Raw genomic sequence first — 48,940 nt, 5'->3', positions numbered from 1 at the left:
GCTAAGTTCGGAATCGATAACCGCTGAAAGCATCTAAGCGGGAAGCGAGCCCTGAGATGAGTTTTCCCTGACGCTTTAAGCGTCCTAAAGGGTTGTTCAAGACTAGAACGTTGATAGGCAGGGTGTGTAAGCGCTGTGAGGCGTTGAGCTAACCTGTACTAATTGCCCGTGAGGCTTAACCATACAACACCCAAGGGGTTTTGATGGACTCAAAGATACAAACGCTTGAATGAGTTTGAAGAGAACAAGCAACAGCTTTCCGAATTTTAAAATTTTGCTTGGCGACCATAGCATTGTGGACCCACCTGATTCCATGCCGAACTCAGAAGTGAAACACAATAGCGCCGATGGTAGTGTGGGGCTTCCCCATGTGAGAGTAGGACATCGCCAGGCTTTAATTTCGACTTTGCTTAGAATCTAAGCAAGTCACCATAAAGTTCTAAATAAACTTAGAGTTTTATGTTGACTTACAGAGTCAATCGCGTATCATACGCATCCGCTTCGACGCTAAAGCGTTGATAGCAAAGCTCTTTAACAATTTAAACCTATCAATCTGTGTGGGCACTCGTTGATGAATATCAAAAAATGAAACTCCGGTTTCAACTTGATTTCAATGAACTGAGTGACCAATCGATAATTTATTATCGGCACAGTCAATTCATTATCATTCTGTTGGAATGATAATAGCTTTAAAATTACACAGTAGTTTTGAAGTCAGTATTCGTTGAGTCACAAAATCTTAAATTGAAGAGTTTGATCATGGCTCAGATTGAACGCNGTTTCAACTTGATTTCAATGAACTGAGTGACCAATCGATAATTTATTATCGGCACAGTCAATTCATTATCATTCTGTTGGAATGATAATAGCTTTAAAATTACACAGTAGTTTTGAAGTCAGTATTCGTTGAGTCACAAAATCTTAAATTGAAGAGTTTGATCATGGCTCAGATTGAACGCTGGCGGCAGGCCTAACACATGCAAGTCGAGCGGAAACGAGTTATCTGAACCTTCGGGGAACGATAACGGCGTCGAGCGGCGGACGGGTGAGTAATGCCTAGGAAATTGCCTTGATGTGGGGGATAACCATTGGAAACGATGGCTAATACCGCATAATGCCTACGGGCCAAAGAGGGGGACCTTCGGGCCTCTCGCGTCAAGATATGCCTAGGTGGGATTAGCTAGTTGGTGAGCCATTACCTCACCAACTAGCTAATCCCACCTAGGCATATCTTGACGCGAGAGGCCCGAAGGTCCCCCTCTTTGGCCCGTAGGCATTATGCGGTATTAGCCATCGTTTCCAATGGTTATCCCCCACATCAAGGCAATTTCCTAGGCATTACTCACCCGTCCGCCGCTCGACGCCGTTATCGTTCCCCGAAGGTTCAGATAACTCGTTTCCGCTCGACTTGCATGTGTTAGGCCTGCCGCCAGCGTTCAATCTGAGCCATGATCAAACTCTTCAATTTAAGATTTTGTCGACTCAATGAATACTGATTACATTCTCTTCGCTTAATAAAAAGCTAAGTAATTTTGAATTGACTGTGCCGAATCTTTCGATTCGAATTGGTCACTCAGTTCATTGAAATCAATGTGATTCCTAAGAATCAATTTTTGATATTCATCAACGAGTGCCCACACAGATTGATAGGTTTAAATTGTTAAAGAGCTTAACTTCTTAAGCGTTCCTTTTCAGTAAGGAGCCTTTCGAAGTGGACGGTCATTCTAGCGAATTGGGATTCAGTGTCAAACACTTTTTCCTGCTAATTTTTTAAGCATCTTAAATGCTTATTTGCCGTTTCGTTGCTTTGTTCAAACTGCTTAGTTATCCCTGACAACGGAGGCGCATTATAGAGAGAATAATCTTGTGCACAAGGCTTAAAACGAAAAAAAGCCGCCACTGGCGACTGTTCGAATAGTATTTATACAAAGCGTTCGAAATAGGTACGATTTCGCCTAAATTTAGCGAATCGTACCTATTGTTTCGGCGCCAATTACTGGTGAGCAATAATTCTGTCGTTATTAACTAGTAGCTGCACTTTTTTATCCGGGTTAATTTTTCCGGCAAGTATCGCTTTCGCTAATGGGTTCTCGACACTTTGTTGAATCGCTCGTTTCAGAGGTCTTGCTCCATATACTGGATCAAAGCCAACTTGAGAAATTAGCTTCAGTGCTTTTTCCGACACCTCAAGTTCATATCCATTCTCCTCCATTCGCTTGCTCAAATGTTGAAGCTGAATAGAAGCAATTGATTGAATGTGCTCTTGACCTAGTGGATGGAATACCACGCTTTCATCAACACGGTTCAAAAACTCTGGTCGGAAATGTTTACCGACCACTTCCATCACTTCATTTTTGATGCCTTGGTAATCAAGCGTATTGAAGTTTTCTTGGATTCTTGAAGAGCCCAAGTTTGATGTCATGATCACGACCGTATTTCTGAAGTCGACCGTACGACCTTGTCCGTCGGTTAGGCGCCCGTCATCAAGAACCTGAAGTAAAATATTGAAAACATCTGGGTGCGCTTTCTCAATTTCATCTAACAAGATTACTGAATATGGTTTACGACGCACAGCTTCCGTTAAGTAGCCACCTTCCTCATAACCAACATAGCCAGGAGGTGCGCCAACTAAACGAGCAACAGAGTGTTTCTCCATAAATTCAGACATGTCGATACGTACCATTGCATCGTCACTATCAAACATGAAGTTAGCGAGCGTTTTACAAAGCTCCGTTTTACCTACCCCTGTTGGGCCAAGAAATAGGAACGAACCAATTGGCTTATTCGGATCCGATAAACCAGCACGGCTACGACGAATCGCATTCGAAACCACTTCTACCGCTTCGCCTTGGCCAATAACTCGCTTATGCAGAACACCTTCCATCTTGAGAAGCTTCTCTTTTTCTGCTTCTAACATCTTGGAAACCGGAATCCCCGTTTGCTTTGATAAAACATCTGCAATTTCTGCGTCAGTAACCTTATTACGTAATAAAGTCATCTCCTGCATTTCAGCTTGAGTAGCAAGGTCTAGTTGCTTCTCCAACTCTGGGATACGACCATATTGCAGTTCAGACATTCGATTTAGATCACCAGCACGTCTTGCAAAATCCATATCCATACGAGCTTGTTCTAGCTCTGATTTGATATGTTGCGTGCCAGACAATGCTGCTTTCTCAGCGTTCCACACTTCTTCAAGTTCAGCAAAATCACGTTCTTTATCTGAAAGCTCCGCTTGTAAGGTGCGAAGACGCTTTTCACTGGCTTCATCGTTCTCATTAGTCAGCGCTTGCTGCTCGATCTTAAGCTGAATGATCTTACGCTCGAGTTTATCCAGAGATTCAGGTTTTGAATCAATCTGCATACGAATACTCGATGCGGCTTCATCAATCAGGTCAATGGCTTTATCTGGCAGTTGACGATCAGAAACATATCGGTGAGATAGTGTTGCTGCAGCGACAATAGCAGGATCGGTAATTTCTACATGATGGTGAAGTTCATAACGTTCTTTCAAACCACGAAGAATTGCCACCGTATCTTCAACCGTTGGTTCATCGACAAGCACTTTTTGGAAACGGCGCTCTAACGCAGGGTCTTTCTCTATATACTGACGGTATTCATCAAGGGTCGTTGCGCCAACGCAGTGGAGTTCACCACGAGCCAATGCTGGTTTCAGCATGTTACCCGCATCCATAGAGCCTTCACCTTTACCAGCGCCGACCATGGTATGAATTTCATCGATGAAGAGAATGATATTGCCCTCTTCTTTAGACAACTCATTGAGAACTGACTTCAAACGCTCTTCAAACTCACCACGGTATTTAGCACCAGCGACCAAAGCGCCCATGTCTAATGACAGTACGCGTCGGCCTCTTAAACCTTCCGGCACTTCATTATTAATAATGCGCTGAGCCAAGCCTTCAACGATAGCTGTCTTACCTACACCTGGTTCACCAATAATTACTGGGTTGTTCTTAGTACGACGCTGAAGTACTTGGATGGTACGACGGATTTCGTCATCTCGACCGATAACAGGGTCGAGCTTGCCTTGCTCTGCTCTTTCAGTCAGATCAATGGTGAATTTCTCTAATGCTTGGCGTCGGTCTTCGGCATTTGGGTCATCAACTTTTTGACCACCACGAACCTGCTCGATAGCTTGAGATAATTTTTGCTCAGTAAGACCTAGCTCTTTAAGCAGGTTACCTAAAGGACCTTTATCTTCAATTGCGGCAAGTAGGAAGACTTCCGAAGAAATGTATGTGTCTTGGCGCTTTTGTGCCACTTTGTCACATAGATTGAACAGAGTACCCATTGCATTCGAAAGCTGAACATCACCACCGATACCGCTTACTTTCGGTACACGGTCTAATATTTCGCTTAGTTTTGAACGCAACTGAACCACATCAATATTCAACATGGTAAGTAATGGACGAATCGCACTACCATCTTGATTTAATAGCGACACCATTAGGTGTACAGGCTCTATATATTGGTGATCACGACCTAATGCGAGCGACTGAGCATCAGATATCGCAATTTGAAATTTACTAGTGAATCGATCGAGACGCATGCCAACCTTCCTACTCTTAGATATGTTTATCTTATGGTTAGAAGATGGATACGGTAACGCGGATTTTCAAGGGATAGGAATGAAGAATAGAGTTTATATAAAAATATAATTGCGCTGGATAAAAGCGGACACTGACTAAACGTTACTCTAGCCAAATAAAGGTAGCCTGACGGCCAGTAACGCCATCTCGACGATAAGAATAGAAAGCGTCGGAATCGGCAAAAGTACAAAGGTTCGAATCCGTCACTTGCGAAACACCCACTTTAGTAAGTCGTTGTGTAGCAAGCTGAGACATGTTCGCTAACCATTTGCCCAGTTCAGTTTTCGCTTTGAATGCAAGCTTGGCTTGAGGGTCGAAACCAACGAAAGCTTCTAACACATCATCACCAACCTCAAAGGCTTGTTTGCCAATCGCAGGGCCTAGCCAAGCAATGAGCTGGTTGTCAGAGCTGAGATTAGAAAACTTTGCGACTGCATTTTCAAGAATACCACCAGCAAGACCACGCCATCCGGCATGAACTGCAGCAACTTGAGTGCCTTTAGTATCAGTAAGAATCACTGGTAAACAATCCGCCGTCATCGCTGAACAAACCACGCCACTCGCAGTGGTGAAAGCTCCATCAGCATCGAGAACATTGGTTGTTGGATCTAAAACCGTAACCACATCAGTAGAATGTGTTTGGTTGAGCCATACCGGAGCTGCGGGCATGTTAGCGTGTTGCGTAAGCCACATTCGGTTACGTTCAACAAGTGAAGCATCATCCCCAACATGCATACCGAGGTTTAGCCCTTGATATGCATCAGCAGAAAAACCACCAACACGCGTCGAAGCAAAGGCCTTCACGTTACTTGGTGCGTTCCAGTTAGGGATGATCATCGACATAATTAAATGTCTTCTTCTAGGTTATCGCGAGCATCAACACGTAGTGCTTCAGCCATCACAACCATGTCATTTGGCACAGGTGCGTGGAACTCAACTTCTTCGCCCGTAATTGGGTGAACAAATTTAAGCATAACCGCGTGTAGTGCTTGACGATCAAAAGCACGAATCATCTTCGTTAGTTCTTCTGATGCGCCTTTTGGAATACGTGCACGACCGCCATATGCAATATCACCTAGCAGTGGATGCTGAAGGTAAGACATGTGTACACGGATTTGGTGAGTACGACCCGTTTCTAGGCGTAGACGAATACGTGTATGTTCACGGAAGTGTTCAGCAACGCGGTAGTGAGTTACCGCTGGCTTACCCGTTTCATTCACAGCCATCAAAGTACGCTTGGTTGCGTGGCGGCTAATGCCTTTTTCTACCATGCCACCAGCGGTCATTTTGCCGATTGCAATCGCTTCGTATTCACGAGTAATACGACGCTTAGCCAATGCACGAACAAGACGTGTCTGAGCTGGTACTGTTTTAGCAACAACCATAAGACCTGTTGTGTCTTTATCGAGACGGTGAACAATACCTGCACGAGGTACTTCAGCGATTTGTGGGTAGTGGTGCAGTAACGCGTTTAGCACGGTTCCATCCGGCGTACCTGCTCCTGGGTGAACAACAAAATCACGTGGTTTGTTGATCACCAGTAGATGTTCATCTTCAAAGACAATGTCTAGAGGAATGTCTTGTGCTTCCCAGCGCTCTTCATCTTCAAGTTCAGCTTGTAAGATGATCTCTTCTCCGCCCATAACCTTAACGCGTGGCTTGGTAATAACTTCGCCATCCACTTGGACTTTGCCGTCAAGAAGCCACTCTTTAATACGAGAGCGAGAAAAATCGGTAAATAGTTCAGCGACAGCTTGGTCTAAACGTTGACCTAACTGGCTGCTTTTTACTGTGTCTGTTAATGTGATCTGCTGAGCCATATCGAACTTTTTTAAAAACCGTGAGACTAATACCCATTAGTATGGATAAAATAGAATAATTGCATCATTGTATCTGTTACTGGTTAGAAAGTAACGGAAGCTTACGAAATATTTAATTCAAGGAATCGACGCCTGACATGAAACACCTTACTTTAGCGGGTCTATTAGCCGTATCACTCTTGGCTGGTTGTTCAAGTACCGAAGAGATAGTGCCAGATGTACCGCCATCGGTTCTCTACTCTGAGGCGCAAGAATCGCTGCAAAGTGGTAGCTGGCTTTCTGCCATTGAAAAGCTAGAAGCCCTAGACTCTCGTTACCCTTTCGGCGCCTATTCTGAACAAGTACAGCTAGACCTGATTTACGCTTACTACAAAAATGATGACCTAGCACTTGGCCTAGCGACCATTTCACGTTTCTTGCGTTTAAACCCAACTCACGAAAAACAAGACTGGGTTCTTTACATGCGCGGCCTAACGCACATGGCACAAGACAGAAACTTTATGCACGATATTTTTAATATCGATCGTAGCGACCGAGATCCTGAGCCAGTAAAACTCGCTTTTGCTGATTTCAAACGACTACTAGAGCGCTTCCCTGCAAGCCCTTACGCAGAAGATGCACAAAAACGCATGTTCGCACTTAAAAACCGTTTGGCAGATTACGACCTAGCAACGGCAGATTTCTATCTGCGTCGTGAAGCTTGGATCGCTGCAATCAATAGAACGCAAGAACTGCAAAAGACTTACCCAGATACTATCGCTGCGCGTAAGTCTCTAAAAATTCAGCTAGAGGCCTACAAACAGCTTGGCCTTGAGGATGCGGTTCAAAGAACAGAAGCCTTGATTGAGCTAAATCCACTACCTTAGCCAACCATTCGTTCATGACTTGAAAAGTGCGCTAATTCATTAGCGCGCTTTTTTTAAACCCATTCCACGAACTTGATGAATCGCACAATACACGGTATCTTCAATAAATAACTTTTAACAAAACATCAACATGGAGTGTGGATGTGAGTAGGTTGTTTTTATTTATTGGGATCGTGCTATTTAGCCAATTTTCCCACGCATTAGAACTCTCGCCATTAAGCAATAAGCCTTACATGGGGGACCTCGATGTACTCAAAACCAAAGGAACGGTGAGAGTGCTCGTCTCTGCTGACCTCGGTTTCTACTATATAGAAGATGGCAAGCCCAAAGGCATCGTTGCCGAGATGCTTTACCATTTCGAAAAAAGTCTTCGTAAGAAGCACCCTTACCTGAACGTTCAAATTATTCCTGTGCAGCGGGATGACCTGCTCCCCTCTTTACAGTCAGGCTATGGCGATGTTGCTGTTGCAAACCTGACCGTCACAGATAAGCGATTAAAGGTAATCGACTTTTCAGATCCTATGATTAAAGACGGTAAAGAGCTCATTATTACAGGCAAGAATTCAGAAGCGATCACCGAGATCAAGCAGCTTAGTGGTAAGGAAGTATGGATTCGGGCCAGCTCTAGTTACTTCGAAAGCGTGCAAAGGGTCAATAAAGAACTCAACGCACTGGGTTTACCGCCACTGCATGTCCACTTCATCGAAGAGTCACTGCAAGACTACGAACTGATCGAACTCGTTAACCAAGGCTATATTCAAGGTACGATTCTAGACAGCCACAAAGCGAAACTCTGGATCGATGTGATGGAAAACATTCAAGTCCATCACGACTTACCTTTACGCGAAAATGGTCAAATAGCGTGGGCGTTAAGAAAAGACAGCCCTCAGCTAAAGAAAGAGATAAACAAATACGTCAAGACAGCTCGAACAGGTACCCTGCTTGGAAACGTGATCTATAAGAAATACATCGATAATACTCGTTGGTTAGGTCGCGCGCTCAACCCGAACAAAGTCGATCGTGTTGCTAAACTGGCGGATGTTTTTGAAAAGTATTCGAGTAAGTATGAATTCGACCCTTTGATGATGTCTGCGCAAGGCTTCCAAGAGTCTGGACTAGATCAAAGCAGAGTCTCCCACCGAGGTGCCATCGGAGTGATGCAGGTTCTCCCTAGCACTGCGAGAGACAAAAACGTCAACATCAAGAATATCCACATCGTCGATAACAACATCCATGCTGGCGTAAAGTACATGCGCTTCATTAAAGATAGATATTTTGATGACCCTGCCATTACTCCAGATAACCAGATTTACTTTACTCTCGCCTCCTATAACGCAGGCCCTGCTAAGATCAGAAAGATGAGGAACCTTGCGAAGAAGAAAGGCTACAACCCGAATATCTGGTTTAAAAACGTAGAGATCATTACTCGTAAATACGTCAGTAAAGAGCCTGTCACCTACGTTGCCAATATCAATCGCTACTTCGTCATATATAAACAGCTAGAAGCAATCAATGCGATTAGAGAGAACGGCACAGCGAGATTGCTCAAAACGAATGATTAGAGCGACTTTAAACTCCAGTCAGGCAAGAAAAGACATTGAGTAAAGACAAAAACACAAAAGCCGCATAAGCAAAGTTATGCGGCTTTTGTTTGTCTAATTCTGAGGAAGCTTACCTAGCGATAAGTGTCACGTGCTCTAGATCACAAAATACTTTTGGATAAATATCCATCAAACACTTTCTGTAAGCTGTAAGACGCCCCTAAAAACTGATTTAATTTTTAGCGAAGCCTTGCCTCCAACTTATCGTTTTTCATAAGGATAACAAGCATTTTTCGCCAAAAAGATATCAAGACTTGCGTAAGATCACATTTGATTTTAATGCTCATTCCACCCAACCAAAACAAGATCTAGATCACATTACCAATTTCCAAAAGTCGTAATCTGAAGTTAACCCATGAGGGATACAACAGAGGAAAACTTCTATGAAAATGAACATCACTGGTAAAAACATCGACATTACCTCTGCAATCCGTGATCACATAGAAAGCAAATTTAAAAAGCTGGATAAATGGCAAGTAGACATCATTGGTTGCCAAGCGAGCTTTAGTGAAGAGCCAAACAAGAAGAAGAAATTTGAAGCGGTAATCACTGTACCAAAAGGACAACTTGTAGCTTCATCAATCCATGACGACCTCTACGTGGCTATCAACGAAGTAGAACAAAAACTAGAGCGTCAACTCAACAAGCTACGCCATAAACCAGAAGCGCGCCGCGCTGAAAAGCCTGAAATCGAAGAGCTAGAAGCTGAAGTAGAATAAGGAAAGATAACAGATTAAAAAATAGCGCCTCAGGGCGCTATTTTTTTGCTTGACGCTCGTAGCTCGCTTGCTTATTGTGTTTAAACATTCATAAAACAATCACTTTTTATGCAAACTCAATCTTTGTTTATTTTTGACTTCTTTTTTCTTCCGTAAACCGGAGGCTAAGTCGTTTTAGAAAAACAAGTCAAAAACGAACAAAAAGCCTCCCAAACTAGGGAGGCTTTTTTATAAGGACACATTTATGACTGACCGCTCAATTTCACTGGATGATATCCGCCTTCGTCTTAATGATTTAGATGACGAACTACTGAAGCTACTTTCAGAACGTCGCAAGCTAAGTATCGAAGTGGCTAAAAGCAAGGTAGAGACATCAAAACCAGTTCGTGATGCAGTAAGAGAACAACAACTGTTAGTTAAACTGATTAACAACGGTAAAGACAAATACGAACTGGACGCTCAGTACATTACTAAGCTGTTTCACACCATCATTGAAGATTCAGTTCTCCTGCAACAGTCATACTTACAAAACCTCGCAAATCCACAAAGCCGTAAACCTTTGGCTCGTGTGGCGTTCCTGGGTTCTAAAGGCTCTTACTCGCACCTTGCAAGCCGCGAATACTTCAGCCGCAAGAATATGGAGTTGATTGAGCTAAACTGTAGCCATTTCAAAGAGGTTGCCTCAACAGTAGAGTCTGGACATGCAGATTACGGTGTATTGCCGATTGAGAACACCAGCTCAGGTTCTATTAACGAAGTGTACGACCTGCTTCAACACACGACGCTTTATATCGTAGGTGAGCTATCTCAACCAATTGAGCACTGCCTAGTTGCTAAAAATGATATCCGTTTAGAAGACATCAAAACCCTCTATTCTCACCCACAACCTCATCAACAATGCAGTGAGTTCTTGAGCCGACTTAAAGATGTCACCCTTGAATCTTGTGCCAGCACAGCTGACGCCATGAAAAAGGTGAAAGATCTGGACGGTGATGATGTCGCGGCGATTGGTAACGCATCGAGCGGTAAGCTTTACGGGCTTCAGCCAATCCAAGGTAACATTGCAAATCAGACAGAGAACCACACGCGTTTCATCGTGGTAGCACGCAAGCCAGTTGAAGTATCAACACAAATTCCAGCGAAGACGACACTAATTATGTCGACTTCACAAGAGGCTGGTTCATTAGTAGAGACACTACTGATTCTGCAACGCTTAGGTATCAACATGACTAAGCTAGAGTCTCGTCCGATTATGGGTAACCCTTGGGAAGAGATGTTCTATGTAGACTTAGAAGCACACCTAGACTCGGATAATATGCAGCAAGCGATCACCGAGCTGACGGCCATTACTCGCCACTTAAAAGTCCTTGGTTGCTACCCAAGCGAAAACATCAAAGCGACTCAGGTTAAGCTGTCGTAGCCGAGAACGAATAACGCTTTCAGCCAATATAAGTATTTGGCCTATGGTAGGCCAAATACTTAAATCACCAATAAGTACACATATCATTTAGTAACAACGCTCTCTTTGGCATTTCCTAGCCTCTAATCACTGGTTTATCGCTCTACGCCACCTCCCCTTTAAGTAGCCCTACGCTTTTCTAATAGAAAACTCATTAGTGGCTTTTTTATCAATAAAGACAAAACCTTACCGCCTTCACAGGAAAGCACCGTACAACGTGTAATTAATAGCGAGCTCACTCCAAGTAACATAAACTTACGCGCTCAAATTTATAAACCATGTTGTGAATAGCCATGAAGCTAAATACGAAAATATTACTTCTGATTGCCCCCGTAATACTGATCAGTACTGCGGCTTCCAGCTATATCATCTACTCAACTCAAAAAAACAGCTTCATCAAACGCGAAGACAACGCTCTGCAATTAAGCATGGAAAAACTGGCCGGACACTTTCGCCAGTCACGTTCGTTTCTGAACAGCTATTCTTACGCGCTCACTAAAAGTGACATGATTAAACGCTTCTTCTTGGCTGAAGAGAACCCTAGCCAAGAGCTCGCACTCATCGATGACCTGCACGAAACCGTTAAGTTATTGCAAGATGGCGACTACAGCTTTACCGGACTTGCTCTGCTAGACAGTGATCGCACCGTCAGCTATTACGCCGAAAATAGCCGAGATCCCTTTGCAGGGATGGATCCTAAAGTCTTAGAGTTCGTTGAACATCAATATCAAGAAAAACGAGCAACTTCGGGTACTGACTACATCCAAAACTCACAAGGTGAAGGTGTGCTTGTTCACTATGAAGTACTCGATAAAAAGAGCGTTTCCGCTCCGATAAGCGAACAACTCAACGATGTGTTTTTTCTCGTCGTATCTGTTTCTCTCGATAAGTTTAATTCACTACGAAAACAGATAGAGTTTGACTATCAAACCAGCCTTTTCTTTACCGATGAGCCGATATCCCTAGGAAATGGCTTAACTCAATCAGTAAAACTAGGGCCTGAATTTTACGCAACACTCGATCCCGCTCATTTTTTGTTGGACAACAAACTCAAATCCATCTGGAATGAGCTCAGCGTGTCGTTTGCTCTTTCTGCTTTTGTCAGTATGGGCTTATTGCTCATGCTTTTATCTCGCTGTGTAATCAATCCAATCACACGTTTGGATAAGCAGCTGCAACAGGTCGAAAAAAAGCAAAGAAAGAACATTGAACGCTTAGGTACAAATGATGAATTAGGCCGCTTATCACAACGCTTTTACGACATGTATCAAGAGCTCGACAATACCTACCAACAAACCAAAGTGTTGGCAGAGAATGACCAACTGACCCAGATCCCCAACCGACTGCAATTTCAGTCGTTTGTTCAGCAATCTCTTCCAGCCCCTGACTCGAAAACCAATACCTGGGTGCTCTATCTCGACTTAGACAACTTCAAGTTTGTGAACGACAAATACGGACACCAAATTGGGGACTCGATTCTCGTCTCCTTTGCTGAGCGCATCACAAAGCTCTGTAGTGAATATCAAGAAAGAGACAACGCTCACTGCATGCCTGCGCGCTTGTCGGGCGATGAGTTTGTTATCTATATCAATGCCCCAGCGAATGCCGACAATATTGCGCATCAGCTCTCGGAAAAATTACTCGCTCCGCTGCAAAAAGGGTTTATCACCGACTCAGGAAGCTTTCCAATCACAGTGAGTATTGGTATCGCGACCTATCCAAATGATGGGCATACCATCGAAAAGCTACTCTCAAACGCTGACACCGCCATGTACCAAGCGAAACATGCTGGTAAGAACCAGTTCGCGGATTACTCGTTAGACTTGGATAAAACCATTCAACGTCAAGCCAATATTGAGCGAGCTCTGAGAGATCAGAACTTTGATGAAGAGTTTAAACTCGTTTACATGCCATATATGGATGCTGCAGGGCACCACGTAATTGGAGTTGAAGTTCTGCTACGTTGGGAGTCAGAACAGCTTGGTACAGTAGCTCCCAATGAGTTTATTCCAATTGCTGAGCAAACAGGGCTGTTCGAACTCGTCGATCGCTGGGTTATCGAGAATGCCTTTGCTTCTTTCCATCAGCTTCAGGCTCAATTTGATCACTCAATTCAGCTGTCCATCAACCTATCTTCGGCCGGGATAGAGACTACGCACCTCGCAGATTTCATTGAGCAACATGCCAAGATTAATGGCATTCCACCAAGCTTGATTGATTTTGAAATCACCGAGACCTTCTATTCAAATTCGCATGGCTTTCCGCTACTCAACGAACTCGCTCGAATGGGCTACCGATTAGCTATTGATGATTTTGGTTCGGGCTATACATCCATAACTCAATTGGTTGAGTACCCGACGCAAAAAATCAAATTGGATAAAGGTTTCTTGGAAGCCTTGATCGAAACAGATAATCAGAACATAGTTAAACCCGTGATCGGACTGTGTCACGCTCAAGGTAAAACCGTGACTGCTGAAGGTATCGAAACCAAAGAGATGCACCAATGGCTACAAGACGCGCATTGCGACATGCTGCAAGGCTTCTACTTTGGTAAACCTATGCCTCTTAATGAGCTAAATGATTGGTATCACGAACACCAACAGCGATTTAAACACCAACAGAACGATTAACACGTACCAACTGAATCAACCGACTATAAGAATCGAACACATGAAATCTGTCATCATCGCCTCGCTAAACCCCGCTAAGATCAATGCTGTCAAAAGTGCTTTTGTCTCTGCATTTCCCAACACCGAGTTTGAGTTCACGGGTGTAAGTGTGCCAAGTGGTGTTGCCGATCAGCCTATGAGTAATGATGAAACCTATCAAGGTGCAGTGAACCGTGTGCACAATGCGACACAACAGCAACTTAATGCGGATTTCTATGTCGGGTTAGAAGCGGGAATCGAAGGCGGTGTCACGTTTGCTTGGATGGTGATTGAATCAAATGGTCAACGTGGAGAGTCTCGCTCGGCAAGCCTGATGTTGCCACCAGCCGTTCTTGAAAAGCTAGAACACGCTAACGAACTTGGGGATGTGATGGATGAAGTGTTTGGTACTGACAATATCAAACAAAAAGGTGGAGCAATTGGTTTACTGACACATAACCAGCTTTCACGTAGCTCGGTCTATCACCAAGCGTTAATCTTAGCGCTGATCCCATTTGTGAACCCTGAACATTTCCCAGCTTAACCAATGAATGCTTCTCAAGCTCTCTAGCAGCTCGATTGTAAGCTCTAGAAACTAAAAAACGCTAACTATCCGTTAGCGTTTTTTCAATTCGCACTCTCACTATTCAGTGATAGCTTCAGCCCAGTATTACTTAAGCAGTAGATCGGCAATAACCGCTTTCTCTTGTTCTGATTTTGCCTTGAGCTCGTTCGAGCCTCTGGTGATGGTTGCCACGCCGACTCCCAACATTTGGCTGACTTGTCTTTGAGACATTTCACCTTTCATTAGCTCACAAAAAATATTAATTCGAGCAACCAGAGCATCTCGCTCATCGGGCGTCATCATCATGGTCAACAACAGTTCATGCTGATCTTTCTCAACCGCTGTCTTAACTAAATCCATGAGTTGTTGCCAGTTATCATATTCAGGTTGTGATGCCATATCTCTACACTTACTTTTAAATTCAGACTTTAAAGAGTCGCTTATCGATTGAAAGCGTTTACCACTTTATACCGAAATACTGGATGTGATCCAATGTAAAAAGGCAGTAAGCGGAAATGGTTCGCACTCACTGCCTTCGATTGTCACTCAGTTTCAGGTCTTATCGGCCTCTAGTATTTAGTTTTCACCTCATGGGGAGCCAAAAACTCACCCTGCTCCCCCAAGATATCTCGATAGTAAGTCTCAAACATCAAGATGTTCTGAACGTAGCCGCGTGTCTCTTTGAACGGAATCATCTCAATAAAAGCAAAGGCATCAAGCTTTTCATCACTACGAGAACGCCATTGTTTCACACGGCTTGGACCTGCATTATAAGCAGCAAAAGCAAAGATACGGTTGTTGTCATATTGAGAAAGCAAGCCATCTAAGTAGTGGCTACCAATTTCGATATTCTTGCCGACATCGTAAAGGTCATCGCTACCCTTGTACTTAATCTTATGCTTGTTCGCTGTGTATTGCGCTGTCTTTGGCATAATTTGCATAACACCACGAGCACCAACTGGAGAACGAGCTTCAGAATCCATCGCACTCTCTTGTCTTGCTAGAGACATCAGGGTGATTGGGTCAATATCATGCTTCTCTGCGTAGAAGTTAAACCACCACTTATGGGCGACCGGGAAACGCAATGCAATGTTATCCCACATTTTCGCGGAAATACTGGCAATGACAGTGAAGTGATTCCAACGCTGTGTCGCAGCGTAAGCGGCCAGCATCTCTTTTTGCTCTTTATCAGCATTGGTCAGTAGCCAGCGCCATTCACTTTTGGCTGCGGCAATTTTATCGCGAGTGATGAGTTCATCGATACGAGTCAGTGAAGTACCAAAAGGCTTCACTGTTTCTGGGTTGTATTTCAACGTAGAGGTTGGATATTGAATCGGTTTACCTAACTGCTTTGCCGCCGCAACACTGTAGAAATTACGCTGACCTAAAATATCAGACAGACGTTGGTTACCCTTTTCAGTATCACCTGTTGCTATTTCAGCCCTGCCTAACCAGTATTGCCAACGCAATGACGCTTGGTGCTTGTCGTCTAGGCGGGCAATCCACTCTTTCAATCCAGTCCAATCGGCATGCTGAATAGCCAAACGGGCACGACGTTCGAGTAAGACTTGTTTCGACGAACTCGCCAACATCTCGTCTCGCCACTCCATCAACTCTTCAGAATCGGTATTGATTAAACGGAAAGTCAGGTAATCAGCGAGCTCTTGAGATTTCTCTTCAGAAAACTTCTGAGCCTTGATGACCTCATCGAATACTTCTTGGGCACTGCTAGCCGATTTTCTTGCGAGTTTCTTAAAAGCAAACTCCGTTTGAGCTTGATAAAACTCATTGGCTGGATGCTTCTTAGCGAATGTGAGCACATTTTCAGGCTTGTTATATAACGCCTTCATCTGCTTAGCTTGAGCAATTGACTCATCATGATCCAATTGCTTGATCAGATAGGTCATCAGCTTACCGTTACGCCCTTCAAACGCTAACAGCATACGCTCTAAAATCAGCTCATCGGTTCTTAAGCCAGCTTGATCCCAACTCTTAAATAACGGGTCGCAAGCGTCATCAACACCCTCGCCGCTCAACCAAAGTTGCTTCGCCCCTTTAAAAGCCAGCTCTTGATTACCTTGCTCATAGTTCGCGCGGTAATAGATGCATTGGTACTTTTCACCCACTGGCTCTTTGGTCTGAAATTCGAGGATGGTTTGCCACTGTTTTCTAGAAGCCAGCACATCTAGATATGGTGCTCGCATACGATTAGAAAATGGCAGTGCTTTGTTCTCTTCAATAAACGCATCCACTTCCGCCGGAGTGCGATCACCTAAGCCAATAAGGAAAGCTCGATAATCGGTGTAAGGCGTGAGAGGGTATGTTTGAATTTTGCTGCGCAGTGCTGAATAAGCTTTTAGATCACGGTTGTCTAAAACCTCTTGCGCTCTATCATAAATATCACGCTGCATTTCTAACTCTGAGGCATTGCTAGCCATAGCCATTGGAGCCAGTGAAACTGAAGACAAGATTGCCGATGCAGCCACAGCAACCTTCGTATTACCAATTCGGAAAAACATTCGCTCTTTCCTTAGTGCGTGTATGAATACGTGAAATCTATTTACGCCCGACATCACATAAAATGTAAAGGAATTGAGTGTAAATATTATTAATATTTAACACTTCATCTAAGAAGCATATTAAATATAGTTTTAATAACCAATGTGACAATAGTAAGTAAGGATTCGTTCAAGAATGGCTTTTCTTTCCTAGGAGTAACATCTTTAGGGATATTGGTATAAAATAGCTAACAATTTTGAACAATAATTAGGATCGATCGGCAATGGCTGAATACGTATATACCATGTCTCGGGTGAGCAAAACTGTTCCACCTAAGCGTCAAATTCTTAAAGACATTTCTCTTAGCTTTTTTCCTGGCGCTAAAATCGGTGTTTTGGGTCTAAATGGTTCAGGTAAATCTACCCTACTACGTATCATGGCTGGTATTGATACTGATATCGATGGCGAAGCTCGTGCACAACAAGGCCTTAACGTAGGTTACCTACCTCAAGAGCCAGTACTAGACGAATCAAAAACGGTTCGCGAAATCGTAGAAGAAGCGGTTTCTGATGTTGCTGACGCACTTAAACGTATAGACGCAGTTTACGCGGCTTATGCAGAACCAGATGCAGATTTCGATGCGCTAGCAAAAGAGCAAGGCGAACTGGAAGCGCTTATCCAAGCAAAAGACGGTCACAACCTAGAAGCTGCTCTAGAGCGCGCTGCAGACGCACTTCGTCTTCCTGAGTGGGACGCTAAGATTGAACACCTTTCTGGTGGTGAGCGTCGTCGTGTTGCTATCTGTCGTCTACTTCTAGAGAAGCCAGACATGCTGCTTCTTGACGAACCAACGAACCACCTGGATGCAGAATCAGTTGCATGGCTTGAGCACTTCCTTGTGGACTACAGCGGTACTGTTGTGGCGATTACCCACGACCGTTACTTCCTAGATAACGCTGCTGGTTGGATTCTAGAGCTTGACCGTGGTGAAGGTATCCCATGGCAAGGTAACTACACGTCTTGGCTAGAGCAAAAAGATGAGCGTCTAAAGCAAGAGAAAGCTGGCGAAAGCGCACGTCAAAAGACTATCGAAAAAGAACTTGAGTGGGTTCGTCAAAACCCTAAAGGTCGTCAAGCTAAATCTAAAGCACGTATGGCTCGTTTTGAAGAACTGACGACTGGCCAATACCAGAAGCGTAACGAAACCAACGAACTGTTCATCCCGCCAGGTGAGCGCCTAGGTGACAAAGTTCTTGAAGTTAAGAACCTAACCAAGTCATACGGTGATCGCGTTCTTATCGATGACCTATCGTTCAGCATGCCTAAGGGTGCAATCGTGGGTATCGTAGGTGCCAACGGTGCGGGTAAATCAACACTATTCAAGATGCTAAGCGGCGCAGAGCAACCAGACTCAGGTACGGTTGAACTGGGTGAAACAGTTAAGCTTGCTTCTGTTGATCAGTTCCGTGACAGCATGGACGACACTAAGACAGTATTCCAAGAGATCTCTGAAGGCGCTGATATCATTAAGATCAACAACTTTGAAATCCCAGCACGTGCATACTGTTCTCGTTTCAACTTCAAAGGCAATGACCAACAGAAGATCATCGGTGAGCTTTCTGGTGGTGAACGTAACCGTGTTCACTTAGCTAAGCTACTAAAAGCGGGCGGTAACGTACTGCTACTCGATGAGCCGACCAACGACCTAGACGTTGAAACGCTACGTGCTCTTGAAGAAGCACTGCTTGAGTTCCCTGGATGTGCAATGGTTATCTCGCACGACCGTTGGTTCCTAGACCGTATTGCGACCCATATCTTAGACTACCGTGATGAAGGTCAAGTTAACTTCTACGAAGGTAACTATACTGAGTACACAGAGTGGCTGAAGAAGACTCTGGGCGCACAAGCGGCGGAACCACACCGCATCAAGTACAAACGTATTGCTAAGTAAATAAGCTTGTATTTTGAACAAAGGCCGCGATAATAGCGGCCTTTGATATATCTGGCTTACGTATTACGTATCGATATAGAGAGAATACTTATGATTGAAAGACGTCAATTTTCACGAGTTATTTATCAAGTTCCGACTGAAATATCACAAGAACACATAAATGCATCAGGCTCAGTGCAAGACTTGTCTCTCCATGGTTTACTCATTCAATGCGATGAATTACAACGATTCAGCCAAGATAGTCCTGTTCACGTTAGCTTTAAGCTGGCCAACAGCGATATCAATATTCAATTAGAAGCAACGATAGTCTCTACCATCAATACCTCAATGCGTTTACGCATAGAGCATTTAGATATTGATAGTATCAGCCACCTTAAGCGCCTTGTTAAGCTTAACGTTGGTGACGATGAACTGCTTTATAGAGAGATTGAACACCTTACCGACTTAGGCAAGGAATAGTGCCTCCATTACCCTTTTTCTATTAGAAGCATTTAGTTAATACAGAACCATGTCTAAAAAAGTTTCCATTACTATTCCCTCAAGCCAAGGGGAACAGACGTTTTACTTCGGTCGAAAAGCCGTACTCTTATGCATGACCTCCCTGCTCTCAGTACCAATTCTGATTGGTGGCGCGACCTACATGCACCTTGAGAGTAAAAACAAGCTGGCTGCACAAGCCGGTGATGCACAAGAGTTAATTGAAACTCTGATTGTTGAAAAAGAACAGACCGAGTTTTTATACGCGGAACAAGTTGAAACCAACCATAACCTATCTCAAGCATTAACTGAGAAAGAGGGTACGATTCAGTTACTCGGTAAGCGTGTATTCGATGTGGAGTCCGTTCTTGGCCTAGCTGATGAAGAATTACACACCGATGAAGTTTCACTAGAAGACCGCATTGATGCTGCAGCCGTCGATTCTGCAGTTAGAGCAACCATGTTCCGCTTAATTCCTAATGATAGTCCGATGGCTTATCAACGTATCTCGTCTTCTTACGGTCGCCGTACTAACCCAATTACCGGCAAACGCCACAACCATACTGGTATCGACCTTACTTGTAAGCGCGGCGAAGATATCTTAGCGCCTGCAGATGGTGTGATTGAAACGGTTCGTCCAAGCAAGAAAGGCTTCGGTAATTTTATCACTATGCGCCATTCATTTGGCTTCATGAGCTCTTACGCGCATCTGCAAAAATTCAAAGTTCGCAGCGGTCAGTTTGTCAGTAAAGGTGATGTGATTGCGAGCTGTGGCAACTCAGGTAACTCAACCGGCCCACACCTGCATTATGAAGTACGCTTCCTTGGCCGCTCATTGAACCCTCAATACTTGATGGATTGGACACCAGAAAACTTCAATTACGTGTTTGAGAAAGAGAAAAAGGTGAAGTGGGGCCCGCTGGTTCAACTTATAGATAACGTGGTTCGCTTGCAGATCAACCTAACTAACGTACCTTACATCAGCTCAACGATCGATACGGTATCCAGCGAAGATAACCGAGTATCGAGCGAGAATAACAAAGCGCCTATCGCGACTAATTAGGGCGTGTTCGTTTGGCCCATGATGATCCAAAAGCACTTTTCCTACCATAGGCCAAATGCATTACGAGCATTCAACACAAACAAAAAGAGCGACCAAATAGTCGCTCTTTTTTATATCTTTAAACCGCGATTAGCCACGATGAATCGAGTCATGTGCTTGTTTTAACAGGCTTTGACTCTCTTGCAAGAATTGCTGTGAGTAGTCACCAAACCAGTCACTCACCTGGTTAAAACTCTCAACGAACTTGGCTTTATCTTTTCCATCTAAAATCTCGAGTGCTTCACCAAAGCAACGGTGGAAGCGACGAATCATCTCAATGTTCTCATCTGAAGATAGGATGATGTCACCGTACAAATTCGGGTCTTGAGCAAACAGACGGCCAACCATCGCAATCTCTAGACGATAGATTGGAGAGCTAAGCTTCAGAAGTTGGTCGATGTTCGGGTTCTCTTTGCTTAGGTGTAGGCCGTAAGCAAAAGAGGTAAAGTGGCGAAGTGCTTGAATTAGAGTCATGCCGTGGTCGTGCTCAGCAGCATCCATCTGGCATAGGCTCGCACCCCAGATACTAAATTGCTCTAGTAGCCATTGGTAGCTTTCAGAACCACGCCCATCACTGTAAACAATTACCTGCTTCGCTAGGCTTGGTACATCTGGGCCAAACATAGGGTGTAGACCAACAACAGGACCTTGGTGCATGTTCATCATTGCTTGCAGCGGTTTTGATTTAATCGATGTTAAATCACAAAGGATACAATCACTTGGCAGATTACCAAGTTTCGCAATCACACCTTCCGTTAAGTGAATTGGAACGGTAACAACCACAAGACCTGCGTTATCTAGGATTTCATCGGCTCTATCCCAATCTTGGCTACCAAGGACTTTCACTTCATAGCCAGAAAGCTTAAACATGCGGCCAAATAAGCCACCAAGCTGACCATTACCACCAACGATAACCACTGAACGCAATTCTGGGTTGAGACACTTAAAACCAGAGTCTTTTTCGCTGGCATAAGATTCACGCATAGTTCGACGCAAAATATCTTCGATGAGCTGTGGTGGAACCCCTATTTTTTCTGCTTCTTGACGACGAGACGCCAACATTGCCGCTTCACGCTCCGGCACATAAATAGGTAATCCATGTTCACTTTTCACTTCACCAACTTTCTCAACGAGAGCAAGTCGCTGAGCCAGTAAATCCAGCATTTGTTTATCGACAGCATCAATTTGGTCGCGTAATTCGTTCAGTTCAACGGCCATTTTATTCCTTACTAATCTATAAGCCCGTACCAACGCCGATTTCGTTAGCAACAGATCTTAAAATGCCCCATTAGATGAGGCACTTAACTTTTAAACTCTGACTAACCTTTCAAACGGTTCTCTAAGAACGGGACTAGTTCCGTATGTGCATGTTTCAATAGTGCCTCAGTTGTGTCCCAATTGATACACGCGTCGGTAATTGAAACGCCGTATTTCATCTCATTGAGAGGTATATCAGAAGATTGGTTTCCTTCGTTGATATGGCTTTCAATCATAAGGCCGATGATCGACTTGTTACCTTCACGAATTTGGTGAATCACATCTTCAGCAACCAGAGGCTGGCGACGGAAATCTTTGCGAGAGTTTGCATGGCTACAGTCAACCATCAGTGCCGCTTCTAAACCAGACTTACCAAGCTCTTGCTCACATTCGTGTACGGATACTGAATCGTAGTTCGTTTGCTTACCACCACGTAAAATAACATGACCATTTGGGTTGCCTTGCGTGGTTAGTAGTGCAACTTGACCTTCACGGCTGATACCCATGAAACGGTGGCTAGAAGAAGCCGCCTGCATCGCATTGATTGCTGTGCCTAGGTTGCCATCGGTACCATTCTTAAAGCCGATTGGCATTGAAAGGCCACTTGCCATTTCACGGTGCGTTTGTGATTCAGTTGTACGTGCGCCGATCGCTGCCCAGCTGAATGTATCTGCTAGGTACTGCGGGCTGATTGGGTCTAGCGCTTCTGTTGCCAGTGGAATTTCCATCTCAGCAAGTTCAACCAGTAGCTCACGACCTACATGCAAACCATGCTCAATCTCGAAAGTACCATCTAGATGAGGGTCGTTGATTAAACCTTTCCAGCCCACCGTAGTACGAGGCTTTTCAAAGTAAACACGCATAACAATATACAGTTGATCGCTAAGTTGCTCAGATAAAGCTTTTAGGCGTTTCGCGTACTCTTTTGCCGCTTCAACATCATGGATAGAACACGGACCACATACAACCAGCATGCGATGATCTTTCTTATGGATGATGTTTGCGATAGTTTGACGAGACTCTTGAATGAAACGACGAGCATTATCACTCAAAGGCAGTTTTGCTTTTAACTCCTCAGGAGTAATCAGTACCTGTTCGTCGATAATATTGACATTGCTTAATTCACTTTTCTGCATAACTCAACCTGTATATTTACTTTTACACCCAACATTTCCATTTGGGTTAACAATCTTTAAAAACACAATAACAGCTACAAAAACGATTGCAAGCGTAAACAATAAAAAACATTTAGTGTAAATTTAATTTTACACATAAGTTTTAAGTCGTTTTGATTAGATTACTGACTTAAACCACAGTCAATACAAACAAAAAAGGCGATATTTCTCATATCGCCTTCTTTAAATTTGTAGAGTGTTTATTTATCACTCATCGTTTAGCATTCGCTTAATCTGCTCTGAAGCCTCTTTCCATCGGGTATCAGAGTGAAGAGTCGGCAAATCAAAGCTGTGTTTTTTAAGCAATGAGTTGGCTAAAGGCACCTCTTGAATCGCTAAGTGATCAAGAGCCTCAATTTGTGCATCTCGTTTATTACACATCAACACCATGTCACAGCCCGCATTCAAAGCTGCTTTTGCTCTGTCAGCAGGTCCGCCCATGATCGCAGCGCCTTCCATCGTTAAATCATCAGAGAAGATCAGGCCTTTAAAGCCCAGTTTTTGTCTCAATACTTTCTGTAACCAATATTGAGAACCACTTGCTGGTTGGTCATCATAATGAGAGAAGACCACGTGTGCAGGCATCATCGCATCTAATATTCCCGCCTCAATTTGCGCCTTAAAGATCGCCATATCGGTTTCAAAAATATCGTCTCGAGGGTCGTAAGGGGTTTCAAGGTGCGAATCGGCTATCACACCACCATGACCAGGGAAGTGCTTTCCAGTTGTCGCCATACCAACTGACTTCATGCCTTTGATGAATGCACTGCTATGACGAACGATGGTATCGATATCCTCACCAAATGCTCGGTTACCAATAGCCTTGCATTGATGACCTTTATCTAATACTGGTGCAAAACTTAGATCGATATCGTGAGCAATCAGCTCAGCCGCCATCAACCAACCTGCTTGTTCTGCTAATTGTTCACCATTGTTATGAGTCGCGAACTCTTGAGCGGCAGGGATAATAGAAAAACCATCACGGAAACGCTGTACTCGTCCACCTTCTTGGTCAACACCAATTAAAATAGGACGCTTAGCCGCTTTACGAATCTCTTTGTTCAGTGCCGATAGCTGCTTGCTATCGTGGTAGTTTCTAGCAAATAAAATGAGACCACCAACGGTTGGGTGCTCTAAAATTTCTTTGTCTTCCGCAGTCAGTTCGTAGCCTGCAACATCAACCCACAACGGTCCCATAATATGTCCTTCTATTGCTTAAATTCCGCTACCGCAGATTTACTTTGTTCGATTAATTGGTCGGCTTGCTCTTCTTGCTGAGTTAACGCAATGAACAACAAGTCAGTAATATAAAGTTGGCTATCACGCGCTGTGATAGAGGAACTACGAATATGATTCTCGTCAGCCGCCGAAATGAGTTTGATATCAGCATATTTGTCCAAAACCGAGGGAGATAACTGACTAATCACAATCACCTTGGCCTTCTTCGATCTCGCTAACTGAGCCACTTTCACGACTTCTCTGGTTTTTCCTGAATAGGAAATGGCTACCAACACATCATTTTCAGTAAGCGATGCCGCGTTGGCAATCTGAATATGAGCATCTGGCTCAGCATGAACCGCATGACCGATTTTCATCAGTTTATAAGCGAAATCTTTCGCGACTAGAGATGATGCCCCAACACCTGAAATTTGGATTTTATTAGCAAGGTGCAGTAAGTCAGCGGCATTACTCAGCTGTTCGCCCTCATTTAATAACACGGTACGTTCAAGCGATTGTGTTTTGCTTGCAAGAAGTTTTTCCATCACGGTATCTGGCGAATCTTTTCTAGTGATGGTGCCGTGTATGCCTCGCTGAGATACAGGCTGATAACTCATATCACTCTGATAGAGTTTCACCTTCATTTCAGAAAAGCCTTTATAACCGATCTTCTGACTAAACTTGACGATCGTTGACTGGCTCACACCTACCGCTTTCGCTAATTCAGGGGAAGAGAGCTGCTTAACCTGCTGCGGGTGATCCAATACATATCGTGCCACCAGCGAATCCGATGGAGAAAGCTTTGGTAATAACGCTTTTACTTTCGCAATGCCTTTCACTCGAATCCTCTCCTCTTTCAACTGTCATCATCATAACGAGTTTTGCCTTTCCATTGGAATAATTATTCCTTTCCGCCTTCTTATTTGGAATAGCTCACACCACCTTCTGGGAGCATCATCAAAGAAAACCTCTGGTCACTATTCCACCAAGGAATAGGTTTTGAAACTCATTATTCAAACTGTCATTCTGAAAAAATAATAATAAACACCTTCTCATCTATTCATGCTATGGAGCTGCTATGAATTCACTATTTACTTCGCTGGATTGGGCGGTATTTGCGATTTACTTCGTTGTTATCGCCTTCACAGGTTGGCATTTCAGCCGAACCAAAATCACGAGTACCAAGGACTATTTTTTAGGTGGTAACTCAATGCCAATGTGGGTGGTGGCTATCTCGGTACTCGCAACCTCACAATCAGCAGCGACGTTTTTAGGCGGACCAGAATCGAGCTACCGTGGCGACCTCACTTACCTAGCGACTAATATTGGCGGTATTTTGGGTGCTATTTTTGTCGCACTGATTCTGATTCCTCGCTTTTATCAAAACAAAGTGTCAACAGTATACGAGCTACTGAAAGTACGTTTTGGCGAGAAAACCAAGCAGCGTGCCGGTGTGATGTATTTGGTTGGTCGTGTGTTTGCTTCTGGTGCTCGTCTATATATGGCGGCTATCGCAGTATCTATGATTCTATTTACCAATATTGCCCCAAGCAGCGTCATCACTTCCGTGGTGATTTTGGTCACCGTTGGTCTCGCTTACACCTACATGGGTGGTATCCGCTCGGTTATCTGGAGTGATCTTATCCAACTTGTGGTGTACGTCGGTGCGGCTATTGCAGTCATTATCTACTTACTAGGTCAGATCCCGGCAGATTTCAGCCAAATAGCACAAGTGCTTGCCAACCCTGGTGAAGGTCAATCTTCGAAGCTGACCTTACTCGATTTCACTCTTGATTTAACGCCTGCTGGTACTTTCAGCTTCTGGGCATGTATTACTGGATTTGTACTCCTGAACATTGGTGCGTTTGGTCTTGATCAAGACATGACCCAGCGAGTTCTAACCTGTAAAGATGCCAAGCAAGGCTCTAAGGCGATGATCAACTCAATCATCTTTTCTATCCCTGTTGTGTTGGTTTTCATGTCGATTGGCCTACTTCTGTATGTTTTCTATCAACGACCAGACCTAATGGGCGTCGAAGGAAAAGATGTCGTGCAGAGTTTTAATGGTGAGAACGTGACGATTTTCATGTACTACGTGCTCAATGAAATGCCGGCAGGTCTTCGAGGCTTGGTGACCGTTGGTGTGGTTGCCGCTGCACTTTCAACACTAAACTCTGGCTTAAATTCAATGTCTTCTGTTGCGATTCAAGATATCTACAAACCATGGTTAGAAGCTCGTAAAGGCGAACAAGATGACTTCCATTATGTAAAAGCGGGCCGCTTCGGTATGGCCGCCGCTGCGCTAGCCTTAGGTAGCATGGGTATCTTGTGTTACTACTGGCAACAATACACCGACATGCCATTATTGTCGTTCGCTTTGAGTGTAATGGTGTTTGCTTACACAGGTTTATTGGGAGTCTACTTCACAGCGATTTTCACCGAGCGTGGCAATGAAACATCTGTAGCGTTAGCGCTTGTGGCCGGCTTCCTAACTACGTTACTGATGCAAGCTTATGTTTGGGATAGCGTAATGGGTATGATTAATACGAATTGGGTGGGCGTTCGATTGGCCTTCCCATATCAACTGTGTGTGGGCACCTTTGTCTCATTAATCGTATGTCTTTCAGGCAAGAAACAGCCTCAAGAAGCAAATAAACTACAAACGGTTAGCCAATGATTACCCATACTCTAGCCGTCGATGGTGGCGGCACAAAAACAGCCATGAGACTCAAGCGAATTTCACCAACGCCGAGCGTAATTAAAGAGCGTACTTTAGCCGCTACGTCATTGACCCTATACGGTGAAACAGCCATCACTCAACTGACTCATTACATTGAAGAAATGCTGAGTGTGAATCAGATAAATCCGAAACAGTGTTATATTGTGGTCGGTGTTGCTGGCGCAGGTAATGCTCAACTAAAAGCGAAGTTACAACTGGCACTGTCCCATTTCCCAAACCTGTATGTGACGACCGATGCTGAAGCCTCGGTCGTTGGTGCAAATAGAGGAGAAGGCGTAAACTGTATTGCTATTGGCACAGGCTCGGTTGCGATTCAATTAGACAACCAATACGTGACTCATCAATTTGGCGGTTGGGGTTTCCCCATTGGCGATCAAGGTGGCGGCGCTTGGCTTGGTTTTAAAGCGGTTCAGGAAGCACTTGTCGAGTTTGACGCTCAACGTTGCTCGTTAACGAGTCAACTGGTCATGAAGAAAACAGGCAATGTCCGCAGTGCGATTCTAAAATGGACTCGCTCAGCCAACGCAACCGATTATGCTCAACTTGCAAAGGAGCTTGTCGAGTTAGAACCGTGTTGTCCGACGGCAAAAAACATCGTTGAGCAAGGTATTCAAGAAATTGAACTGCTTACACGAACATGCTCAGACAACAACTCACTACCGATCATGTTCTTAGGCAGCTTAGGCTCTTTCTATCGTGACAAACTGCCACAAGCGCTACAAGATCGCAGCTTAGAGGTTCAAGGTAATGCTTTAGATGGCGCAGAAATCATCGCACATCAAAAGCTTTGCCCGCTTAATTAAGGAAATGACCATGAAGTCAGAGTTATACATTGGCGTGATGTCAGGCACGAGCATGGACGGCGTTGATACGGCACTGGTGTCGATAGAAGACAACCAGATCACACTGCTTGCTCATGATGAGTTTCCAATGCCAAAGGAACTCAAAACACGCCTGCTTAATGTATGTATCGGTCAGCAAACTGACTTGATTGCCATTGGTGAGCTCGACCACCAGCTTGGCCACCTATTTGCCGATGCTGTTCTACAGCTTCTCGCCAAGTCAGAAACTCCAGCATCTGCTATCACTGCAATTGGCAATCATGGTCAAACGGTATTCCACCAACCAACAGGCGACTCTCCCTTTACCATGCAGTTAGGCGATGCCAACATTATTGCCGCTAAAACCGAGATTCAAACCGTCGCTGATTTTAGACGTAAAGACATGGCGCTTGGCGGACAAGGTGCACCACTGGTCCCCGCTTTCCACCATACTATTTTTCAACCGAAAGAAAGCTCAGTTGTGGTGCTGAACATTGGTGGCATATCGAATATTTCGGTACTGCGCCCGAATCAACCAACACTTGGTTATGATACTGGCCCTGGCAATATGCTGATGGACGGTTGGGTAGATAAGCACACGGGTGAAAAATTTGACCGCGACGCTCAGTTCGCACTTCAAGGTCAAGTCAATCAAGCCTTATTAAAACAACTATTGGAAGAACCTTATTTATCTCTAACACCACCGAAAAGTACCGGTAGAGAGCTGTTCAACCAGCCTTGGTTAGAGCAACAATTAACAGGATTTGATGGCATCTCAGCACAAGATGTCCAACGAACGCTTTGCGAATACACGGCTTTGACGATAGCCAATGAGGTCGAGGCTTACCGCTTAGGCAACGCACCAGCATTGTATGTATGTGGTGGTGGGGTTAGAAATCCACTATTGATGAAGAGGCTGTCTGAGCTTTTACCAAGCTGGGAGGTTGCCTCAACCACCAGCAAAGGTGTAGATGCTGACTATATGGAAGCCATGGCTTTTGCTTGGCTTGCTCAGCGTCATGTTCATCAACTACCGAGTAATTTACCAGAAGTGACTGGTGCAAGCAGAGCTGCCTCTCTAGGCGTTCTATATAGTGCTAACTAAACCATTTTAGAATCATCATTTAAGGATCATTATGAGTAACGACGCTCTCATATCAGCGCTCTCGCACCTCGTTTCGGAGGGGAGAAACCCTGACACTATGGATATTGATCTACTCACTTCACTTGAAGTGGTCGAAAAGATTAACCAACAAGACAAACAAGTCCCACTGGCGATCGAAGCTGAACTACCACAAATTGCTAAAGCCGTTGATAAAATAGCTCACGCCTTTCAAAACGGTGGACGACTGATTTACATGGGTGCGGGCACCAGTGGTCGATTGGGCGTATTAGATGCCTCAGAGTGCCCGCCTACATTTGGCGTTTCTGACAAAATGGTTATCGGCCTTATCGCCGGCGGACCAGAAGCTATTTTGAAAGCAAAAGAAGGGGCTGAAGATTCACTGACGTTAGGTATCGATGATCTGAAAGCGATTCAATTTTCAGAAAAGGATGTTGTGGTTGGTATTGCGGCAAGCGGACGTACACCTTACGTGATTGGCGCACTCAACTACGCCAATCAAATCGGTGCGGTGACGGTTGCTCTTTCTTGTAATCCAGATTCGCCAATTGCTGATATTGCTCAGATCGCGATAAGCCCAGTTGTTGGCCCAGAAGCCTTAACAGGGTCAACAAGGCTGAAATCTGGTACCGCGCAAAAACTGGTACTGAATATGCTGACCACCGCAAGCATGATTCGCATTGGTAAGAGCTACCAGAACCTGATGGTCGACGTAAAAGCGACCAACGAAAAACTGGTTGCCCGCGCTGCTCGTATCGTTATTCAAGCAACCGAATGTGATAAAGCGTTGGCAGTGTCGAAACTTAAAACTACCGATTATGACGTTAAACTTGCGATCTTGATGATTCTGACTGGACTTGATTTGCAAGCGGCTAAGGCTCAACTCGACCAGCAGAACGGCTTTTTAAGAAAAGCGGTCGAGAATAATCAATAAATGTCGGATTAATCTTCGATGCTTATGAAAGCGTGATACAAAAAACCAGTACGCATAAGGTACTGGTTTTTTTTTCAATTTAAGCTTGATGGTTCCGCTTACGAGATGTGACTAATCACGAGCGAAGTTAGTGGTCGTTGGAGAACTCATCCCACCCACGTTGCCATTCCATTCGGAAACGCTGAGCATCTTCGGTACCAGAACAAACACCTTCATAGACCTGACCTGATAAGCCAATCTGATAAGCGTGGTTCGGGTTACAATATTCAGTCACACCGATTAGGTAACCTTCGTTGTAGCTTGCTTGGTCAACGGCGCCCAGTTCTGCCATCTCTGAATATGAGCGTTGAGTGTTACCTTTAATACCATCGCGGTAACCAATCTCTTGCCAGTTACCTTCTGCCGCTAAGTCTTGAACATTGGCGCTGCATCCTGCAAGGCTAAATGCTACGGCGAATAGTGCTATTATCTTTTTCATTTCAATCCTTTATATTTCCCTAGCCACTTCTAAATGAAGCTTTGCCTCTGTTAGTAATTCTCCGCTGAACGGGGGCTGATGTCCACTCATCTCTGTTATCTACCGTTGATCTTTATTACGCGCCGTTTAATGCTCACCATCGACCACTTAACAGAAGCACGATACTTCTCAACACTTCTACCCCACCACTCAACAAAGGTCACAAACCACTAAACCGGTTATAACACCACTTAATTAGCTATTCGACCACTCACTCCAGTAGCGGAAGTTTCTTTTCATACACTCCTCTAATATACACCCTGACTTAATTAATACATTCAGGGATAACAAATTATGATGTGGTTTCTTACCTGTGTCGCGGCACTCATTGGTGGCTACTTTATTTACGGTACCTTTATCGAGAAGATTTTTGGTATCAATGAAAAGCGCCAAACACCCGCTCACACTAAGCAAGACGGCGTGGACTACGTTCCAATGTCGACTCCAAAGGTTTACCTAGTTCAGCTGCTTAACATTGCAGGTGTAGGTCCAATCTTCGGCCCTATCATGGGTGCCCTATACGGCCCAGCAGCAATGCTATGGATCGTGCTAGGTTGTATCTTCGCAGGTGCAGTACACGACTACTTCTCAGGTATGTTATCTATCCGTAATGGTGGTGCTTCGGTTCCAACCATCACTGGACGTTACCTAGGCAATGGCGCAAAACACTTTATGAATATCTTTGCCATTGTTCTGCTGCTTCTAGTTGGTGTGGTATTCGTTTCTGCTCCAGCAGGCATGATCACTAACCTAGTGAACGACCAAACTGATTTCGCGATGTCTGCAACGACTATGGTTGTTGTTATCTTTGCTTACTACATCATCGCAACGATTGTCCCTGTCGATAAAATCATTGGTCGCTTCTACCCACTGTTCGGTGCTCTGCTTATCTTCATGTCTGTAGGCCTAATCACTGCAATTGGCTTCTCTGATGAACACCAAATCATGGGTGGTTTTGAAATCAGCGACATGTTCACCAACATGAACCCTAACGATCTACCGCTATGGCCTGCTCTATTCATCACTATCGCTTGTGGTGCAATCTCTGGCTTCCACGCAACTCAGTCACCTCTGATGGCGCGTTGTATGGAAAACGAGAAGAACGGTCGCTTCGTATTCTACGGTGCAATGATTGGTGAAGGCATCATCGCTCTTATCTGGTGTGCACTTGCACTATCGTTCTTCGGTTCAGTTGAGTCTCTATCTGAAGCGGTAGCAAACGGCGGTCCAGGTAACGTGGTATACAGCGCTTCATTTGGCCTACTAGGTGTATTCGGCGGTATCCTTGCTTTCCTAGGCGTGGTTATCCTACCAATCACATCTGGTGACACAGCATTCCGCTCAAGCCGTCTAATCCTTGCTGAATACTTCAACATGGAACAGAAGACACTGCGTAACCGCCTACTGATGGCTCTACCACTATTCGTTATCGGTGGCATCCTGACTCAAGTAGACTTCGGTATCATCTGGCGCTACTTCGGTTTCGCTAACCAATCAACAGCAGTGATGATGTTATGGACAGCTTCAGCTTACCTACTACGTCACAACAAACTACACTGGGTAACGACCGTTCCAGCTATCTTCATGACGTCTGTATGTATCACATTCATCCTGAACAACAGCCAACTTGGTTTCGGCCTACCTATGCAAGTCTCAACTATCGTTGGTGTGATTAGTGCGCTGGGTGTTGCGGCTTACGTAATCAAGATTTCTAAAGGCAAAGGCGAAACTGACCTTGCTGATGAAGAAAAAGAAGCAAAAGGCGAGACCAAAACAGCCTAGTTCTTTAAACTCTTTGTAAAAGACCAGTCTTCATAGAAAGACAAGAACAGCCAAACACAACTTCGCTTGTTCCGGCAATCACTCAGTGATTCATGGATATTAAGACTAAAGCCCATCCCCTGTGATGGGCTTTATTGTCTGTACTGGTTAAGCAAGACAGTGAGAAGCGCTAATCGCTCGAGAAAAGCCTTACAAACAAAAGCAAAACTACCCTTACCACACAATGAGCTTTACACTTAACAAGCGTCTCAATAGGTGAAAATATGGAACTCATTCTCTCTCTGCTTCAACAAACCTGTGTCTACTTAGTGATCGCTTATATGCTAAGTAAAACCCCACTGATTCTCCCTTTGTTGAGCATCTCTTCACGCTTGAGCCATAAGATCAGCTGTTACGTCCTGTTCTCTCTGTTCTGTATTATGGGCACCTATTTCGGACTGCAAATCAATGATGCCATCGCTAACACGCGAGCGATGGGCGCGGTCATGGGCGGTTTGTTTGGTGGTCCTGTGGTTGGCTTTGCAGTGGGCTTTACTGGCGGGATACATCGCTATTCATTAGGTGGTTTTACGGACTTAGCTTGTGCTATCTCAACGACAGCAGAAGGCCTGATTGGTGGCTTGCTGCATGTGTACTTAGTCAGAAAAAACAAAGCCAGCCAGTTGTTTAATCCGATGGTAGTGTTTTCTGTGACGTTATTTGCAGAGATCATTCAGATGTTGATTCTGCTTGCGGTCGCCAAACCGTTTGAACAATCTTATGCGCTGGTTTCCGACATTGCAGCGCCGATGATCATTGCCAACTCCGTGGGTGCAGCACTGTTCATGAGTATCATTCAAGACCGTAAAACCATCTTCGAGAAATACTCAGCGACCTTCTCGCGCCGCGCATTGACCATTGCCGAACGCTCAGTGGGTATTCTTCATGGTGGTTTCACGTCTGATAACGCGCAGAAAATCGTGCGTATTATCTACGAAGAGACCAACGTAGGCGCTGTGGCAATCACTGACCGAGAAAAAATTCTCGCTTTCGTTGGCATTGGCGATGAGCACCATATCCCTAACACTCCTATTTCATCGCAAAGCACACTGACTTCGATGGAACAGAACGACATCATCTACCTCGATGGTAAAGAGAACCCATACCAATGCTCTCTCTCACAGGATTGTAAGTTAGGGTCAGCGCTGATTATCCCACTGCGTGCCGGTAACGAAGTCGTCGGCACCATCAAACTGTATGAGCCCAAACTGAAGCTGTTTTCAACCATCAACATGTCGATGGCTGAAGGTATTGCTCAGCTGTTATCGAGTCAAATTCTGTTCAGCAACTATCAGCAACAGCAAACTCTGCTCACTCAAGCTGAAATTAAACTGCTGCACGCACAGGTCAACCCGCACTTCTTGTTTAATGCACTCAACACCATCAGTGCCGTAACACGTCGTGACCCAGATAAAGCACGTGAGCTAATTCAGCACCTATCTCACTTCTTCAGAAGTAACCTTAAGCAGAATATTAATACCGTGAAGCTCAAAGATGAACTCGCGCACGTTAATGCGTACCTGACCATTGAAAAGGCACGCTTTACCGACCGCTTAGAAATTGAATGGGACATAGACCCACAACTGTTTGAGTCACAACTGCCAAGCTTTACCCTGCAACCTCTGGTTGAAAATGCCATTAAACATGGGATTTCAAATATGCTGGAAGGCGGCAAAGTGAAGATCTATAGCGAAACTTTCCATGGTGGATTTAGACTGATCGTCGAAGACAATGCTGGTAACTACCAGAAGCCATCTCAAGATCATGTAGGATTAGGGATGGAAATTGTTGATAAACGACTCACTAATTTCTTTGGACAAGACTCAGCACTAAAAATAGAATCTCAACCACAGCAATTTACTCGAATGAGCTTTATCATACCTATACTAAAATAATGGTGTTTTCGTAGGTAATCGCTTCTCAGTAGCGACATTTAAAAGCAGACATTAAAAAGCAGACATTAAAAAGCAGACATTAAAAGATAAGTGGAATAAGCAGGGACAGAACAAAAATGAAGATTGCAGGATGTTAAAAGCACTCGTTATCGATGATGAGCTTTTTGCTCGCGAAGAGCTGATTGAGTTACTGACTGAAACGGGGGAAGTGGAAGTCATCGGTCAAGCAAGCAACGCGATCGAAGGACTTAAGCAGATCAACCTTCTTAAACCCGACGTGGTGTATCTCGACATTCAGATGCCTCAAGTTACGGGTATTGAGTTGTTGAGTATGCTTGACCCAGATACCATGCCTTACGTGGTATTTGTAACTGCTTACGACCAATATGCGATTCAAGCCTTTGAAGACAACGCCTTTGATTACCTGCTTAAACCCGTTGAGCCCTGCCGACTCAATAAAAGTGTCTCTCGACTGAACAAAGTCGTTAAGCAGAACCAAAAAGCACCAGAGCAAGATGTTGCTTCGATTGCCCCTTCCCGCCTAGAACAAATTCCGTGTATTGGTCACAACCGCATTGTGATCATGGCGAGCAAGAGTGTCGAGTGTGCCTATTCTGATATCAGCGGCGTGCATGTTCGCTGTTCATCGCAAACGGCCACTTCACAGTTGACACTAAAGATCTTGGAAGAGAAAACCGATTTGATCCGCTGTCACCGACAATATTTGATCAACATAAAATCGATCCAAGAGATCAAGTTGCTCGAAAATGGATTAGCAGAGATCATCACGCTTACCGGCTTTGAAGTGCCTGTGAGTCGTCGCTATCTCAAGACACTAAAAGAACAACTCGGTATCCAATAGCTTATCAAAGCGTACGATCAAAAAAGCCAACGTATCAACGTTGGCTTTTTACTGCATGCGAATCGACTGTATGACGAATCGCTAATGTCACAAATCGATAGAGGTTAATCGACTTGTTTGATCTGTAGCTCTTTTGGTACTTCGAAGAACATGTTCTCTTCACGACCTTGAATCTCTTCAACGTCAGTAGCACCAAGCTCGCGAATACGATCTAAGATTTGATTTACCAGCTCTTCAGGAGCAGATGCACCAGCCGTTACACCAATTTTCTTCTTGCCTTCAACCCATTCTGTTTGAATGTCTTCCGGGCAATCCGTTAGGTAACCAGGTGTGCCTAGTTTTTCAGCCAGCTCTTTCAAGCGTGTTGAGTTCGATGAGTTCTTAGAACCAACGACAATCACAACGTCAACGTCGTTTGCCATCTCACGCACAGCGTCTTGACGGTTTTGAGTCGCGTAACAGATGTCGTCTTTACGAGGGCCTTGGATCTCAGGGAATACGCGACGTAGCTCTTCGATTACGTCAGCGGTTTCATCAACAGATAGCGTCGTTTGGCTCACGTAGTGCAGATTAGTTGGGTCGTTTACCACTAGGTTTTGCACGTCCTCTGGTTTCTCAACCAAGTACATACCACCCGTTTGGCTCGCGTATTGACCCATAGTACCTTCAACTTCAGGGTGACCTGCGTGACCAATCAGCACCACTTCCATATGTTTGCGGCTTGCACGAGCAACCTCCATATGGACTTTAGTTACCAAAGGACACGTTGCATCGAACACCGTTAGCTCGCGCTCTTTCGCTTCTTTACGAACCGCTTGAGACACGCCGTGAGCAGAGAAGATCACGATGTTATCGTCTGGCACTTCGCTAAGTTCTTCGACAAAAATAGCACCGCGTTGTTTTAGCCCCTCAACAACAAAGCGGTTGTGTACCACTTCATGACGAACGTAGATCGGTGGCTGGTACATTTCGAGTGCGCGCTCGACAATGCTGATCGCACGATCAACACCGGCACAAAAGCCACGAGGGTTAGCTAACATTATTTTCATTTCATTGCTCATCATTTACCGCGGTACTAAGGTTGTTTCTATAGAGTTCGCCGTCGGCGAGGCTCGCATTCTACAGTGAAGCGCCTAGACAGTGAAGCTCTGGGTAACATCACAGCGCTGTAAGGCGGTGCTATTCTAAGGTTCAGAGAGTTATTCTACAGCTAAGATATTGACGTCAAACGTAACGTCTTGGCCTGCAAGTGGGTGATTAAAATCAACCGTCACTGAATCGCCAGCGATCTCAGTGATAATACCTGGGATTTCCATACCGTCAGGACCAGAAAATGCCATGATAGTGCCCACTTCAACCTCAGAGTCACCAACAAATTTAGCACGATCCATATGGTGGATATGATCTGGGTTCGGCATACCAAACGCATCTTCCGCTTTCAGGTCGATAGACTTTTCAGTACCCGCTTCAAGCCCAAGTAAGCACGCTTCAAAGTTCTCGCTTAGGCTACCATCGCCCATCACGAACTTCGCAGGTTTGCCCATATTTTCGGTACTATCGGCAACTGAACCATCCTTCATCTTAATCGTAAAATGTAGGGTTACTGCTGAATCATTTTTAATTGCTGCCACGTTACTTTCCTTAGACTTCTTTATTATTTGAGGATGCATTTTGCGTTGCTTCCTTGTTGACTGAAGCATAAAAAAAAGCGCCACCGGAATCAACCGACAGCGCTTAGGGCTATTCTATTCTGTGAGTCATAGACTGACTTTAGAGCATCTATTTAAAAGCTATTTACTTTCATCTTTCTTACGGAAACCATCTAGGATGATCATCGCGGCACCAATACAAATACCCATATCGGCTAAGTTGAATGCTGGCCAGTGGTAAGTGCCCCAGTAGAAATCTAAGTAATCGACAACAAAGCCATGTACGACACGGTCAAATACATTACCGACTGCACCACCAATGATGATGGCATAAGCGATGTTGTTCCACTTTTCTGTCGCTGGTAGCTTGCTCATCCAGTACGTCAGCATGCCAGTTACAGCAAAGGCAATACCGGTAAATAACCAACGCTGCCAACCACTTTGATCACTCAAGAAGCTGAATGCGGCGCCGTAGTTATGAACGTACAAAAAGTTAAAGAACGGCAACACCTCAATACGGTTTGCCCAGCCATAACCCATGTTGTCCATGACAAAGAGTTTGATGCCAATGTCTGCAAGAAAAACCAGCAGAGCTAACCATAACCAACGTACACCAGATTGTTTTAACGAAACTTCACTCATTTCTATTCCTAGTATTTACGAAGCGATTCCTCATTCGCACACTCGCTTTGAGTCGCGATGAATAATCAGCTTGGTTAAACACATTTCCTATAACTAAAAATAACCCCAGTTGATACTGGGGCTATGATTTTTACAAAAAGTTCAGTCTTTCTCTGAGTCGTTATGCGAACTTACGCACTTCGCCTTCACCATCAACGTTTGATACACAACGGCCACAGATCTTCTCGTGCCCTTCAATTGTGCCTACGTCTGGTGTGTGGTGCCAACAACGGTCACACTTCTCAGCTTCTGTTGCTGCAACTTCAACGAATAGACCTTCAACGTCTGTCGCTTGAGCCGCATCAGACTTCTCGCTCAGTGGCTTAACAACCGCAGCAGAAGTGATCAACACGAAACGTAGCTCATCTTCTAGCTTGTTGAGCTTAGCCGCTAGTGCGTCGTCAGCGTATAGAGTTACTTCAGCTTGCAGTGCACCACCGATTGTTTTCTCTTTACGAGCGTCTTCAAGAAGCTTGTTCACAGCGCCACGAACCGTTTGGATTTCAGCCCAGAATTCGTTGCTTAGCTCTTCGCCTTCAGCCAGACCAAATAGGCCTTCGTACCATTCGCCAGTGAACACGAACTTGTCACGAGCGCCAGGCATCTCGTTCCAGATTTCATCTGCAGTGAACGACATGATAGGTGCCATCCAACGAACTAGAGCTTCTACGATGTAGTAAAGCGCAGTCTGACAGCTACGTTGAGCATGGCTGCCCTGTTTTGCTGTGTACTGACGGTCTTTGATTACGTCTAGGTAGAAAGAACCCATTTCGATAGAACAGAACTGCATTAGACGCTGAGTTACACCGTGAGTGTTGTACTCGCCGTATGCTTTCACGATCTCTTCTTGTGCAGCTTGAGCACGGCCAACAGCCCAGCGATCAAGTGCAACCATCTCTTCAGCAGGCACTAGGTCAGTTTCAGGGTTGAAACCGCTTAGGTTCGCTAGGAAGAAACGAGCTGTGTTACGAATACGACGGTAAGCATCAGCAGAACGCTTCAGGATTTCATCAGAAACCGCTACTTCACCCGTGTAGTCCGTAGAAGCAACCCATAGACGTAGGATATCTGCGCCTAGTTTGTTGGTTACGTCTTTAGGAGCAACAACGTTACCGATAGATTTAGACATCTTACGGCCGTTACCATCTACTACGAAACCGTGCGTTAGCACTTGCTTGTATGGTGCTTCGTCTTTCATCGCGATAGATGAAATTAGCGAAGACTGGAACCAACCACGGTGTTGGTCAGAACCTTCAAGGTAAAGATCTGCACTGTTACCGTTGTACTCTTCACGAGAATCAACAACAGAGAAGTGTGTAACACCTGAATCGAACCATACGTCTAGTGTATCTAGCACTTTTTCGTACTTGTCTGCGTCTTCAGCGCCCATTAGGTCTGCTGCGTCTACATCCCACCAAGCTTGAATGCCTTTCTCTTCAACTAGCTTCGCTACTTTTTCGATTAGCTCAGAGCTATCTGGGTGAAGTTCTGACGTTTCTTTATGAACGAACAGAGCAATTGGCACACCCCAAGTACGTTGACGAGAGATACACCACTCAGGGCGACCTTCGATCATACCTTCGATACGGCTTTGACCCCACTCAGGCATCCACTCAACATTCTTCGTTGACTCTAGTGCTTTTGCACGTAGGCCAGCTTGATCCATAGAGATGAACCACTGTGGTGTTGCACGGAAGATGATTGGAGTTTTATGTCTCCAACAGTGTGGGTAGCTGTGCTCGTAAGCGTGATGATGCAGAAGTGCACCTTTCTCTTTTAGAACTTCTAAAACAGAGTCGTTCGCTTTGAATACGTGCTGACCAGCAAATAGCTCTGTATCTGGCAGGTAAACGCCGTTAGAGCCTACTGGGTTAGCGATTTCTAGGTTGTATTTCTTACCAACTACGAAATCCTCCTGACCGTGACCAGGAGCCGTGTGAACCACACCAGTACCTGAATCAGTCGTAACGTGATCACCTAAGATCGCAGGAACTGTGAAGTCGTAGAACGGGTGGTTGAACTGAGAAAGCTCAAGATCAGCACCAGTTGCAAAACCTAGGTTGTGGAAATGCTCGATACCTGCACGATCCATTACGTCTTTAGCTAGTTCAGAAGCAACAACGATACGTTGAGCTGGCTGGTCGCCATTCGCTTCAACTTGGATAAGCACGTATTCAAGATCATCACGTAGACATACTGCGCGGTTAGCTGGCAGAGTCCATGGTGTTGTTGTCCAGATAACGATAGAGATTTCACCTTGACCAGCGTGGCCGTCAGCTAGAGAGAATTTCTCTAGAAGCGCCGCTTCGTCAGCTGCAGTAAATTTCACATCGATAGATGGAGATACTTTATCTTTGTATTCAACTTCAGCTTCAGCCAGAGCAGAACCACAGTCAGTACACCAGTGAACAGGTTTGAAACCTTTCAGTAGGTGACCTTTGTCTGCGATTTTGCCTAGAGAACGAATGATGTTCGCTTCTGTACCGAAATCCATAGTGCGGTAAGGTTTGTCCCACTCGCCCATGATACCAAGACGCTTGAAGCTCTCTTTTTGACCTTCAACTTGGCCCGCAGCGTACTTACGACACTCTTCGCGGAATTCAGCAGCCGAAATCTTCTGACCTGGCTTACCTTTCTTCTTCTCAACCATTAGTTCGATTGGAAGACCGTGACAGTCCCAACCAGGGATGTACGGTGCATCAAAACCAGAAAGGGTCTTAGATTTAATAATAATGTCTTTAAGAATCTTATTCAGCGCGTGGCCAATGTGAATGTCGCCGTTCGCGTATGGAGGGCCATCATGCAGTACGAAAGATTTTTTACCTTTCTTTGCCTTACGGATTTCGCCGTAAAGATCTTCTTTGTACCAACGCTTAAGCATTTCTGGCTCACGATTTGCCAGATTGCCGCGCATTGGGAACCCTGTTTCTGGTAAGTTCAGGGTATCTTTATAATCACTCATCGATTCTTAATTCCGTTATATTGGGCGAAGTTAGACATTATGTTAATCGGTGGAATCATCCGATTAATTCTTTAGCTGAAGCAGCCACACCCTTGCGGCTTCAGCATCCAATTCTATTTGATTCTTTAATGCGTCGAACGATTCAAATTTTATCTCGTCGCGCAGTTTGTGCAAAAGTCGTACTTCTAACTGTTTACCATACAAATTGGCTTTAAAGTCAAAAAAGTGCACTTCTAATTGCTGCCTTACACCATTCACCGTTGGTCGTTGTCCAATATTAGCAACGCCACCGACAGGAACCCCGTCGATATCCAATGCTTCAACAACGTACACTCCCGACACAGGAGAGACACAACGCTTTAATGGAATGTTAGCGGTAGGGAAACCTATGGTTCTCCCAAGTTTTCGACCATGGGACACACGACCACTAATGCTGTAATCACGTCCTAACATGGTAGCACTTGCAGCCAAATCATCGACCGCCAATGCATTTCGTATCTCAGTACTGCTGACACGTAATTGATTTAAGCAATAGCTTTGGGTGCTTACCACCTCAAAACCGAACTTCTCGCCTGCTTCTTTGAGCATAGCGAAATTGCCAGTGCGGCCTTTGCCAAAACAAAAGTCATCACCAACCACCAAAAACTTCACGCCAAGCTTATCAACCAAAAGGTCTTTAATGAATGCTTCCGCTGATAAACTTGCAAAGTACTGATTAAAATTGACACACAATAAACGACTGATATCTAGCTTGCTCAGTTGCACGTACTTATCGCGTAAGCGAGTTAAACGTGCCGGCGCTCTATCTCGGGCAAACAGCTCCATAGGCTGCGGTTCAAACGTCATAACAACAGAAGGTAACCCTAATGCTGCCGCTTGTTCAGAAACCTGACTAAGAACCTCTTGATGTCCTAAATGAACGCCATCGAAGTTACCTATGGTCAATACACAGCCGTGATGCTGCGCTTTAATATTGTGTATACCTCGGATCAGTTCCATTATGATCAGCTAAAACCTGTTATTTGCATCATTCATTGTGTGAAACCGACGGATTATATACTAATCAGTATTAATCTGTCGCTGCTTTTAAATGTTTTACTCGGATACCTAGAACCAGTACCGAAACAATATAAACAAAGCCACCAAGACCAATCAAGCCTGTTAGCACCAGCGCTCTTTGACTAAAGCTCCACTCAAGCCACTGTTGCATATTATCCAACTGCCACAAAATAGCCGCGACCATCACGCCACCTGAGACAACAAGCTTCGCGCAGAACAGTAAAGTGGTCTTTGTCAGTTTATAGACACCAGCAAGGTGTAAACCGCGATATAACAAGGCCATATTTACAAAGGCTGACAGAGCGGTTGCAATCGCCAAACCGATATAGCCATAGAAATAAGCAAAGATAGCGTTGAACACCATGTTGGTGACCATTGCGATAATGCCGTACTTCACTGGAGTTTTCGTGTCTTGACGAGAGTAATAACCCGGAGCCAATACTTTAATCAGCATGAAGTTAAGCAAACCGGAGGCGTACGCCACTAAAGACATCGATGCCTGTTGCACGTCGTGGGGAGAGAACTCACCACGCATGAATAGCACCATCAGCATTGGTTTCGCCAAAACAATAAGCCCCAACATGGCAGGAATACCAAGCAGTAGCACCATGCGCACGCCCCAATCCATGGTATTTGCAAACCCTTCCCCTTGAGCATCAACGTGCTTACGAGACAAAGCAGGAAGAATCACAGTCGCAATTGCAATACCGAATAGACCCAGTGGGAACTCAAGCAATCGATCTGAGTAGTACAACCAACTAATAGAGCCTGTTGCTAGGAAACTGGCAATGAAGGTATCAAACAGTAGGTTGATTTGGCTGACTGAAACACCAAACAGAGCAGGAATCATTAATGTGCGAATCTTAACGACACCCGGATCTCTCCAGCCCCACTTAGGCTTAACCAACACGCCCGCTTTAATAAGGAAAGGCATTTGGAAAAGGAATTGAACTAAGCCACCTAAGAACACACCAATCGCCAAGCCGATTTCTGGCTGTTCTAAATTCGGAGAAATAAACCACGCTGCGCCGATGATCATGACATTCAAAAACACAGGGGTAAAAGAGGAGACCGCAAACTTACCCAGTGTATTGAGAATGGCACCAGATAACGCGACAAAAGTGATGAACCATAAATAAGGGAAGGTAATCTTGAGCATAAAGCTCGCTAGCTCAAACTTAGGAGCCGCTGGGCCATCATTAAGCCAGTCGATAAACCAACCCGCACCAAACAGCGCGGTAATGGCACCAGAGCCCAGTACACCGATAACGGTAACAATAGAGACTAACACCCCGAGCGTACCTGACACCTTAGCGATTAAGTCTCGAGTTTTCTCTTTATCACCAGCCGCGTGATATTCTGTTAATACTGGGACAAACGCTTGAGAAAAGGCACCTTCTGCAAACAGTCGACGTAAGAAATTCGGGATTTTATTAGCGAAGAAAAATACGTCGGCACTCGCTCCTGCTCCCATCAAATTTGCTACTACTACATCACGTACTAGCCCCAACACACGGGAAACAAAAGTCATTGCACTGACAATCAGGCCTGACTTTAATAGTCGTTTACTCACAGAAACCTCTGACACTGGTTGATTACTTTCAAGGGAGGATAAATACTATCCTGTCCTAAGAAGCATATTTATTAGCATTGGTCTAAAAATGCTGTTAGAATCCCCGCCATCTTAACCGCGATGACCTTTCCATTCCAAAGTTTGTTTGGCTACGATTGGTTTTTGCACAAATCATTTGACAATTAAGCGCTAATGAGGGATAGTCCTCGCCCTTAAATTGTCACCGAACTAAGTTTTTGGGAGTTAGACCCTTGGCAAACAGTAAATCTGCTAAGAAGCGCGCTATCCAAGCTGAGAAACGTCGCCAGCACAACGCTAGCCGTCGTTCTATGATGCGCACTTACATGAAAAAGACTATCGCAGCTATCGCAGCTGGTGATAAAGAAGCTGCAACTGCTGCTCTTGTAGAAGTTACACCACTTCTTGACCGTATGGCGACTAAAGGCCTTATTCATAAGAATAAAGCTGCACGTCATAAGTCTCGTTTCGCTGCTGCAATCAAAGCTCTTTAATAGAAATTTGATTACAACGCAAAACGAAAAAAACCGGCTTAGGCCGGTTTTTTTATATCTGAATTTTGAGTAACACAATGAAACGACTGACCGACAGTAGTTAAAAATAACGAACAGACTCAGATATAGACAGGGAATAAAACAGGTAAGAGTTAAATAGATAGGTAATGGCTAAATAGCTAGAGAGTAGATAAGTAGCTAAAATAGATAGTGAATAGACAACTTTTAACGTTCGACGAGAAATACTGACACTTCCTTGTGTCGACCTTATTCCTGATAAGAAACCACTTTTCTTACCAACAATAAACTACTTGCAATATAGACCATGCAGTAGGTTAATCATTGCTTTTACTTCTTCACTGCTCAATGTGTAATACACGGTTTGAGCTTCTTTGCGAGTATCGACCAAACCATCTCTTCTCAACCAAGCAAGATGTTGAGATAAAGCCGATTGACTCAGTTCCAACTTGCCACACAACTCCCCAACCGACAGCTCAGTACCATGTAAAAGGCACAAAATCTGTAAGCGACGTTCGTTGGCCATGGCTTTGAGTAGAATCACAGCTTGTGCTGAGTTCTTCTCCATCTCTTTTAAGTTCATAGTTTGGCTCCCTACAACCTTTACGCCAACTACGGGCTATCAGTATTTCCGGCATATTGCGGAGTTATGATAATCGATATCAATTCATTAACAAACTACCTCATTCGAACAATTTGCTAAAATCTGCGTCACATACATTTTTTACGGCTGGATGTTGGATCATCCTCTCAGCAAAAATGACATAGTACTCTTCTTTTAACTCTTCAATACCGCCTAATAATTGCAAGGAAGTGTCTTGCTCCACTTCAGACATGTACAAGGTTGGTGCTAGGAAAATAGCGTCATGGTGGTAACGAGCGAACGCTTTCATCAATGCTGCGTCATCAAACTCGCCCAAAATATCCGGTTTTAGACCCTGTCTATCAAACCATTGCAGTATCTTGCGCCCCATTGAGGTTCGACTTCCCGGGATCAACAGCTTTCTTTGCTCCAATACGGCAGGGAAATTAACCCCTTTCACTTCACCAGAGCTGAAAAAGCTCATACCACTCTCACCCAACTTCTTGCTGAATAAGCCAGGGCTTTGGCTAGAGTCCACCGGGCAATCAGACAAGATCATATCGAGCTTATGTTGAGAGAGCTGTTCAAGCAGCATTTCGTGAGTCGATTCAAAACAGCGAAGGTGGATACTGTTATCTTCTGGAATCGTCGACATCAAGATCTTACTAACTAGTCGTTTCGAAAGAGCGTCTGCCACACCGACATCAAACAGGATATTTGAGTGCTGACTGTAGTTCACGATATCCAGCATTTCGTAGCTGAGACCAAACATACGATCCGCGTATTTGAAAACCAACTGCCCAAGCTCTGTTGGTTCAACACTGCGACCATTGCGCTTGGTCAGCTTGCCGTCCATTCGCTCTTCTAATGCTTTTATCTGGCCAGTAACCGTTTGAGGTGTGAGAAATAGAGCTTCTGCTGCTTTAGTAACAGAGCCTTGCTTGCAGACCATCCAGAAGTAATAAAGATGGTTATAGTTGAGGTGCGACATAGGTGTGCCGTAATAAAAGAGTCGATTCCTTTTTATATCAAATATGACACCTCCGCTCAACAAACTCGGAAAAACCAACCATAAAACCATTTAACTACTAATTTTTTCGAAGTGTTTGATTTCATAATGTAATATTAACGCCAAGTTTCTCAATTTTTTTCTAACTTTTAAGATCTATATCACCCATCAAAAACCGCAATAAAGTCATTTATAAACAAACACTTAAAATAACCACATTTACTATCAGAATATTTAAACAGTAAATCATCACAAAAAAGTCCCGCCTCAACCAAAATGTAATATTACTGAAATATTTCCCCTCTAACATCACGCTCAGATTAAACAAACAGACCAAACACAGACTTAAACGGTCCTATGGAGAAAACATTATGAACCAAGCTACTACTGCAGCAGCGCCTATTTCGAGCACAACTCGTTGGCTACGCTGGGCTAACTTGGCATTCATGCTTTACCTACTATTACTTTCAGTTTCAATGGTTGGTACAGGCTTCAAATGGGCAACAGGCGAACAAGCAAAAGTTCTTTTTGAATTTGCTTCACACCCAGTTGCAGGCTTAATGATTGGTTTAGTTGCAACCGCACTTATTCAATCATCAAGTACAGTTACTTCAATTATCGTTGGCCTTGTGGCAGGTGGTTTACCTGTTGAGCTAGCAATCCCTATGATCATGGGTGCAAACATTGGTACTACGGTAACCAATACGCTAGTTAGCCTTGGTCACGTTCGTTGTAAAGAAGAGTTCAAACGCGCATTCGCAAGTGCGACGATTCACGACTTCTTCAACCTATTGGCTGTAGCTATTTTCCTACCGCTAGAGATGGCGTTTGGTATTCTAGAGAAGATTTCTCACTGGTTGGTATCTCCGATGCTAGCAACAGGTGATATGAGCATGAAGGGTCTTAACTTCATCAAGCCAATCACTAAACCAGTAGTAAGCGCAATCAAAGAGCCTTTATCAACATTTGGCGACACGATTGGCGGCATCATGCTTATCGCTCTAGGTATCGCAACTATCTTCGTAGCTATCACAGTTATGGGTAAGCTGATGAAGAGCCTAATGGTTGGTCGTGCTCGTGAGATTCTTAAGAACGCAATTGGTCGTGGTCCAATCCACGGCATCGCTTCTGGCTCTATCGTTACTATCCTTGTTCAGTCTTCTTCAACGACAACAAGCTTGATGGTTCCACTAGTAGGCTCAGGTGTTCTTAAAGTACGTGATGTTTACCCGTTTACTCTAGGCGCAAACATCGGTACATGTATTACCGCTCTGCTTGCAGCAACAGCAGTATCTGGTGAGTTCGCAGTATTCGCACTTCAGATTGCTCTAGTACACTTGGTATTCAACATCATGGCAACGGTATTCATCTTCGGTATCCCGTTCCTACGTGAGCTACCAGTTAAAGCGGCAGACATGATTTCAGACATGGCTGTGAAGAACAAAGCTGTTGTTGCCGGTTACCTTGTTGCGGTATTCCTTGTACTGCCAGGCACAATCTTGTCTCTGACTGCTTAATAGAAAAATACACATCGCTTATAGCAAAGCCCGCAACCTAGGTTGCGGGCTTTTTCTTTTTTAAAAGCAGATACGGGATTCGAGTAAACGAGTAACGAAGAGCCCGTTTCCCGTCATTCCCTACAGCGAGGAACGAGCGGGATAGGGAATCTCACGAACGCACCACGAAAGAGATTCCCTACTCCTTCCTTCGTCAGTCTAGGGAATGACGGGGCTTTGAGCTTCGCATCTCGCTTACTAGTATCTAGCTACCCTTGATATCTCGAACCCCGTTTACTCGCATCTAAAAAAGCTTACTTACCTTGCTCATTACGCAGGTACATAATCGCAACCATACCAAAGCCGATAAATTGCCATAAATACTGTCCGTCACTCGCGCCAGTGATGGTTTGAGTAAACGCCATACAAGCAGTGACAAACAGGGAAGAGAAAGCAGCATAGAGTAACCACGGACGCTCTTTACTGGCCATGAACTCACCGGCATACACCGAGCGAACAACCAGTAAAAATGGCACACATTGCAACGCAATCAGAATCGGAAACATAAAGTCGAACGTTGGGCTAAGTAAAACATGACCGACTTGGCTCTTATCCCAAGTCCCAACGATATAGCCCTTCCAACCAGCCCGGGTATCACCGGCATAAGCGGTATCAGGTGTAACAAAGCCAAGTAACACGCCCATCACTTTATCAATAAAGCCATTTTTGAACCAAAAGACGAATAAAAAGATCTGAATCGGTATGATCTGAAAAGCAAACTTCTTCAACATGTGTGTACCCTAAATAATGAATGATTTGAGTACCAGTATGTGGAAGTCGTCGTGTTTACTCTTGATGCAAGGCAATCGAGGCTGACTACAAACAATAAATAAACATCTTAAGAAGCCGATTAGGGCTAGGGAAACCTACCTAGATCTCGTGCCACCAGCGCTCACTCACACCTTCACTTAAAAGGGAGTTTAGGCATTTAGAAAAGGTTTGGTTTTTATAAAGATTCAATAAGATCAAAGAGTTGACCGTTATGCTCTTTTTTCACCTCGGTATAACGCTGATAGTTGTATTGCGAACCTTTTGGGTTATCCGATAGCTTGTCCGCAACACTCAGTAGATAAAAGCTAATTGGGCTTGGTGTACTTTCGGCCGCATAAGAAAGATACGGAAAAGCCTGATTAGCATGCTGGTTAATTAACAATGCAAGCCCTAAAGTCAGGTTGGCAATATCACAACGCGGATTCATCTCAAAAGCTTGCTTTGCCAGTTGTAGAGCGCGTTCGCGCTCTTTTTGCTCATTGTTTTGCAAATAGGCCAAAGATTCGGCATACGACAGCAAGGCATTGACCAAATAGTTATCTCGTCCTTGTCGTTGAATCATATCCAACTGAACCGCGATATCTTCAAATGGCTGACCGCCTTTACCTTGATAAAACAGTGATATCCCCTCAGAGATAACACTCCAATCCTGATAGTTATCAATAGAAGTCACTCGATGACTCGCTACACCATAATCAGAGCTTATAGGGGCAATAATGGCTTTAATCTCAAGAATGGCATCACCAATGACCTCGAAGAAATTATCTTGGCTGAAGCGTTTTTCTACTATCTGACTTTGATCGGGTTGAGCATTGTTTTGTACCAGCACACTCAATACATAGTCCCCACCCTTTCTCTTGAGCCAACTTTTTAGCTCGACACCATTATTGGCAAGTGATTGCTTACCTTGTTTAGATAGCTGAGAAAAATGGTAACCCGATAGGTTTTTAGCTGAGTTCAGCCCATAGAAAAGATAGTTATAGACACTTTCCGACATCTCGTAGTCGTTCGCCGAATCTAGGGTTAGGTCATGGATATAAACGGGAATCACGCCAACCTGACGTGTGGTAATAGTCACAGGCTCATTCGTCTTAAAACCATTGGTCCATGCCCAAGTCGCAGTTAAGCCAACCGCTAACAGTGCGGTCGCAATGAGAGTGATGATCTTCTTTTTGTAATAAGGCGTGAGGGTTTGAGTTGATAGTTTTAAGCCATCGTCGACGAAAGTCGCTTCAGCATACGGCTGGGTCACTTCAATATCAAACAAGTAACCTTGTTTAGGTATCGTCTGAATAATGCGATAAGGACGTGACTTATCTTGAAGCTGACTGCGCAATAAACTGATGACTTGCCTAACCAAATTGTCGGATACATGAGTCCTCTGCCACACATCAGTAGCGATCTGCTGCGTACTCACCACTCGCCCACGATTTTCAATGAAATAACTCAGCAATTTAGCTTGTAATGGCTCCAGATGAATCGCTTCGTCATCAATCACCAACTGATTCTTCTCAGGGTAAAATGAAATAAGAAAGTCATGTTGCAATACAAAGCGGTGTGAGCGAGTCATAGCAGTTCTATGGTTAGAAAAGACCCCACAAGATTATTGGTTTTATAAATGGTAAGCAAGCCAAGCATCACAAATAAAAAAGGTTCATCGCGGCTTTCCGGGGAAAGCCGCTTTTATCTTCAAGAAGAAGTAGTCTGTATCTCGATACCCATACCCCATTCGCTTGATTAACTTTATTTTGTTGTTTATCCCTTCCAATGTGCAGGTGTTGAGCGGATAACTTGCCGATCCAATAATACCGTGAAGATAAGGCCTCAGTTTTCGTGCGAACTCTTTCAATGGCTTAATTCCACTTTCTTGCACTTGTGCCCACCATACCT

At 44.4% G+C, this 48,940-nt stretch carries 38 protein-coding genes, 2 rRNA genes, 1 pseudogene and 2 other annotated features; of the genes and pseudogenes, 20 read left to right on the top strand and 21 right to left on the bottom strand.

Going from position 1 to position 48,940, the window contains the following annotated elements; translation table 11 throughout:
• Nucleotides 1–183, top strand: a 23S ribosomal RNA gene (locus L1D55_RS18445); the annotation flags it as partial.
• Nucleotides 184–277: 94 nt separating this feature from the next.
• A 5S ribosomal RNA gene (rrf, locus tag L1D55_RS18440) occupies nucleotides 278–393 on the top strand.
• 557 nt (nucleotides 394–950) lie between these two features.
• Nucleotides 951–1,460 (bottom strand) — a sequence feature (most likely nonfunctional fraction of RNA operon).
• Nucleotides 1,461–1,993: 533 nt separating this feature from the next.
• Here rrf and clpB read toward each other — a convergent pair.
• From clpB to rluD, 3 genes are all read right to left on the bottom strand, one after another.
• On the bottom strand, nucleotides 1,994–4,567 hold the full coding sequence (gene clpB / locus L1D55_RS18435) for an ATP-dependent chaperone ClpB (protein ID WP_102424436.1): 2,574 nt from the start codon (nucleotides 4,565–4,567) through the stop codon (nucleotides 1,994–1,996).
• Between the two features lie 142 nt (nucleotides 4,568–4,709).
• The gene (gene pgeF / locus L1D55_RS18430) at nucleotides 4,710–5,450 is read right to left on the bottom strand and encodes a peptidoglycan editing factor PgeF (RefSeq protein ID WP_239918404.1); all 741 of its coding nucleotides are present in this window, start codon (nucleotides 5,448–5,450) and stop codon (nucleotides 4,710–4,712) included.
• A 2-nt stretch (nucleotides 5,451–5,452) separates the two neighbouring features.
• Nucleotides 5,453–6,427 carry a 23S rRNA pseudouridine(1911/1915/1917) synthase RluD gene (gene rluD / locus L1D55_RS18425; RefSeq protein WP_004739484.1) on the bottom strand — a complete coding sequence of 325 codons (975 nt, stop codon included), beginning with the start codon at nucleotides 6,425–6,427 and terminating at the stop codon, nucleotides 5,453–5,455.
• Nucleotides 6,428–6,564: 137 nt separating this feature from the next.
• Between rluD and L1D55_RS18420 the strand changes: the two genes are divergently transcribed.
• From L1D55_RS18420 to yjjX, 6 genes and pseudogenes are all read left to right on the top strand, one after another.
• Nucleotides 6,565–7,293, top strand: coding sequence for an outer membrane protein assembly factor BamD (locus L1D55_RS18420; RefSeq protein ID WP_004739486.1), 729 nt, complete (start codon nucleotides 6,565–6,567; stop codon nucleotides 7,291–7,293).
• A gap of 137 nt (nucleotides 7,294–7,430) precedes the next feature.
• Complete coding sequence (locus L1D55_RS18415) at nucleotides 7,431–8,855, top strand: lytic transglycosylase F (RefSeq protein ID WP_345772786.1); 1,425 nt, start codon at nucleotides 7,431–7,433, stop codon at nucleotides 8,853–8,855.
• A gap of 422 nt (nucleotides 8,856–9,277) precedes the next feature.
• Nucleotides 9,278–9,613, top strand: a complete 336-nt coding sequence (gene raiA / locus L1D55_RS18410; protein WP_004739490.1) for a ribosome-associated translation inhibitor RaiA — start codon at nucleotides 9,278–9,280, stop codon at nucleotides 9,611–9,613.
• Nucleotides 9,614–9,723: 110 nt separating this feature from the next.
• Nucleotides 9,724–9,845: a sequence feature (Phe leader region), on the top strand.
• Between the two features lie 12 nt (nucleotides 9,846–9,857).
• Nucleotides 9,858–11,033, top strand: a complete 1,176-nt coding sequence (gene pheA / locus L1D55_RS18405; RefSeq protein ID WP_004739491.1) for a prephenate dehydratase — start codon at nucleotides 9,858–9,860, stop codon at nucleotides 11,031–11,033.
• Between the two features lie 332 nt (nucleotides 11,034–11,365).
• Nucleotides 11,366–13,780, top strand: a pseudogene (locus L1D55_RS18400) (GGDEF and EAL domain-containing protein).
• On the top strand, nucleotides 13,743–14,264 hold the full coding sequence (yjjX, locus tag L1D55_RS18395; protein WP_239918403.1) for an inosine/xanthosine triphosphatase: 522 nt from the start codon (nucleotides 13,743–13,745) through the stop codon (nucleotides 14,262–14,264). The pseudogene L1D55_RS18400 and the gene yjjX overlap by 38 nt, the downstream one beginning before the upstream one ends.
• 126 nt (nucleotides 14,265–14,390) lie before the next feature.
• On the opposite strand, the gene trpR is transcribed toward yjjX, so the two are convergent.
• Nucleotides 14,391–14,684 (bottom strand): trp operon repressor, encoded by a 294-nt coding sequence (gene trpR, locus L1D55_RS18390; RefSeq protein WP_004739494.1) that lies wholly within the window; start codon nucleotides 14,682–14,684, stop codon nucleotides 14,391–14,393.
• 170 nt (nucleotides 14,685–14,854) lie between these two features.
• Entirely contained in the window at nucleotides 14,855–16,804 is a 1,950-nt protein-coding gene (gene sltY / locus L1D55_RS18385; protein WP_239918402.1) for a murein transglycosylase, read from the bottom strand.
• Nucleotides 16,805–17,067: 263 nt separating this feature from the next.
• On the opposite strand from sltY, the gene ettA reads away from it, so the two are divergent.
• The 3 genes from ettA (at nucleotide 17,068) to L1D55_RS18370 (ending at nucleotide 20,275) form a co-directional block, all read left to right on the top strand.
• Nucleotides 17,068–18,735: an energy-dependent translational throttle protein EttA gene (gene ettA / locus L1D55_RS18380; protein WP_004739497.1), complete on the top strand. Its 1,668-nt coding sequence runs from the start codon at nucleotides 17,068–17,070 to the stop codon at nucleotides 18,733–18,735.
• A 90-nt stretch (nucleotides 18,736–18,825) separates the two neighbouring features.
• Entirely contained in the window at nucleotides 18,826–19,194 is a 369-nt protein-coding gene (locus L1D55_RS18375; RefSeq protein ID WP_239918401.1) for a PilZ domain-containing protein, read from the top strand.
• Nucleotides 19,195–19,243: 49 nt separating this feature from the next.
• Entirely contained in the window at nucleotides 19,244–20,275 is a 1,032-nt protein-coding gene (locus L1D55_RS18370) for a M23 family metallopeptidase (protein WP_239918400.1), read from the top strand.
• A gap of 129 nt (nucleotides 20,276–20,404) precedes the next feature.
• Here the strand turns inward: L1D55_RS18370 and tyrA are convergent, their stop codons facing one another.
• From tyrA to L1D55_RS18350, 4 genes are all read right to left on the bottom strand, one after another.
• Complete coding sequence (gene tyrA / locus L1D55_RS18365) at nucleotides 20,405–21,532, bottom strand: bifunctional chorismate mutase/prephenate dehydrogenase (RefSeq protein ID WP_239918399.1); 1,128 nt, start codon at nucleotides 21,530–21,532, stop codon at nucleotides 20,405–20,407.
• Between the two features lie 101 nt (nucleotides 21,533–21,633).
• Complete coding sequence (locus L1D55_RS18360; protein ID WP_239918398.1) at nucleotides 21,634–22,707, bottom strand: 3-deoxy-7-phosphoheptulonate synthase; 1,074 nt, start codon at nucleotides 22,705–22,707, stop codon at nucleotides 21,634–21,636.
• A 246-nt stretch (nucleotides 22,708–22,953) separates the two neighbouring features.
• The gene (gene nagZ, locus L1D55_RS18355; RefSeq protein ID WP_239918397.1) at nucleotides 22,954–23,943 is read right to left on the bottom strand and encodes a beta-N-acetylhexosaminidase; all 990 of its coding nucleotides are present in this window, start codon (nucleotides 23,941–23,943) and stop codon (nucleotides 22,954–22,956) included.
• 11 nt (nucleotides 23,944–23,954) lie between these two features.
• A complete protein-coding gene (locus L1D55_RS18350) occupies nucleotides 23,955–24,803 on the bottom strand; it encodes a MurR/RpiR family transcriptional regulator (RefSeq protein ID WP_239918396.1) in 849 nt (282 codons plus the stop codon).
• A gap of 239 nt (nucleotides 24,804–25,042) precedes the next feature.
• Here L1D55_RS18350 and L1D55_RS18345 point away from each other — a divergent pair, with 239 nt between their 5' ends.
• The 4 genes from L1D55_RS18345 to murQ are packed head-to-tail and all read left to right on the top strand — an operon-like array spanning nucleotide 25,043 to nucleotide 29,582.
• A complete protein-coding gene (locus L1D55_RS18345) occupies nucleotides 25,043–26,641 on the top strand; it encodes a sodium:solute symporter (protein ID WP_239918395.1) in 1,599 nt (532 codons plus the stop codon).
• The gene (locus L1D55_RS18340) at nucleotides 26,638–27,507 is read left to right on the top strand and encodes a BadF/BadG/BcrA/BcrD ATPase family protein (RefSeq protein ID WP_239918394.1); all 870 of its coding nucleotides are present in this window, start codon (nucleotides 26,638–26,640) and stop codon (nucleotides 27,505–27,507) included. The genes L1D55_RS18345 and L1D55_RS18340 overlap by 4 nt, the downstream gene beginning before the upstream one ends.
• Before the next feature lie 10 nt (nucleotides 27,508–27,517).
• A complete protein-coding gene (locus tag L1D55_RS18335; protein WP_239918393.1) occupies nucleotides 27,518–28,630 on the top strand; it encodes an anhydro-N-acetylmuramic acid kinase in 1,113 nt (370 codons plus the stop codon).
• 31 nt (nucleotides 28,631–28,661) lie between these two features.
• A complete protein-coding gene (murQ, locus tag L1D55_RS18330; RefSeq protein WP_239918392.1) occupies nucleotides 28,662–29,582 on the top strand; it encodes an N-acetylmuramic acid 6-phosphate etherase in 921 nt (306 codons plus the stop codon).
• A 127-nt stretch (nucleotides 29,583–29,709) separates the two neighbouring features.
• On the opposite strand, the gene L1D55_RS18325 is transcribed toward murQ, so the two are convergent.
• Nucleotides 29,710–30,060, bottom strand: coding sequence for a DUF2799 domain-containing protein (locus L1D55_RS18325; RefSeq protein WP_239918391.1), 351 nt, complete (start codon nucleotides 30,058–30,060; stop codon nucleotides 29,710–29,712).
• A gap of 333 nt (nucleotides 30,061–30,393) precedes the next feature.
• Here L1D55_RS18325 and L1D55_RS18320 point away from each other — a divergent pair, with 333 nt between their 5' ends.
• From L1D55_RS18320 to btsR, 3 genes are all read left to right on the top strand, one after another.
• A complete protein-coding gene (locus tag L1D55_RS18320) occupies nucleotides 30,394–31,881 on the top strand; it encodes a carbon starvation protein A (protein WP_239918390.1) in 1,488 nt (495 codons plus the stop codon).
• Nucleotides 31,882–32,144: 263 nt separating this feature from the next.
• Nucleotides 32,145–33,815, top strand: a complete 1,671-nt coding sequence (locus L1D55_RS18315) for a sensor histidine kinase (protein ID WP_239918389.1) — start codon at nucleotides 32,145–32,147, stop codon at nucleotides 33,813–33,815.
• Nucleotides 33,816–33,945: 130 nt separating this feature from the next.
• Nucleotides 33,946–34,677, top strand: a complete 732-nt coding sequence (gene btsR, locus L1D55_RS18310) for a two-component system response regulator BtsR (RefSeq protein ID WP_239918388.1) — start codon at nucleotides 33,946–33,948, stop codon at nucleotides 34,675–34,677.
• A 104-nt stretch (nucleotides 34,678–34,781) separates the two neighbouring features.
• On the opposite strand, the gene ispH is transcribed toward btsR, so the two are convergent.
• The 6 genes from ispH to murJ form a co-directional block, all read right to left on the bottom strand.
• Nucleotides 34,782–35,738 carry a 4-hydroxy-3-methylbut-2-enyl diphosphate reductase gene (gene ispH, locus L1D55_RS18305; protein WP_081090359.1) on the bottom strand — a complete coding sequence of 319 codons (957 nt, stop codon included), beginning with the start codon at nucleotides 35,736–35,738 and terminating at the stop codon, nucleotides 34,782–34,784.
• Between the two features lie 138 nt (nucleotides 35,739–35,876).
• Nucleotides 35,877–36,308, bottom strand: a complete 432-nt coding sequence (gene fkpB, locus L1D55_RS18300) for an FKBP-type peptidyl-prolyl cis-trans isomerase (protein ID WP_239918387.1) — start codon at nucleotides 36,306–36,308, stop codon at nucleotides 35,877–35,879.
• Between the two features lie 159 nt (nucleotides 36,309–36,467).
• A complete protein-coding gene (lspA, locus tag L1D55_RS18295) occupies nucleotides 36,468–36,968 on the bottom strand; it encodes a signal peptidase II (RefSeq protein ID WP_004739521.1) in 501 nt (166 codons plus the stop codon).
• A 160-nt stretch (nucleotides 36,969–37,128) separates the two neighbouring features.
• Entirely contained in the window at nucleotides 37,129–39,969 is a 2,841-nt protein-coding gene (gene ileS, locus L1D55_RS18290; RefSeq protein ID WP_239918386.1) for an isoleucine--tRNA ligase, read from the bottom strand.
• A 63-nt stretch (nucleotides 39,970–40,032) separates the two neighbouring features.
• Nucleotides 40,033–40,968, bottom strand: a complete 936-nt coding sequence (ribF, locus tag L1D55_RS18285; protein WP_171366854.1) for a bifunctional riboflavin kinase/FAD synthetase — start codon at nucleotides 40,966–40,968, stop codon at nucleotides 40,033–40,035.
• A 70-nt stretch (nucleotides 40,969–41,038) separates the two neighbouring features.
• Complete coding sequence (gene murJ / locus L1D55_RS18280) at nucleotides 41,039–42,601, bottom strand: murein biosynthesis integral membrane protein MurJ (RefSeq protein ID WP_239918385.1); 1,563 nt, start codon at nucleotides 42,599–42,601, stop codon at nucleotides 41,039–41,041.
• 251 nt (nucleotides 42,602–42,852) lie between these two features.
• Here murJ and rpsT point away from each other — a divergent pair, with 251 nt between their 5' ends.
• Nucleotides 42,853–43,113: a 30S ribosomal protein S20 gene (gene rpsT / locus L1D55_RS18275; protein WP_004739529.1), complete on the top strand. Its 261-nt coding sequence runs from the start codon at nucleotides 42,853–42,855 to the stop codon at nucleotides 43,111–43,113.
• 307 nt (nucleotides 43,114–43,420) lie between these two features.
• Here rpsT and L1D55_RS18270 read toward each other — a convergent pair whose 3' ends face one another.
• A complete protein-coding gene (locus L1D55_RS18270) occupies nucleotides 43,421–43,714 on the bottom strand; it encodes a metalloregulator ArsR/SmtB family transcription factor (RefSeq protein WP_004739532.1) in 294 nt (97 codons plus the stop codon).
• 100 nt (nucleotides 43,715–43,814) lie between these two features.
• Nucleotides 43,815–44,705 (bottom strand): transcriptional activator NhaR, encoded by an 891-nt coding sequence (gene nhaR, locus L1D55_RS18265; protein ID WP_004739533.1) that lies wholly within the window; start codon nucleotides 44,703–44,705, stop codon nucleotides 43,815–43,817.
• A gap of 389 nt (nucleotides 44,706–45,094) precedes the next feature.
• Between nhaR and L1D55_RS18260 the strand changes: the two genes are divergently transcribed.
• A complete protein-coding gene (locus tag L1D55_RS18260; RefSeq protein ID WP_004739535.1) occupies nucleotides 45,095–46,240 on the top strand; it encodes a Na/Pi symporter in 1,146 nt (381 codons plus the stop codon).
• 293 nt (nucleotides 46,241–46,533) lie between these two features.
• Here L1D55_RS18260 and L1D55_RS18255 read toward each other — a convergent pair whose 3' ends face one another.
• The 3 genes from L1D55_RS18255 to L1D55_RS18245 form a co-directional block, all read right to left on the bottom strand.
• Entirely contained in the window at nucleotides 46,534–47,010 is a 477-nt protein-coding gene (locus tag L1D55_RS18255; protein ID WP_239918384.1) for a hypothetical protein, read from the bottom strand.
• 215 nt (nucleotides 47,011–47,225) lie between these two features.
• Nucleotides 47,226–48,620 carry a winged helix-turn-helix domain-containing protein gene (locus tag L1D55_RS18250; protein ID WP_239918383.1) on the bottom strand — a complete coding sequence of 465 codons (1,395 nt, stop codon included), beginning with the start codon at nucleotides 48,618–48,620 and terminating at the stop codon, nucleotides 47,226–47,228.
• An 84-nt stretch (nucleotides 48,621–48,704) separates the two neighbouring features.
• The coding region (locus tag L1D55_RS18245; protein ID WP_239917017.1) for a transposase at nucleotides 48,705–48,940 on the bottom strand (236 nt) is incomplete at its 5' end.

The sequence above is a fragment of the Vibrio sp. Isolate22 genome (genome assembly GCF_022398115.1).
Taxonomy (GTDB): domain Bacteria; phylum Pseudomonadota; class Gammaproteobacteria; order Enterobacterales; family Vibrionaceae; genus Vibrio.
The sequence above is the reverse complement of the archived record's forward strand: the minus strand, read 5'-3'. Positions and strand labels throughout refer to the sequence as shown.

What these genes read in the sequence shown, in the direction of transcription:
- pheA (WP_004739491.1), top strand. Translation starts at nt 9,858, where the DNA reads ATGACTGACCGCTCAATTTCACTGGATGATATCCGCCTTCGTCTTAAT.
- tyrA (WP_239918399.1), bottom strand. Translation starts at nt 21,532, where the DNA reads ATGGCCGTTGAACTGAACGAATTACGCGACCAAATTGATGCTGTCGAT.
- L1D55_RS18270 (WP_004739532.1), bottom strand. Translation starts at nt 43,714, where the DNA reads ATGAACTTAAAAGAGATGGAGAAGAACTCAGCACAAGCTGTGATTCTA.
- nhaR (WP_004739533.1), bottom strand. Translation starts at nt 44,705, where the DNA reads ATGTCGCACCTCAACTATAACCATCTTTATTACTTCTGGATGGTCTGC.
- ispH (WP_081090359.1), bottom strand. Translation starts at nt 35,738, where the DNA reads ATGAGCAATGAAATGAAAATAATGTTAGCTAACCCTCGTGGCTTTTGT.
- L1D55_RS18320 (WP_239918390.1), top strand. Translation starts at nt 30,394, where the DNA reads ATGATGTGGTTTCTTACCTGTGTCGCGGCACTCATTGGTGGCTACTTT.
- pgeF (WP_239918404.1), bottom strand. Translation starts at nt 5,450, where the DNA reads ATGTCGATGATCATCCCTAACTGGAACGCACCAAGTAACGTGAAGGCC.
- sltY (WP_239918402.1), bottom strand. Translation starts at nt 16,804, where the DNA reads ATGTTTTTCCGAATTGGTAATACGAAGGTTGCTGTGGCTGCATCGGCA.
- L1D55_RS18255 (WP_239918384.1), bottom strand. Translation starts at nt 47,010, where the DNA reads ATGTTGAAGAAGTTTGCTTTTCAGATCATACCGATTCAGATCTTTTTA.
- L1D55_RS18250 (WP_239918383.1), bottom strand. Translation starts at nt 48,620, where the DNA reads ATGACTCGCTCACACCGCTTTGTATTGCAACATGACTTTCTTATTTCA.
- L1D55_RS18370 (WP_239918400.1), top strand. Translation starts at nt 19,244, where the DNA reads ATGTCTAAAAAAGTTTCCATTACTATTCCCTCAAGCCAAGGGGAACAG.
- trpR (WP_004739494.1), bottom strand. Translation starts at nt 14,684, where the DNA reads ATGGCATCACAACCTGAATATGATAACTGGCAACAACTCATGGATTTA.
- lspA (WP_004739521.1), bottom strand. Translation starts at nt 36,968, where the DNA reads ATGAGTGAAGTTTCGTTAAAACAATCTGGTGTACGTTGGTTATGGTTA.
- btsR (WP_239918388.1), top strand. Translation starts at nt 33,946, where the DNA reads ATGTTAAAAGCACTCGTTATCGATGATGAGCTTTTTGCTCGCGAAGAG.
- L1D55_RS18340 (WP_239918394.1), top strand. Translation starts at nt 26,638, where the DNA reads ATGATTACCCATACTCTAGCCGTCGATGGTGGCGGCACAAAAACAGCC.
- rluD (WP_004739484.1), bottom strand. Translation starts at nt 6,427, where the DNA reads ATGGCTCAGCAGATCACATTAACAGACACAGTAAAAAGCAGCCAGTTA.
- raiA (WP_004739490.1), top strand. Translation starts at nt 9,278, where the DNA reads ATGAAAATGAACATCACTGGTAAAAACATCGACATTACCTCTGCAATC.
- ribF (WP_171366854.1), bottom strand. Translation starts at nt 40,968, where the DNA reads ATGGAACTGATCCGAGGTATACACAATATTAAAGCGCAGCATCACGGC.
- L1D55_RS18325 (WP_239918391.1), bottom strand. Translation starts at nt 30,060, where the DNA reads ATGAAAAAGATAATAGCACTATTCGCCGTAGCATTTAGCCTTGCAGGA.
- L1D55_RS18420 (WP_004739486.1), top strand. Translation starts at nt 6,565, where the DNA reads ATGAAACACCTTACTTTAGCGGGTCTATTAGCCGTATCACTCTTGGCT.
- nagZ (WP_239918397.1), bottom strand. Translation starts at nt 23,943, where the DNA reads ATGGGACCGTTGTGGGTTGATGTTGCAGGCTACGAACTGACTGCGGAA.
- L1D55_RS18335 (WP_239918393.1), top strand. Translation starts at nt 27,518, where the DNA reads ATGAAGTCAGAGTTATACATTGGCGTGATGTCAGGCACGAGCATGGAC.
- yjjX (WP_239918403.1), top strand. Translation starts at nt 13,743, where the DNA reads ATGAAATCTGTCATCATCGCCTCGCTAAACCCCGCTAAGATCAATGCT.
- clpB (WP_102424436.1), bottom strand. Translation starts at nt 4,567, where the DNA reads ATGCGTCTCGATCGATTCACTAGTAAATTTCAAATTGCGATATCTGAT.
- L1D55_RS18360 (WP_239918398.1), bottom strand. Translation starts at nt 22,707, where the DNA reads ATGCAGAAAAGTGAATTAAGCAATGTCAATATTATCGACGAACAGGTA.
- L1D55_RS18260 (WP_004739535.1), top strand. Translation starts at nt 45,095, where the DNA reads ATGAACCAAGCTACTACTGCAGCAGCGCCTATTTCGAGCACAACTCGT.
- ettA (WP_004739497.1), top strand. Translation starts at nt 17,068, where the DNA reads ATGGCTGAATACGTATATACCATGTCTCGGGTGAGCAAAACTGTTCCA.
- murQ (WP_239918392.1), top strand. Translation starts at nt 28,662, where the DNA reads ATGAGTAACGACGCTCTCATATCAGCGCTCTCGCACCTCGTTTCGGAG.
- L1D55_RS18345 (WP_239918395.1), top strand. Translation starts at nt 25,043, where the DNA reads ATGAATTCACTATTTACTTCGCTGGATTGGGCGGTATTTGCGATTTAC.
- L1D55_RS18315 (WP_239918389.1), top strand. Translation starts at nt 32,145, where the DNA reads ATGGAACTCATTCTCTCTCTGCTTCAACAAACCTGTGTCTACTTAGTG.
- ileS (WP_239918386.1), bottom strand. Translation starts at nt 39,969, where the DNA reads ATGAGTGATTATAAAGATACCCTGAACTTACCAGAAACAGGGTTCCCA.
- L1D55_RS18375 (WP_239918401.1), top strand. Translation starts at nt 18,826, where the DNA reads ATGATTGAAAGACGTCAATTTTCACGAGTTATTTATCAAGTTCCGACT.